The sequence below is a fragment of the Blastococcus xanthinilyticus genome, assembly GCF_008124835.1.
Lineage (GTDB): Bacteria > Actinomycetota > Actinomycetes > Mycobacteriales > Geodermatophilaceae > Blastococcus > Blastococcus xanthinilyticus.
The window spans coordinates 57190-112446 of the sequence record NZ_VNHW01000006.1; the positions used below are offsets into that span (position 1 = coordinate 57190).

The 55257-nt window shown below is 74.6% G+C and carries 62 protein-coding genes, 1 tRNA gene, 1 pseudogene and 1 riboswitch (2 of these 65 cut by a window edge); of the genes and pseudogenes, 23 read left to right on the forward strand and 41 right to left on the reverse strand.

Annotated elements, in window-relative coordinates:
- Positions 1–269, reverse strand: the 5' portion of a protein-coding gene (locus BD833_RS10730; protein WP_166533142.1) for a YdcF family protein. 355 nt of this gene lie to the left of the window's left edge; the window shows 269 of its 624 coding nt (coding positions 1–269); its start codon is at positions 267–269; the stop codon falls past the left edge of the window.
- A gap of 147 nt (positions 270–416) precedes the next feature.
- Between BD833_RS10730 and aztD the strand changes: the two genes are divergently transcribed.
- Together aztD and BD833_RS10740 are read left to right on the forward strand one after the other, a co-directional pair.
- Positions 417–1748 carry a zinc metallochaperone AztD gene (gene aztD / locus BD833_RS10735; protein WP_208092580.1) on the forward strand — a complete coding sequence of 444 codons (1332 nt, stop codon included), beginning with the start codon at positions 417–419 and terminating at the stop codon, positions 1746–1748.
- Entirely contained in the window at positions 1745–2617 is an 873-nt protein-coding gene (locus BD833_RS10740) for a metal ABC transporter substrate-binding protein (protein WP_166533143.1), read from the forward strand. Before aztD ends, BD833_RS10740 begins: the two co-directional genes overlap by 4 nt.
- Before the next feature lie 48 nt (positions 2618–2665).
- On the opposite strand, the gene ppdK is transcribed toward BD833_RS10740, so the two are convergent.
- The 3 genes from ppdK to dusB all read right to left on the reverse strand — a co-directional run bounded on the left by ppdK (position 2666) and on the right by dusB (position 7159).
- The gene (ppdK, locus tag BD833_RS10745; protein WP_166533144.1) at positions 2666–5365 is read right to left on the reverse strand and encodes a pyruvate, phosphate dikinase; all 2700 of its coding nucleotides are present in this window, start codon (positions 5363–5365) and stop codon (positions 2666–2668) included.
- A 170-nt stretch (positions 5366–5535) separates the two neighbouring features.
- Positions 5536–5976, reverse strand: a complete 441-nt coding sequence (locus BD833_RS10750; protein WP_166533145.1) for a nuclear transport factor 2 family protein — start codon at positions 5974–5976, stop codon at positions 5536–5538.
- Between the two features lie 22 nt (positions 5977–5998).
- Entirely contained in the window at positions 5999–7159 is a 1161-nt protein-coding gene (dusB, locus tag BD833_RS10755) for a tRNA dihydrouridine synthase DusB (protein ID WP_166533146.1), read from the reverse strand.
- 118 nt (positions 7160–7277) lie between these two features.
- On the opposite strand from dusB, the gene BD833_RS10760 reads away from it, so the two are divergent.
- Positions 7278–7793 carry a cupin domain-containing protein gene (locus tag BD833_RS10760; protein WP_166533147.1) on the forward strand — a complete coding sequence of 172 codons (516 nt, stop codon included), beginning with the start codon at positions 7278–7280 and terminating at the stop codon, positions 7791–7793.
- A 199-nt stretch (positions 7794–7992) separates the two neighbouring features.
- On the opposite strand, the gene BD833_RS10765 is transcribed toward BD833_RS10760, so the two are convergent.
- A complete protein-coding gene (locus BD833_RS10765) occupies positions 7993–9390 on the reverse strand; it encodes a glycine--tRNA ligase (protein ID WP_279536012.1) in 1398 nt (465 codons plus the stop codon).
- 168 nt (positions 9391–9558) lie between these two features.
- Between BD833_RS10765 and BD833_RS10770 the strand changes: the two genes are divergently transcribed.
- Positions 9559–10149: a hypothetical protein gene (locus tag BD833_RS10770; protein ID WP_208092581.1), complete on the forward strand. Its 591-nt coding sequence runs from the start codon at positions 9559–9561 to the stop codon at positions 10147–10149.
- A 45-nt stretch (positions 10150–10194) separates the two neighbouring features.
- Here BD833_RS10770 and BD833_RS10775 read toward each other — a convergent pair whose 3' ends face one another.
- The 7 genes from BD833_RS10775 to BD833_RS10805 form a co-directional block, all read right to left on the reverse strand.
- Positions 10195–10581, reverse strand: a complete 387-nt coding sequence (locus tag BD833_RS10775; RefSeq protein WP_243737586.1) for an HNH endonuclease — start codon at positions 10579–10581, stop codon at positions 10195–10197.
- A gap of 123 nt (positions 10582–10704) precedes the next feature.
- Positions 10705–11457, reverse strand: a complete 753-nt coding sequence (locus BD833_RS10780; RefSeq protein ID WP_166533149.1) for a sulfite exporter TauE/SafE family protein — start codon at positions 11455–11457, stop codon at positions 10705–10707.
- Positions 11458–11506: 49 nt separating this feature from the next.
- Positions 11507–11767 (reverse strand): antibiotic biosynthesis monooxygenase, encoded by a 261-nt coding sequence (locus BD833_RS10785; protein ID WP_243737587.1) that lies wholly within the window; start codon positions 11765–11767, stop codon positions 11507–11509.
- Between the two features lie 11 nt (positions 11768–11778).
- Positions 11779–12543, reverse strand: a complete 765-nt coding sequence (locus tag BD833_RS10790) for an isoprenyl transferase (RefSeq protein ID WP_166533151.1) — start codon at positions 12541–12543, stop codon at positions 11779–11781.
- Entirely contained in the window at positions 12533–13324 is a 792-nt protein-coding gene (gene recO / locus BD833_RS10795; RefSeq protein ID WP_166533152.1) for a DNA repair protein RecO, read from the reverse strand. The genes BD833_RS10790 and recO overlap by 11 nt, the downstream gene beginning before the upstream one ends.
- 1 nt (position 13325) lies before the next feature.
- Complete coding sequence (gene era, locus BD833_RS10800) at positions 13326–14243, reverse strand: GTPase Era (protein ID WP_166533153.1); 918 nt, start codon at positions 14241–14243, stop codon at positions 13326–13328.
- Between the two features lie 126 nt (positions 14244–14369).
- Positions 14370–14570 carry a hypothetical protein gene (locus BD833_RS10805; RefSeq protein WP_166533154.1) on the reverse strand — a complete coding sequence of 67 codons (201 nt, stop codon included), beginning with the start codon at positions 14568–14570 and terminating at the stop codon, positions 14370–14372.
- A gap of 175 nt (positions 14571–14745) precedes the next feature.
- On the opposite strand from BD833_RS10805, the gene BD833_RS10810 reads away from it, so the two are divergent.
- Positions 14746–15288, forward strand: a complete 543-nt coding sequence (locus tag BD833_RS10810) for a hypothetical protein (RefSeq protein WP_166533155.1) — start codon at positions 14746–14748, stop codon at positions 15286–15288.
- Positions 15289–15319: 31 nt separating this feature from the next.
- Here BD833_RS10810 and BD833_RS10815 read toward each other — a convergent pair whose 3' ends face one another.
- From BD833_RS10815 to BD833_RS10860, 10 genes are all read right to left on the reverse strand, one after another.
- Positions 15320–15652 carry a cytidine deaminase gene (locus BD833_RS10815; RefSeq protein ID WP_166533156.1) on the reverse strand — a complete coding sequence of 111 codons (333 nt, stop codon included), beginning with the start codon at positions 15650–15652 and terminating at the stop codon, positions 15320–15322.
- Positions 15653–15658: 6 nt separating this feature from the next.
- The gene (locus BD833_RS10820) at positions 15659–17017 is read right to left on the reverse strand and encodes a hemolysin family protein (protein WP_166533157.1); all 1359 of its coding nucleotides are present in this window, start codon (positions 17015–17017) and stop codon (positions 15659–15661) included.
- Positions 17014–17541, reverse strand: a complete 528-nt coding sequence (gene ybeY, locus BD833_RS10825) for an rRNA maturation RNase YbeY (RefSeq protein ID WP_166533158.1) — start codon at positions 17539–17541, stop codon at positions 17014–17016. Before ybeY ends, BD833_RS10820 begins: the two co-directional genes overlap by 4 nt.
- Positions 17542–17546: 5 nt before the next feature.
- Complete coding sequence (locus BD833_RS10830; protein ID WP_243737588.1) at positions 17547–18689, reverse strand: PhoH family protein; 1143 nt, start codon at positions 18687–18689, stop codon at positions 17547–17549.
- A gap of 107 nt (positions 18690–18796) precedes the next feature.
- A complete protein-coding gene (locus BD833_RS10835) occupies positions 18797–19621 on the reverse strand; it encodes an enoyl-CoA hydratase/isomerase family protein (RefSeq protein WP_166533159.1) in 825 nt (274 codons plus the stop codon).
- Positions 19622–19697: 76 nt separating this feature from the next.
- The gene (locus BD833_RS10840) at positions 19698–20057 is read right to left on the reverse strand and encodes a histidine triad nucleotide-binding protein (protein ID WP_243737589.1); all 360 of its coding nucleotides are present in this window, start codon (positions 20055–20057) and stop codon (positions 19698–19700) included.
- Between the two features lie 79 nt (positions 20058–20136).
- Entirely contained in the window at positions 20137–20877 is a 741-nt protein-coding gene (locus tag BD833_RS10845) for an ABC transporter ATP-binding protein (protein ID WP_166533160.1), read from the reverse strand.
- Entirely contained in the window at positions 20874–22700 is a 1827-nt protein-coding gene (locus tag BD833_RS10850) for a branched-chain amino acid ABC transporter ATP-binding protein/permease (protein WP_166533161.1), read from the reverse strand. Before BD833_RS10850 ends, BD833_RS10845 begins: the two co-directional genes overlap by 4 nt.
- The gene (locus BD833_RS10855; protein ID WP_166533162.1) at positions 22700–23575 is read right to left on the reverse strand and encodes a branched-chain amino acid ABC transporter permease; all 876 of its coding nucleotides are present in this window, start codon (positions 23573–23575) and stop codon (positions 22700–22702) included. The genes BD833_RS10850 and BD833_RS10855 overlap by 1 nt, the downstream gene beginning before the upstream one ends.
- Before the next feature lie 136 nt (positions 23576–23711).
- Positions 23712–24887, reverse strand: coding sequence for an ABC transporter substrate-binding protein (locus BD833_RS10860; protein WP_166533163.1), 1176 nt, complete (start codon positions 24885–24887; stop codon positions 23712–23714).
- Positions 24888–25200: 313 nt separating this feature from the next.
- On the opposite strand from BD833_RS10860, the gene BD833_RS10865 reads away from it, so the two are divergent.
- From BD833_RS10865 to BD833_RS10885, 6 genes and pseudogenes are all read left to right on the forward strand, one after another.
- Positions 25201–26154 carry a putative selenate ABC transporter substrate-binding protein gene (locus BD833_RS10865; protein ID WP_243737590.1) on the forward strand — a complete coding sequence of 318 codons (954 nt, stop codon included), beginning with the start codon at positions 25201–25203 and terminating at the stop codon, positions 26152–26154.
- Between the two features lie 14 nt (positions 26155–26168).
- Complete coding sequence (locus BD833_RS10870) at positions 26169–26897, forward strand: phosphonate ABC transporter ATP-binding protein (protein WP_279536015.1); 729 nt, start codon at positions 26169–26171, stop codon at positions 26895–26897.
- The gene (locus BD833_RS10875) at positions 26894–28510 is read left to right on the forward strand and encodes a PhnE/PtxC family ABC transporter permease (RefSeq protein ID WP_166533164.1); all 1617 of its coding nucleotides are present in this window, start codon (positions 26894–26896) and stop codon (positions 28508–28510) included. Before BD833_RS10870 ends, BD833_RS10875 begins: the two co-directional genes overlap by 4 nt.
- A 184-nt stretch (positions 28511–28694) precedes the next feature.
- Positions 28695–28907, forward strand: a pseudogene (locus BD833_RS23240) (carbon starvation CstA family protein); the annotation flags it as partial.
- Between the two features lie 79 nt (positions 28908–28986).
- Positions 28987–29793, forward strand: coding sequence for a carbon starvation CstA family protein (locus BD833_RS10880; protein ID WP_279536013.1), 807 nt, complete (start codon positions 28987–28989; stop codon positions 29791–29793).
- Entirely contained in the window at positions 29790–30002 is a 213-nt protein-coding gene (locus BD833_RS10885; RefSeq protein ID WP_208092582.1) for a YbdD/YjiX family protein, read from the forward strand. Before BD833_RS10880 ends, BD833_RS10885 begins: the two co-directional genes overlap by 4 nt.
- A gap of 111 nt (positions 30003–30113) precedes the next feature.
- On the opposite strand, the gene BD833_RS10890 is transcribed toward BD833_RS10885, so the two are convergent.
- The gene (locus tag BD833_RS10890) at positions 30114–30509 is read right to left on the reverse strand and encodes a MarR family winged helix-turn-helix transcriptional regulator (RefSeq protein WP_166533165.1); all 396 of its coding nucleotides are present in this window, start codon (positions 30507–30509) and stop codon (positions 30114–30116) included.
- A 206-nt stretch (positions 30510–30715) separates the two neighbouring features.
- Here BD833_RS10890 and BD833_RS10895 point away from each other — a divergent pair, with 206 nt between their 5' ends.
- Together BD833_RS10895 and BD833_RS10900 are read left to right on the forward strand one after the other, a co-directional pair.
- Positions 30716–31327: an NADPH-dependent FMN reductase gene (locus BD833_RS10895; protein WP_166533166.1), complete on the forward strand. Its 612-nt coding sequence runs from the start codon at positions 30716–30718 to the stop codon at positions 31325–31327.
- Entirely contained in the window at positions 31324–31959 is a 636-nt protein-coding gene (locus BD833_RS10900) for a monooxygenase (RefSeq protein WP_166533167.1), read from the forward strand. Before BD833_RS10895 ends, BD833_RS10900 begins: the two co-directional genes overlap by 4 nt.
- A 36-nt stretch (positions 31960–31995) precedes the next feature.
- On the opposite strand, the gene BD833_RS10905 is transcribed toward BD833_RS10900, so the two are convergent.
- The 3 genes from BD833_RS10905 to hrcA are packed head-to-tail and all read right to left on the reverse strand — an operon-like array spanning position 31996 to position 34915.
- Positions 31996–32748 carry a 16S rRNA (uracil(1498)-N(3))-methyltransferase gene (locus BD833_RS10905; protein WP_166533168.1) on the reverse strand — a complete coding sequence of 251 codons (753 nt, stop codon included), beginning with the start codon at positions 32746–32748 and terminating at the stop codon, positions 31996–31998.
- Positions 32748–33878: a molecular chaperone DnaJ gene (dnaJ, locus tag BD833_RS10910; RefSeq protein WP_166533169.1), complete on the reverse strand. Its 1131-nt coding sequence runs from the start codon at positions 33876–33878 to the stop codon at positions 32748–32750. Before dnaJ ends, BD833_RS10905 begins: the two co-directional genes overlap by 1 nt.
- A 14-nt stretch (positions 33879–33892) precedes the next feature.
- Complete coding sequence (gene hrcA / locus BD833_RS10915) at positions 33893–34915, reverse strand: heat-inducible transcriptional repressor HrcA (RefSeq protein WP_166533170.1); 1023 nt, start codon at positions 34913–34915, stop codon at positions 33893–33895.
- 301 nt (positions 34916–35216) lie between these two features.
- Between hrcA and BD833_RS10920 the strand changes: the two genes are divergently transcribed.
- On the forward strand, positions 35217–35591 hold the full coding sequence (locus tag BD833_RS10920; protein WP_481748697.1) for a type II toxin-antitoxin system VapB family antitoxin: 375 nt from the start codon (positions 35217–35219) through the stop codon (positions 35589–35591).
- On the opposite strand, the gene BD833_RS10925 is transcribed toward BD833_RS10920, so the two are convergent.
- The 6 genes from BD833_RS10925 to hemW form a co-directional block, all read right to left on the reverse strand.
- Positions 35588–36193, reverse strand: a complete 606-nt coding sequence (locus BD833_RS10925) for a response regulator transcription factor (protein WP_166533172.1) — start codon at positions 36191–36193, stop codon at positions 35588–35590. The two genes, BD833_RS10920 and BD833_RS10925, sit on opposite strands and share 4 nt — an antisense overlap.
- Positions 36190–37317: a sensor histidine kinase gene (locus BD833_RS10930; RefSeq protein WP_166533173.1), complete on the reverse strand. Its 1128-nt coding sequence runs from the start codon at positions 37315–37317 to the stop codon at positions 36190–36192. Before BD833_RS10930 ends, BD833_RS10925 begins: the two co-directional genes overlap by 4 nt.
- Before the next feature lie 20 nt (positions 37318–37337).
- Positions 37338–38084: an ABC transporter permease gene (locus BD833_RS10935; RefSeq protein WP_166533174.1), complete on the reverse strand. Its 747-nt coding sequence runs from the start codon at positions 38082–38084 to the stop codon at positions 37338–37340.
- On the reverse strand, positions 38081–39004 hold the full coding sequence (locus BD833_RS10940) for an ABC transporter ATP-binding protein (RefSeq protein ID WP_166533175.1): 924 nt from the start codon (positions 39002–39004) through the stop codon (positions 38081–38083). Before BD833_RS10940 ends, BD833_RS10935 begins: the two co-directional genes overlap by 4 nt.
- Before the next feature lie 95 nt (positions 39005–39099).
- The gene (locus BD833_RS10945; protein ID WP_166533176.1) at positions 39100–39414 is read right to left on the reverse strand and encodes a TraR/DksA family transcriptional regulator; all 315 of its coding nucleotides are present in this window, start codon (positions 39412–39414) and stop codon (positions 39100–39102) included.
- 289 nt (positions 39415–39703) lie between these two features.
- Complete coding sequence (gene hemW, locus BD833_RS10950) at positions 39704–40942, reverse strand: radical SAM family heme chaperone HemW (protein ID WP_166533177.1); 1239 nt, start codon at positions 40940–40942, stop codon at positions 39704–39706.
- Between the two features lie 81 nt (positions 40943–41023).
- Here hemW and BD833_RS10955 point away from each other — a divergent pair, with 81 nt between their 5' ends.
- Both BD833_RS10955 and BD833_RS10960 read left to right on the forward strand, forming a co-directional pair.
- Entirely contained in the window at positions 41024–41503 is a 480-nt protein-coding gene (locus BD833_RS10955) for a hypothetical protein (protein WP_166533178.1), read from the forward strand.
- Positions 41504–41587: 84 nt separating this feature from the next.
- Positions 41588–42358, forward strand: a complete 771-nt coding sequence (locus BD833_RS10960) for an enoyl-CoA hydratase-related protein (RefSeq protein ID WP_208092583.1) — start codon at positions 41588–41590, stop codon at positions 42356–42358.
- 199 nt (positions 42359–42557) lie between these two features.
- Here BD833_RS10960 and selB read toward each other — a convergent pair whose 3' ends face one another.
- From selB to BD833_RS10975, 3 genes are all read right to left on the reverse strand, one after another.
- On the reverse strand, positions 42558–44324 hold the full coding sequence (gene selB / locus BD833_RS10965) for a selenocysteine-specific translation elongation factor (RefSeq protein WP_243737592.1): 1767 nt from the start codon (positions 44322–44324) through the stop codon (positions 42558–42560).
- Positions 44315–45640, reverse strand: coding sequence for an L-seryl-tRNA(Sec) selenium transferase (selA, locus tag BD833_RS10970; RefSeq protein WP_166533180.1), 1326 nt, complete (start codon positions 45638–45640; stop codon positions 44315–44317). The genes selB and selA overlap by 10 nt, the downstream gene beginning before the upstream one ends.
- A gap of 28 nt (positions 45641–45668) precedes the next feature.
- Positions 45669–45764: transfer RNA gene (locus tag BD833_RS10975), tRNA-OTHER, on the reverse strand.
- Positions 45765–45828: 64 nt separating this feature from the next.
- Between BD833_RS10975 and BD833_RS10980 the strand changes: the two genes are divergently transcribed.
- From BD833_RS10980 to BD833_RS10990, 3 genes are all read left to right on the forward strand, one after another.
- On the forward strand, positions 45829–46116 hold the full coding sequence (locus tag BD833_RS10980) for a hypothetical protein (protein WP_166533181.1): 288 nt from the start codon (positions 45829–45831) through the stop codon (positions 46114–46116).
- Between the two features lie 9 nt (positions 46117–46125).
- A complete protein-coding gene (gene selD / locus BD833_RS10985) occupies positions 46126–47133 on the forward strand; it encodes a selenide, water dikinase SelD (protein ID WP_208092584.1) in 1008 nt (335 codons plus the stop codon).
- A 178-nt stretch (positions 47134–47311) separates the two neighbouring features.
- On the forward strand, positions 47312–47902 hold the full coding sequence (locus BD833_RS10990; protein ID WP_166533182.1) for a hypothetical protein: 591 nt from the start codon (positions 47312–47314) through the stop codon (positions 47900–47902).
- 48 nt (positions 47903–47950) lie between these two features.
- Here BD833_RS10990 and BD833_RS10995 read toward each other — a convergent pair whose 3' ends face one another.
- Positions 47951–48868 (reverse strand): DMT family transporter, encoded by a 918-nt coding sequence (locus BD833_RS10995; protein WP_166533183.1) that lies wholly within the window; start codon positions 48866–48868, stop codon positions 47951–47953.
- Between the two features lie 65 nt (positions 48869–48933).
- On the opposite strand from BD833_RS10995, the gene BD833_RS11000 reads away from it, so the two are divergent.
- Positions 48934–49500: a TetR/AcrR family transcriptional regulator gene (locus tag BD833_RS11000; protein WP_166533184.1), complete on the forward strand. Its 567-nt coding sequence runs from the start codon at positions 48934–48936 to the stop codon at positions 49498–49500.
- Positions 49501–49510: 10 nt separating this feature from the next.
- The gene (locus BD833_RS11005) at positions 49511–50476 is read left to right on the forward strand and encodes a zinc-binding dehydrogenase (RefSeq protein WP_166533185.1); all 966 of its coding nucleotides are present in this window, start codon (positions 49511–49513) and stop codon (positions 50474–50476) included.
- 63 nt (positions 50477–50539) lie between these two features.
- On the opposite strand, the gene BD833_RS11010 is transcribed toward BD833_RS11005, so the two are convergent.
- Positions 50540–50854: a DMT family transporter gene (locus BD833_RS11010; protein WP_208092585.1), complete on the reverse strand. Its 315-nt coding sequence runs from the start codon at positions 50852–50854 to the stop codon at positions 50540–50542.
- A gap of 11 nt (positions 50855–50865) precedes the next feature.
- A riboswitch (guanidine-III (ykkC-III) riboswitch) is annotated at positions 50866–50931 on the reverse strand.
- A 71-nt stretch (positions 50932–51002) separates the two neighbouring features.
- Here BD833_RS11010 and BD833_RS11015 point away from each other — a divergent pair.
- Both BD833_RS11015 and BD833_RS11020 read left to right on the forward strand, forming a co-directional pair.
- The gene (locus tag BD833_RS11015; RefSeq protein WP_166533187.1) at positions 51003–51251 is read left to right on the forward strand and encodes a helix-turn-helix domain-containing protein; all 249 of its coding nucleotides are present in this window, start codon (positions 51003–51005) and stop codon (positions 51249–51251) included.
- Positions 51252–51253: 2 nt separating this feature from the next.
- Positions 51254–51790: a Clp protease N-terminal domain-containing protein gene (locus tag BD833_RS11020; RefSeq protein WP_166533188.1), complete on the forward strand. Its 537-nt coding sequence runs from the start codon at positions 51254–51256 to the stop codon at positions 51788–51790.
- Here the strand turns inward: BD833_RS11020 and BD833_RS11025 are convergent.
- From BD833_RS11025 to lepA, 4 genes are all read right to left on the reverse strand, one after another.
- Positions 51750–53450 carry an MFS transporter gene (locus tag BD833_RS11025; protein WP_243737593.1) on the reverse strand — a complete coding sequence of 567 codons (1701 nt, stop codon included), beginning with the start codon at positions 53448–53450 and terminating at the stop codon, positions 51750–51752. The genes BD833_RS11020 and BD833_RS11025 overlap by 41 nt on opposite strands.
- Positions 53451–53472: 22 nt before the next feature.
- Entirely contained in the window at positions 53473–54186 is a 714-nt protein-coding gene (locus tag BD833_RS11030; RefSeq protein WP_166533190.1) for an LppX_LprAFG lipoprotein, read from the reverse strand.
- Positions 54187–54249: 63 nt separating this feature from the next.
- Positions 54250–54903, reverse strand: a complete 654-nt coding sequence (locus BD833_RS11035) for an MOSC domain-containing protein (RefSeq protein WP_166533191.1) — start codon at positions 54901–54903, stop codon at positions 54250–54252.
- 28 nt (positions 54904–54931) lie between these two features.
- A protein-coding gene (gene lepA / locus BD833_RS11040; RefSeq protein ID WP_166533192.1) for a translation elongation factor 4 crosses the window boundary here: on the reverse strand, positions 54932–55257 show its 3' portion. The gene runs 1525 nt beyond the window's last position; 326 of the gene's 1851 nt are visible here — the last part of the coding sequence; its start codon lies off the right edge, out of view; it ends in the stop codon at positions 54932–54934.

Genomic DNA, 55257 nt, shown 5'->3' on the forward strand with positions numbered 1-55257 from the left:
TGGTCACCGGCCGCCTTGCCGCCGACCGTGACGATGACCGGGGCGACACCCTGCTCGTAGAGGGCGAGCGCGTGCTCGAGCCGCGCCTCGAAGATCGAGGACGGGACGCCGTTGTACTGCGCCGACCCGAGCACCACGATCGCGTCCGACGGCGGTCGCGCGTCCTGCCTGGCGGTGTACCAGATGGCCAGCGCGGTCGAGACCACGAGCAGCACGGCGGCGAGGACCCCGGCCCCCACGACCCGCGTCAGCAGACTCCGAACCACCACCCGTCATGGGTACCACGCGGAGCCGACGACGCGGAGAGGCCCGGTGGGGGCAGGTCCGTCCCGCCGATGCGCCCACCCGACTGCTGAGAACGGTTATCGTTATGAGTAGGGTGACGGCGATCCGATCCACCGACCCCAGGAGCACCCGTGCGCCTCCTCTCCCCTCCCCCGCTGCGCGCCGCCGCGCTCGCGGCCGCCCTCCCGCTCGCGCTGGCCACCGGCTGCGGCACGGCCGACACCGGCGGCACCGCCGCGCCGGCCTCGGCGACGACACCCGCCGCCGAGGAGCCCACCGAGGTGGGAGCCAACAAGCCCCGCCTGGCCGTCACCTACGACGGCGGGCTGCTGGTGGTGGACGCCACCACCCTCGAGGTGCTCGCCGACGAGTCGCTCGACGGCTTCAACCGGCTCAACCCCGCCGGCGACGGCCGCCACTTCCTCGTGTCCACCCAGGGCGGCTTCCGCCTCCTCGACGGCGGCGCCTGGGCCGAGCCGCACGGCGACCACTCGCACTACTACACCGCCGACCCCGAGCTGACCGACGTGGTGTTCGACGCCGAGAAGCCCGGCCACGTGGTCGCCCATGCCGGCCGCACCGTCCTCTTCGACGACGGCACCGGGGAAGTCACCGCCTTCGACAGCGCGCACATCGCCGACGAGGACGTCGAGCTCCGGCAGTTCTCCACCCCCGAGGCCCACCACGGCGTCGCCGTGGAGCTCGAGGACGGCACCATGCTGGTCTCCGACGGCACCGAGGAGGCGCGCAGCGGCGTCCGCATCCTCGACGCCGACGGCGAGGAGATCGCCGCCCGCGACGACTGCCCCGCCGTGCACGGGGAGACGGTGGCCGCCGACGAGGCGATCGTCATCGGCTGCCAGGACGGCGCCGTGCTCTACACCGGCGGCGAGCTCACCAAGATCCAGAGCCCCGACGCGTACGGGCGCATCGGCAACCAGTTCGGCACCGACACCTCGCCCATCGTGCTCGGCGACTACGAGCGCAGCGCCGAGGACCGGTCCAGCACCGTGGCGCTGATCGACACCACCACCGCGGAGCTGCGCCTGGTCGACCTCCCCGCGCCGTACTGGTACCGCTCCTTCGCCCGCGGCGAGAACGGCGAGGCCCTGGTCCTGACCTACGACGGCTCCCTGCAGGTGATCGACCCGGCCACCGGCACCATCACGAGCTCCATCCCCGTCACCGGCGCGTGGGAGGAGTCCGACGACTGGCAGGACCCGCACCCCAACGTCGTCGTCGTCGACGGCATGGCCTACGTGACCGACCCGGCCACCCAGCAGATCCACGCGGTCGACATCGAGGGCGGCGAGGTCTGGAAGAGCGCCGACCTGGGCGTGACCCCCAACGAGCTCGCGGGTGTCTCGGGTGACGTCGAGGAGCACGCCGCCCACGAGCACGAGGACGGCGAGCACGAGGGCGACGAGCACGAGGACGACGAGCACACCGAGAGCACCGAGTGACCGGCGCCGGTGCCGCGCGGAGGGCAGCCCTCGCCGGGCTGCTCCTCTGCGCGGTCTCCGGCTGCGGTGGGAGCCCGGCCGGGGCCTCGGACGGCACGCTGGACGTCGTCGTCTCCTCCTACCCGCTGCAGTACGTCGCCGAGGAGGTCGGCGGCGAGCAGGTGACGGTCACGAACCTCGTCCCGCCCGGCGGTGACACCCATGGGCTGGAGCTCGCGCCGCGCGACGTCGTGACCGTGGGCGAGGCCGACCTCGTCGTCCACCTGCCCGGCGGGCTGCAGCCGGGCGTCGACCAGGTCCTGGACCAGCAGCCGCCGGAGCACCTGGTGGACGCCGCCACCGTGGCCGACCGGGGGGCGGACCCGCACTTCTGGCTCGACCCGCTCCGGCTGGCCGAGCTCGGCCGGCTGGTCGCCGACGAGCTGGCCGCGCTCGACCCCGACTCCGCGGCCGACTACGCCGCCGCGGCCGACCGGCTGGCGGACTCGCTCGCGGGGATCGACGAGGAGTACGCCGAGGCCCTGGCGCCCTGCCAGGGGGCCACGCTGCTCGCGACGCACGAGGCGTTCGGCTACCTCACCGACCGGTACGGGCTGCGGCAGGTCGGGGTGGCCGGCCTCGACCCGCAGGTCGAGCCGCCGCCCAGCCGGGTGCGGGCCGCCGCCGACGCGGTCCGCGAGTCGGGGGCCCGCACGATCTTCTTCGAGACGGCGGCGGGCTCGTCGGTGGCCGAGGTGCTCGCCGCCGACCTCGGGCTGGACACCGCCGTTTTGCACCCGATCGAGCGGGTGCTGGCCGACGAGACCTATCCGGAGCTCATGGCGGCCAACCTGCAGGCGCTGCGCACCGGGCTGGTCTGCACCGGCTGACCACGGCGGAGGCCCTCGACCGCATGGCGGTCGAGGGCCTCTCGCGGCTCAGGACCCGGCGCGCGCACCGCCGAGCGCGGCCCGGCCGGCCTCCAGCCGCGCCACCGGCACCCGGAACGGCGAGCAGGAGACGTAGTCCAGCCCCACCTCGTGGAAGAAGTGCACCGAGTCGGGGTCGCCGCCGTGCTCGCCGCAGATGCCGAGCTTGAGGTCCGGCCGCGCCTGCCGGCCGTTCTCCACGCCGATGCGGACCAGCTCCCCCACCCCCTCGCGGTCCAGCGACTCGAACGGCGAGATGCCGAAGATGCCCTTGTCCAGGTACTGGTGGAAGAAGGCCGCCTCCACGTCGTCGCGGGAGAAGCCCCACGTCATCTGGGTGAGGTCGTTGGTGCCGAAGGAGAAGAACTCCGCCGACCCGGCGATCTCCCCCGCCGTCAGCGCGGCCCGCGGCACCTCGATCATCGTGCCGATCAGCGGCGCGACGTCGATGCCGCACTCCTCGCACACCTCGGCGAGCACCCGCTCGGACTCCTCGCGGATCGCCTCCAGCTCCTGCACGGCGCCGACCAGCGGGATCATGATCTCCGGCCGCGGATCACCGCCGGCGCGCTTGCGCTCGCACGCGGCCTCGGCGATCGCCCGCACCTGCATGGCGAACAGGCCCGGGACGACGAGGCCCAGCCGTACCCCGCGCAGCCCCAGCATCGGGTTGGACTCGTGCATGCCGCGCACCGCGGCCAGCAGCCGCAGGTTGCCCTCGTCGGGCTCCCCGCGCTCCTCGGCCAGGGCCACCCGCACCGAGAGCTCGGTGAGGTCGGGCAGGAACTCGTGCAGCGGCGGGTCGAGCAGCCGGACGGTCACCGGCAGCCCGTCCATCGCCTCGAAGATCTCCAGGAAGTCCTGCTTCTGCAGCGGCTCGAGGGCGTCGAGGGCCGCCTGCCGTTCCGCGTCGCCGTCGGCCAGGATCAGCTTCTCCACCAGCTGCCGCCGGTCGCCGAGGAACATGTGCTCGGTGCGGCACAGCCCGATGCCGCGCGCGCCGAAGCGGCGGGCGCGGGCGGCGTCCTCGGGGGTGTCGGCGTTGGTGCGCACGTCGAGCCGCCGCGACTCGTCGGCGTGGGTGAGGATCCGGTGCACGCTGCGCACGAGGTCGTCGGCGTCGTCGGACTCCGGGTCGATCTCCCCCTCGAAGTAGCGGACGACCGACGACGGCTCCACCGGTACCTCGCCCAGCCACACCCGGCCGGTGGAGCCGTCGATGGAGATGACGTCGCCCTCGTTGACCACCGTGCCGTCGGGGGCGGTGAACCGCCGGTTCCGGGTGTCGACCTGGAGCTCCTCGGCCCCGCAGACGCAGGTCTTGCCCATGCCGCGGGCGACGACGGCGGCGTGCGAGGTCTTGCCGCCCCGGCTGGTGAGCACGCCCTCCGCGGCGATCATCCCGGAGAGGTCGTCGGGGTTGGTCTCGCGGCGGACGAGGACCACCTTCTCCCCCCGCTGCACCCACGTGGCGGCGGCCTCGGAGGTGAAGACCGCCTTGCCGACCGCCGCACCGGGCGAGGCGTTCATCCCCTGGGTCAGCTGGGTGGCGTTCCCGCCGGAGACGAACCGCGGGAACATCAGCTGGCCGAGCTGGTCGCCGGTGACCCGGCGGACCGCCTCGTCCATGTCGATGAGCCCCTCGTCGACCAGCTGGGTGGCGATGACGAAGGCGGCGCCCGCGGTGCGCTTGCCCACCCGGGTCTGCAGCATCCAGAGCTTGTTCCGCTCGATGGTGAACTCGATGTCGCACAGGTCGCGGTAGTGCGCCTCCAGCCGGGCCATCGTCGCCATCAGCTCGTCGTAGGCGCCCGCGTCGATCCGCTCGAGGTCGGCCAGGGGCACGGTGTTGCGGATGCCGGCGACGACGTCCTCGCCCTGAGCGTTCTGCAGGTAGTCGCCGTAGACGCCCTGCGCCCCGCTGCCCGGGTCGCGGGTGAACGCCACCCCGGTGCCGGAGTCCGCCCCCAGGTTGCCGAAGACCATCGAGCAGACGTTGACGGCGGTGCCGGCGTCGCCGGGGATCCGCTCGCGCCGCCGGTAGATGATCGCCCGGTCGGAGTTCCACGAGTCGAAGACGGCGTTGATCGCCATGTCCATCTGCTCGCGCGGGTCCTGCGGGAAGTCCGCGCCGGTGTGCTCCCGGACGATCGCCTCGAACCGGCCGACGACGTCGCGCAGGTGCTCGGCGTCCAGGTCGAGGTCGGACTCGGTGCCCTGCTCCCGCTTGGCCTCGTCGAGGGCCTCGTCGAACAGCTCGCCGTCGATGCCCAGGACGGTCTTGCCGAACATCTGGATCAGCCGGCGGTAGGAGTCCCAGGCGAAGCGCTCGCTGCCGGACTGGGCGGCCAGGCCCTGCACCGAGTCGTCGTTGAGCCCGACGTTCAGGACGGTCTCCATCATCCCGGGCATCGAGGCCGCGGCACCGGAGCGGACCGACACCAGCAGCGGGTCTGCCGGGTCGCCGAGGGTCTTGCCCATCGACTTCTCCAGCGCCTGCAGGTGCTCGGTGACCTGCGCGTCGAGCTCCTCCGGCGTCCTGCCGTGCTCCAGGTAGTGCCGGCACGCGTCGGTGGTGATGGTGAACCCGGGCGGCACCGGCAGCCCCAGGTTGGTCATCTCCGCCAGGTTGGCGCCCTTGCCGCCCAGCAGGTCCTTCTGGTCCTTGCTGCCCTCGCTGAAGTCGTAGATCCACTTTCCGCCGGCCATCCCGCACCTCCGCGCTCGTCAGCCCCTGGCGGGCACGTCCGTCCAACAGACAGTGCCGCGCGGAGCAGACGTCCTAAACGTCCACCCCGGCGGCGTCCGTCGATGGTGGCGGAGACCGGCGGTGAGCGCGAGCCCTGGTGCGGGTGACAGCGACCACCCGGCGTGGCGGGTCAGACCCGGCCGCAGACCCGCGGGCCGTCCTCGTTGATCACGGCGAACCGATCGGTCTGGCCGTCGTCCCAGCGCACGGTGACCTGCTGCACCCGGGCGCCGGCGGTCTCGTCGTCGGTCACGCCGGTCACCTCCGGCTCGCCCGGGCGCAGGAAGAGCTCCACCATCTCCTCCTCGGCGACCTGCTCCCGCTCGTCCTCGCACAGCAGCTGGTGGGCGGTCTCGGTGTCGCCGGCGGCGAGCGCGGCGAAGAAGACCCCGGTCACCTCGGTCGCCTGCTCGCCCGGCGAGCCCTTGACCACCGGCAGCAGGACGGCGAAGAGCACCGCGGCGAGCACGGTGCCGGCGAGGATCAGGACCATCAGCTTGCCGCTGCGGCGGGGCGCGCCGGTGTGCAGCGGCGCCGGGTCGTCGTCGTAGAGGAAGGGGCCGGTGCTCATGGCTCGACTCCGGTGGGGACGGTCATCCGCCGCTCGTCTCCAGTTCAGCGCCCACGGGGGGCCGGGGGTCGTCGCGGTCGGTGAGCCAGCCCTCGGGCAGGGCGACCGGCCGCCGGGCGGTGGTGCGCCCGCGCGGCGCCCCGAGGACGGCGGTCGGGTACGGCTGGTCGGGGATGCCGGCGAGCAGCTCGGCGAGCTCGTCGAGGCCGCTGACCATCGCCAGCGCCCGCCGCACGTCACCGCCCACCGAGAAGCCCTTGAGGTACCAGGCCACGTGCTTGCGGAAGTCGCTGCAGCCGTGCCGCTCGCCGTGCTCGGCGGCCAGCAGCGTGGCGTGCCGGTGCATGATCGCGGCGACCTCGCCAAAGGTGGGCAGCGCCCGGCGGCTCTCGCCGGCGAACGCGGCGGCGAGGTCACCGAACAGCCAGGGGCGGCCCAGGCAGCCGCGGCCGATGACCACGCCCGCGCAACCGGTCTCGGCGACCATGCGCAGCGCGTCGTCGGCCTCCCAGATGTCGCCGTTGCCGAGCACCGGGATGTCGACCGCCTCCACGAGCCGGGCGATCGGCGCCCAGTCGGCGGAGCCGCTGTAGAGCTGGTCGGCGGTGCGGCCGTGCAGCGTGATCGCCGCGGCGCCCTCGTCCTGGGCGATCCGGCCGGCGTCGAGGTAGGTGACGTGGTCGGCGTCGATGCCGATGCGGGTCTTGATGGTGACCGGGACGTCGCGAGCCGCCCGCACCGCCGCGCGGACGATGTTCTGCAGCAGCACGCGGCGCCACGGCAGCGCGGAGCCGCCGCCCTTGCGGGTCACCTTGGGCACCGGGCAGCCGAAGTTCAGGTCGATGTGCGCCGGGCGGGTGCCGGCGACGCCCTCGTCGACGAGCATCTCCACCGCGCGGCCGACCGTCACCGGGTCGACGCCGTAGAGCTGCACGGAGAAGGCGTCCTTCTCGTCCGCGGTGGCCCGGATCATGCGCAGCGTCTTGTCGTTGCGCTCGACCAGCGCCCGCGTGGTGATCATCTCGCAGACGTACAGCCCGGCCCCGAACTCCCGGCACAGCGTGCGGAACGCCGGGTTGGTGATGCCGGCCATGGGCGCGAGCACGACGGCGGGGTCGACGGCGAGCGCCCCGAGCCGCAGCGGCGGGAGCGCCGTCGTCGTCGGCTCGAGCGTGCTGGTCACGGCACCCAGGGTAGGCGGCGACCCGGGTCACTCCGGGCCCGGCGCGGCTCCGGACGCCCCGCGGTGCCCGCCCGGTGGATACGGTCCCTCCCCGGCTGCCGTCGCGAAGGGTCCGCCGATGTCCTTCTTCCCGCCGCCCGAGACCTACCCGCCGGACCGGCACGCCGGGCCGCCGAAGGCGTCGGCGCGCTGGCGGCGCGCCGGGTCGCCGCCGGACCTGGTCACCGGCCGGGGATCGTGCGAGTACCTCGCCACGGGCGCCGGCACCCGCGGCGACTACGGGCTCTACCGCTGGAACATGGGCCCCGAGCCCAGCGGCCCGGTCCCGCACGTGCACCGGACCATCTCCGAGTCGTTCTTCGTCCTCGACGGTGTGGTGCGGATCCACGACGGGCGGACGTGGTCCGAGGCCCGGCCCGGCGACTTCGCCTTCGTACCGGAGGGCGGGATCCACGGCTTCCGCAACGAATCCGGCGAACCCGCCTCGATGCTCATCCTCTTCTCCCCCGGTGCACCGCGGGAGCGCTACTTCGAGGGCCTGGCACACCTGGCCCACGGCGGGCAGCGGCCTACCGACGAGGAGATGGCGGAGTTCTACGCGCGGCACGACACCTGGTGGGTCGACGACGTCTGACCCCGGGCCGCGAGGGCGTCGGACGCGACGGTGCGCGCCGTCGGCTCAGGACGCGTCCGGGGCCACCGATGCCCCGTGGTCCGCTGTTCCGGAGCGCCAGATGTCCGGTGGAGGGACAACGCCGGCCGATCGGCCCCCGCATGCACCGACGGCCGGCTCCCGTTGCGGGAGCCGGCCGTCGGTGAACGCGGAGCGGCGGTCAGCAGCCGGGCAGACGGGCTCCGAGGTAGGACTCGACCTGGTCGAGGGCGACCCGCTCCTGGCTCATCGAGTCGCGCTCGCGGATGGTCACCGCCTGGTCCTCGAGGGTGTCGAAGTCGACGGTGATGCAGAACGGCGTCCCGACCTCGTCCTGGCGGCGGTACCGGCGGCCGATGGCGCCGGCGTCGTCGAAGTCGACGTTCCAGTTCCGCCGCAGCGCGGCCGCGAGGTCCTTGGCCTTGGGCGAGAGGTCGGCGTTGCGCGACAGCGGCAGGACGGCGGCCTTCACCGGCGCCAGCCGCGGGTCGAGCTTCAGGACGGTGCGGACGTCGACCCCGCCCTTGGCGTTGGGCGCCTCGTCCTCGGTGTAGGCCTCGACGAGGAAGGCCATCAGCGAGCGGGTGAGGCCGGCCGCCGGCTCGATCACGTACGGCGTCCAGCGGGTGTTGCTCGCCTGGTCGAAGTAGGACAGGTCGGTGCCCGAGTGCTCCGAGTGCGTCGACAGGTCGAAGTCGGTGCGGTTGGCGATCCCCTCGAGCTCACCCCACTCCGAGCCCTGGAAGCCGAAGCGGTACTCGATGTCGACGGTGCGCTTCGAGTAGTGCGACAGCTTCTCCTTCGCGTGCTCGTAGTGCCGCAGGTTCTCCGGGTCGATGCCCAGGTCGGTGTACCAGCGGGTGCGCTCGTCGATCCAGTACTGGTGCCACTCCTCGTCGGTGCCGGGCTCGACGAAGAACTCCATCTCCATCTGCTCGAACTCACGGGTCCGGAAGATGAAGTTGCCCGGCGTGATCTCGTTGCGGAACGACTTGCCGATCTGGCCGATGCCGAACGGCGGCTTCTTGCGCGCGGCACCCATGACGTTGGCGAAGTTGACGAAGATGCCCTGGGCGGTCTCGGGGCGCAGGTAGTGCAGGCCGGACTCGTCCTCGATCGGGCCGAGGTAGGTCTTGAGCATCATGTTGAAGTCGCGCGGCTCGGTCCACGCGCCCTTGGTGCCGCAGTTCGGGCAGGTGATGTCGGCCAGGCCGTTCTCCGGCAGCCGGCCCTTCTTCTCCTCGTAGGCCTCTTCCAGGTGGTCGGCCCGGAACCGCTTGTGGCAGCTCTGGCACTCGGTCAGCGGGTCGGTGAAGACACCGACGTGGCCCGACGCCACCCAGGTCTGCCGCGGCAGGATCACCGAGGAGTCCAGGCCGACGATGTCGTCCCGGCTCTGGACGACGGTGCGCCACCACTGCTTCTTGATGTTCTCCTTGAGCTCGACGCCCAGCGGCCCGTAGTCCCAGGCGGAGCGGGTGCCGCCGTAGATCTCGCCGGACGGGAAGACGAATCCCCGTCGCTTGCAGAGGTTGACGACCTTGTCGAGGCGGGCGGGGTCGTGCTTGGCGGTGCTCACGGAGAGGAACTCCATCCGGCTGGCGGTCGGCGGGTGACCCCTAGACGTTAGCCGCCGCCTGCTGCGCTCCCGGCCGACGGTCGGCCGCGGACCCCGCCGGTCCCGGTGCCCGGACACGCCGCGCGCGCATGCGCGTCGCACGGGCCCAACACCCTAGGGTCCGCGCTCATGCCGCTCTTCTCGCGCCGCGCCGCGCCGTCCTCGGACGTACCCGTGCTGCCCTATGATTCGCGGTCGGCCGAAGGACTGGCTGCGCGCTGGGTCCGGTGGGTCGCCTCCGCCGGCCCCCTCAAGAACCCGCTGGACGACGCCACGGGCGAGCACGCCGCGGTCAACCAGCCCGACGACGTCTGGTTCCTCGCCGGCTCCTACGGCAAGCGGGTGCTGCGCCGTTGCTTCGTGCCGGCCGGCCGAGAGCTGTTCCTGCCGGCGTTCAACATGTGGGAGTACCCCTCGACCGGGCCGGCGCCCGTCGTCGAGGACGCATGGGGATCGCTCACGGTCGACGGCAGGCAGTGGGAGCTTGCGACGATCGGGACCCCCGAGCCGTTCGTCGTCGCCGGTGCCCGCCTGAACGGCGTGACGTCGCGCAAGACCCCGACCCCGACGACCGTGTGGGGCCTGTGGGCGCTGATCGGCCCGCTGTCACCGGGGCCGCACGAGGTGCACGCGGCGGGCGGCGACGGCCACGGCTTCGAGGTCGATGTGACCTACCAGATCACCGTGGGCGGCGCCGACCCCGGCTACCGCACGCCCTAGCCCCGACCGGGCCGGGCCTCGACCCGGGCTCAGCCGCTCCGCGGTCTACGCCTCCCGGCCCGCGGGGGCCCACTCGTCGGCGTCCCCGGCGAACTGCTGCGCCAGCAGCATCCGGACCTCGGCGTGCCGCACCAGGAAGGCCCGCTCGTCCAGCCGCTTGCGCCGCAGCCAGCCGGTGACCTCGTCGTTGCACTTGCTGGCGTTGCAGGAGCCGCAGGCAGGGACGATGTTCTCCAGCGTGTACCGGCCGCCGCGGGACAGGGCCAGCACGCAGTCCCGCTGCAACGGGACGCCGGTCGCGCCGCAGTAGGCGCAGCCGTTCCAGGCCTTCTGCAGCAGGGCCCACTGCCCAGGGCTCAGGTCGTGCTCGACGGCGTCCATGCGGCGCTTGCGTCGCCGGGCGTACCGGGCGGTGCAGGAGCGGCTGACCACCGGCCGACCGTAGGCCCCGGGGCGCTCCGGCGCGGGAGCGACGGGCGGGACCGCCGGTTCCGGGTGCGGCGCACCTGCGCCCGCGGCGCACCGGCTGGCTGGCCCTCGGCAGGTGACCGGGGCTCAGCCGCCGGTGACCGCCCGGATCACCGTGGTGGCGCCGGTGACCAGCACCAGGCCCAGCGTCAGGCGGCCGAAGAGCGCCGCCGGCACCCGTCCGCCCAGCGCCGTGCCGAGCGCGTTCCCGATCAGCGCCCCCGGCAGCCAGCAGGCCAGCAACCAGCCCACGCGGTCCGCGGCCAGGTCGCCGGTGAGCCCGATGAGCAGCAGTGCGAGGGCGTTGCAGGCTACGAAGTAGACCGCCAGATCGGCGACGAACTGCCGGGGAACCGCCTGCTGCCGGGACAGCAGGATGACCGGCGGCGGCCCGTTCAGCGACGTCGTGATGCCCAGGAACCCGCCGAGCATCCCGGCCCCGCCGGCCGGCAGCCGTGAGCGCGGTGCCGCTCCGGCCGGCCGGGAAGCAGGCGGCCGGAGGAGCAGGTAGCCGGCCACGAGCACCGCCACCCCGCCGGCGGTCATCTCCAGCACCGGCCCGTCGACCACCGTCCGGGTGGCCGCACCGAGCAGCAGCCCCGGGACGCAGCCGACCACGAGGGCGGTGGCGCGCCGCCGGTCGACGGCGTCCCGGAACTTGACGGCGACCACCAGCCGGGTGACCAGGCCGATCGTGAGGTTGACGACCACCACCTCGGCCAGCGGGAACCCGGCGAGCAGCAGCAGCGGCGTGCACACCAGCGCGAAGCCGAAACCGGTGATGCCGCCCAGGACGGCCGCGGCGCAGACCACGACGGCGCCCACGACGAGCAGCAGCACGTCTGCTCCCTCCCGCTCCCCGGGCGGCGGTGCTCCCGGGTGATGGCCGTCAGTCGGTGATGTAGACGCCGGGCTCGTCCACGGCGTGCACCCACACCGGCGCGCCGGTGATCTTCACCTCCGCGGCGGAGAGCGCGCGGCGGTAGGCGCCCACGCCGTCCCAGCGGGTGACCAGCGCCCAGAGCTCCGGGTCGTCGGCCGAGCGGCCGAACTCCCCGTCGCGGAACCCGGGCCGGGCGCGGAGCGCGGCCAGCAGCGCCGCCACGTCGGCGGTCAGCGCCGCCGCGTCGGCGGTGCGGAAACGGGTCACGGCGAACACGGTCAGGCGCTGCCGAACCGGCGCTGGCGAGCGGCGAACTCCTCGCACGCCGCCCACAGGTGCCGGCGGTCGAAGTCGGGCCAGAGCGTGTCGAGGAAGACGAACTCCGCGTAGGCCGACTGCCAGAGCAGGAAGTTGCTCGTGCGGTTCTCCCCCGAGCTGCGCACGAACAGGTCGACGTCCTCCATGTCGGGCTCGTCGAGGAAGCGGGCGACGGTCGATTCGTCGACCTTGTCCGGGTTCAGCCGGCCCGCGGCGACCTCGCGGGCGATGGCCGCGGCGGCGTCGGCGATCTCGGCCCGCCCGCCGTAGTTCACGCACATGGTCAGGGTGAGGACGTCGTTGTCCCGGGTGAGCTCCTCGGCCATCTCGAGCTCCTTGATGACGCTGCGCCACAACCGCGGCCGGCGGCCGGCCCAGCGCACCCGCACGCCGAGCTCGTGCATCTCGTCGCGGCGGCGTCGGATGACGTCGCGGTTGAAGCCCATGAGAAACCGCACCTCCTCGGGGCTGCGCCGCCAGTTCTCCGTGGAGAACGCGTAGGCGCTGATCGCCTTCACACCCAGCTCGATCGCGCCCTCGACGCAGTCGAACAGCGAGGACTCCCCCGCCTCGTGGCCGGCCGTGCGCGGCAGCCCGCGCTGCTTGGCCCACCGGCCGTTGCCGTCCATGACCAGGGCGACGTGCCGGGGCACCTTGTCCGCGGGCAGCTGCGGTGGCCGGACGCCGGACGGGTGCGGGTTCGGGGGCTTGACCTCACGCCTCACTGAGCAGGCTCGCTTCCCGGCGCGGGGCCGACTCGGAGCGGTCGACCAGCGGCAGCGAGCGCAGCCCGCGCTCCAGGTGCCACTGCAGCATCGCGGCCACCAGCCCGCTGCCCTCCCGGCGGTTGATGCCCTGGCTCGCCTCGGCCCGCGCCCAGTCGCCGGTGAGCAGGGAGTCGAGCAGCTCGATGGTGACCGGGCTCGGCATCGCCGACCCGGTGGGCCGGCACGCGGGGCAGACGGTGCCGCCGGCCGGGACCGAGAAGTGCCGGTGCGGTCCGGCCTCACCGCAGCGTGCGCACTCCGCCAGCGCCGGCTCCCAGCCGGCCACCGACATGGCCCGCAGCAGGAAGGCGTCGAGCACCAGCGGCGCCGGGTGCGACTTCTCCCCCAGCGCCCGCAGCGCGCCGACCACCAGCAGGAACATCCGGAGCGATGGCTCCTTCTCCTCGGCGGTGAGCCGGTCGGCGGTCTCCAGGACGGCGGTGCCGGCGGTGTAGGCGGGGTAGTCGGCGACGACCTCCTGGCCGTAGGCGCGGATCGACTCCGCCTGGCTGACGATGTCCAGGTTGCGGCCGGTGTAGAGCTGCAGGTCGACGTGCGTGAACGGCTCCAGTCGGGCGCCGAACTTGCTCTTGGTGCGGCGCACGCCCTTGGCCACCGCGCGCACCTTCCCGGTGCGCCGGGTGAGCACGGTGATGATCCGGTCGGCCTCACCGAGCTTCTGCGTGCGCAGGACGATGCCCTCGTCCCGGTAGAGGGCCTTCGGGGTGTGCGCGCTCACCTCAGTAGCCCAGCCGGTTCAGCTTCTTCGGGTCGTCCTGCCACTCGCCCAGCACGGTGACGTGCAGCTCCAGGTGCACCCGGGCGCCGAGCAGCGTCTCCATGCCCATCCGCGCCTCGCTGCCGATCGCCTTGATGATCGACCCGCCCTTGCCCAGCAGCATCGGCTTCTGGCTGGGGCGCTCGCAGTGCAGCAGCGCGTGCACCTCCACCAGCTCGGCGCCGGGGCGCTTCGGGTCGGGGCGCCGGTTCAGCTCCTCCACGGTGACGGCCAGGGAGTGCGGCACCTCCTGGCGCACCTTCTCCAGCGCCGCCTCGCGGACCAGCTCGGCGATCTGCCGCTCGACGTCCTCGTCGGTGGTCTGCTCCTGCGGGTACAGCGGCGGGCCCTCGGGCAGCAGCCCCACCAGCAGGTCCTCCAGCAGCTCGACCTGGTCACCCCGGACGGCGCTGACCGGCACCAGCTCGGCGGCCTCGACCAGCTGGCTGGCGGCGACGAGCTGCTCGGCGACCTGCTTCTTCGCCGCGGCGTCGGTCTTGGTCACGACCACGACAACCGGCGCCTTCACCTCGGCGAGCTGGCGGGCGATGAACTTGTCACCGGTGCCCACCGGCTGGTCGGCCGGGATGCAGAACACGATCACGTCGACGTCGGAGAGCGTGTCGCGGACGACGTCGTTGAGCCGCTTGCCCAGCAGGCTCTTGGGCTTGTGCAGCCCCGGGGTGTCGACGAGGACGATCTGCCCGCCGGCCCGGTGGACGACGCCGCGGATGGCGTGCCGGGTGGTCTGCGGGCGGTTGCTGACGATGCCGACCTTCTCGCCGACCATCGCGTTGGTCAGCGTGGTCTTCCCGGCGTTGGGGCGGCCCACCAGGGCGACGAAACCGCTGCGGTGCGGCGTCTGCTCAGGGCTGCTCACCCGGCCAGTCTCCCACCGGCCGCCGACATCCCGGGCCCCGCTCCCGGAGTGTTCCTCGCGCTCCCGGTGTCCGGCAGCGCTCCCGGCCCGCGAGGAGGGCCCCCGGAGCGGGCGGGTGGCGGGTCGTCAGGACCAGGGCGAGCCCACCCGGTCGCGGCGTGCGGCGGCGAGCCGGCTGAGCGCACGGACGCCGGCCAGGACGTCGCGGGCCAGCCGCCGGCCGGCCTCGGACCAGGAGCCGGCCGGGTCGCGGGGACGTCGTCCGGGCCCGCGCCCCAGCGCCCGCAGCGCCAGGACGAGCAGGAGGAGGAACAGCAGCGTCGTCACGCCTCGACGATCGTCCGCCCGGCGCTCCGCCGACAGTGGCAGGGCCGACGTCGTCCGCAAGGAACCTGCCACGGCACCCCTCGCGCCCTGGGAGTCCGGTGACCCCGGCTCGGCTGGGATGATCGCCGTCGTGGCAGGACGACAGCGGGACGGGTCGCGTCCACCCCGGGCCGCGGTGGACCGCGCGCGCCGGCAGCACGTCGAGCAGGTGTCGCGTCACCGGTTCGTGGCCGGCTGGGGGCCGAAGCGCTCGGCGACCGTCGTCCCCGCGCCGCTGCGCTACTGGCAGTACCGGCCGGGCGGGCCGCTGGCCGCCGTGCTCGCCCTCACCGTCGTCGCCGTGTGGCTGGCGCTGTTCGCCTGGACCGGCGGGTGGCCGGCCGCCCGGGGCGAGCTGCCCCTGGCGCTGGCAGCCGGCGCCGCCCTGTACGCGCTGAGCACCGGCCGGCTGACCGTCTCCGACTCCGGCATGTCCTTCGACGTCGCCGGCCGGCGGACCGACCCCGCCACCGTCCTGCCCTCGGCCCTGGTGCAGGAGGTCCGTGCCGGCGGCGCCCCGCCGGAGTGGCCGCGGCCGGCGGACCGCGGCGGCTGGTGGCCGGGGCGCACGCGGGTCGCGGTCCGCTACCGGGCCGAGGACGGCGCCGCGGCGGTCACCCTGCGGGTGCGCGATCCGGAGGCCTTCGCGGACGCCGTCGGCGTCCCGCTGTCCCGCTAGACGCTGCTGTCCGCTAGACGGTGCTGTCCCGCTAGACGGTGGCGCGCACGACCCCGTCGGGCCCGGCCAGGTGCACCGGGGCGCCCGCCGTGAGGTCGTGCACGGCGGCCAGCCCCTCCTGCTCGACCGCGTCGGCGGCGGAGACGACCACCGCGGCCTCCAGACCCTCGACCCCGCTGGAGACGGCGGCGGCGACCGCGGCCTGCAGGGCGGACAGCCGCAGCGACGGCAGCGCGACGCTCGCCGCGACGTAGGTGCGGCCGTCGGTGTCCCGCACCGCGGCGCCCTCCGGCGCACCGGTGCGGCCACGCGCCGAGCGGGCCAGGGTCACGAGCTTCGCGTCCTCGGGGTGCAGGTCAGCCACGAGGCGTCAGCCTTCCACGGAGGCCGGCAGCTCCGCGCGGGTGGCCCCCGACGCCTGCGGCTCCTCGGTGCTCTCCTCGTCGTCCTCCGACGGCTCGGGCAGCCGGCACACCAGCAGGGTGTCGATCCGGTTGCGCCGTCCGCCGGTGCTCTCGGCGACCAGCCGCAGGCCGCCGACCTCGGCCGCCGCGCCCTCGATCGGCACCCGGCCGAGTTCGCGGGCCAGCAGGCCGCCGACGGTCTCGACATCGTCGTCCTCGGTGAGCTCCACGCCGGGGAACAGCTGGGCGAGGTCCTGGACCGGCAGCCGCGCGATGACCCGCATCGAGCCGTCCTCGAGCTGCTCGACCTCGGGCCGCTGGAAGCGGTCGTGCTCGTCGGCGATCTCCCCGACGATCTCCTCGAGGATGTCCTCGATGGTCACCAGGCCGGCGAAGCCGCCGTACTCGTCGACCACGATCGCGATGTGGATCCGCTGGGCCTGCATGTCGCGCAGCAGCTCGTCGACCGGCTTGGACTCCGGCACGAACGTCGGCGGGCGCATCAGCTCCTCCACCCGCGGCCCGCGCTGGTCGGCGCCGTGCTGCGAGCGGCGGACCAGGTCCTTGAGGTAGACGACGCCGACCACGTCGTCGACGTTCTCGCCGATGACCGGGATCCGGCTGAAGCCGCTGCGCAGCGCCAGCGCCAGCGCCTGCCGCACGGTCTTGGTGCGCTCTATCCAGACGACGTCGGTGCGCGGGACCATGACCTCGCGGGCGATCGTGTCGCCCAGCTCGAACACCGAGTGGATCATGTTCCGCTCGCCTGACTCGACCACGCCGCGCTCCTCGGCCATGTCGACCAGCTCGCGCAGCTCGACCTCGGAGGAGAACGGGCCGTCGCGGAAGCCGCGGCCGGGGGTGATGGCGTTGCCGACGAGGATCAGCAGCGTGGCCACCGGGCCCAGCACCCGGCCGAGCAGCCGCACGACGCCTGCGGTGGCCAGCGCCGTCCCGTAGGCGTGCTGGCGGCCGAGCGTGCGCGGGCCGACGCCGACGAGGACGTAGCTGACGAGGGTGAGCACACCGGCGGCGGTGAGGAACGTGCGCCAGCCACCACCCCACACGCCGTAGAGCAGGACGGTGACCAGCACCGCCGCGAGCATCTCGCAGAGGATCCGCAGCAGCAGCAGGAGCGAGACGTGCCGCGCCCGCTCGCCGACGACCTCCTCCAGCGCCGCCGCCCGCTTCACGCCGTCGCGGCGCAGCTCCTCCACCCGCGCCTTGGACACCCGCTGCAGGGCGGCGTCCATGGCACCGAAGACCCCCGCGAGGAGGACGAGGCAGACGGCGACCACCAGCATCGTGATCGCGGAGCCGGTCATGAGGGGACGGTCCCCTGACGGGGCGAGCCGGGGTCACGGGTGGTGGCCGGAGCCCCGGTCACGGGTTCGCGCGGCGCGGCCTTCCACGACTCGATGAGCCGCGCCTGGAGGTCGAACATCTCCTTCTCCTCGTCGGGCTCCATGTGGTCGTAGCCCAGGAGGTGCAGCACGCCGTGGGTGGCCAGCAGCACCAGCTCGTCGTCCATCGAGTGGCCGGCGGCGCGGGCCTGCCGGACGGCGACCGCGGGGCACAGCACGATGTCGCCGAGCAGCGCGGGGCCGGGGTCCGGGTCGTCGGGCCGGCCGGTGTCGAACTCGTCCATGGGGAAGGCGAGGACGTCTGTCGGGCCCTTCTCCCCCATCCAGCGCTCGTGCAGGCTGCTCATGTAGTCGACGTCGACGCAGAGCACCGACAGCTCGGCCATCGGGTTGATCTCCATCTCGCCGAGCACGAACCGGCAGATGCCGGAGATCTCGGCCTCGTCCACCGCGATCTCGCACTCGTTGGACACCTCGACGGGCACGGCGGTCAGCTCCCCTGCCGGCGCGGCCGGGACGGTCGTGCCGGCGCGCCGGCGGCGGGTCGGGTCGGTGCGGGCTGCCGGGTGGCGTCCCAGCGCTCGTAGGCGTCGACGATGTCGCCGACCAGCCGGTGGCGGACCACGTCGGAGCTGGTCAGGTTGGCGAAGTGCACGTCCTCGACACCGTCGAGGATCTCGCGCACGATCTTCAGCCCGCTCTGCGCACCACCGGGCAGATCGACCTGCGTGACGTCACCGGTCACCACGATCTTCGAGCCGAAGCCCAGCCGGGTGAGGAACATCTTCATCTGTTCCGCGGTAGTATTCTGAGCCTCGTCGAGAATGACGAATGCGTCATTGAGCGTCCTACCCCGCATATACGCTAATGGCGCTACTTCAATTGTTCCCGATTGCATCAATCGAGGAATCGACTCGGGGTCGACCATGTCGTGCAGCGCGTCGTACAGCGGCCGCAGGTAGGGGTCGATCTTCTCCGACAGCGTGCCGGGCAGGTAGCCCAGCCGCTCCCCCGCCTCGACCGCCGGGCGGGTCAGGATGATCCGGTTGACCTGCTTGGTCGTCAGCGCCTGCACCGCCTTGGCCATGGCGAGGTAGGTCTTGCCGGTGCCGGCCGGGCCGATGCCGAAGACGATCGTGTGCTCGTCGATCGCGTCGACGTAGCGCTTCTGGTTCAGCGTCTTGGGCCGGATGGTGCGCCCGCGCCGGCTGATGATGTCCAGGCTCAGCACGTCGGCCGGGCGCTCGGAGCCACCGGCCTTGAGCATGGCGACGACCCGGCGCACCGAGTCGGGGCGCAGCGCCTGCCCGGTGCCGATCAGCGCGATCAGCTCGTCGAAGACGCGGACGGCGAAGGCGTTGTCGGCCGGCTGCCCGGTGACGGCGATCTCGTTGCCGCGCACGTGGACGTCGGCGTCGACCTCGGCCTCGACCAGCCGGAGCAGCTCGTCGGCGGACCCGAGGAGGGCGACCATGGGCACGCTGTCGGGAACGGTGATGGTCGTCCGGACCGGAGTGGGTGCGGAGCCGGCGGGCGGTCCGGCGAAGGCGCCGTCCGCCGCTGCGGCCTGCGCCGAGGCCTCACGGGACGTGGGTGCTCCGGGCACGGGGACGTTCGGGGAGGTGTCGGGCAAGAACCCTCGACCCTGCCTCTCTGCGACGGCGATGTGCGGGAACCGCACGGTGACCGGCTCGATGCTACCCGCGCCGGCCGACCCGAATCCCGGTTCGCCCCATGGGGTCAGCGTCCGGCGTACGTCGCCTTCCCCGGCCCCTCGGTCAGGAACGAGGCCACCGCCCCGCGCAGGTCCTCGGTGGCGAACAGCGGCCCGGAGACCTCCGGGACCAGGGCGTCGGCGGCCCGCGCCCCCTCGCGGACGGCGACGTTCGCCAGCCGCTTGGTCGCCGCGTGCGCCAGCGTGGGGCCGGCCGCCACCCGGCGCGCGTACTCGCGGGCGGCCTCGGCGAACCCCTCGTCGGGCAGCACCCGGTTCACCACGTTCCACCGCTCCAGGACCGCCGCCGGGTAGCGCTCGCCGGTGAAGACGAGCTCCTTCGCCCGCGCCACGCCGGCGCGCTCGGCCAGCCGCTGCGGGCCGCCCATCGACGGCGTGAGCCCGACGACGATCTCGACCAGGCCGAAGGACGCCTTCTCCGCGGCCAGCAGGATGTCGCAGGACAGCGCCAGCTCGAAGGCCGCGGTCAGCGTCAGTCCGTGCGCGGCGAACACGGTCGGCACCGGGAGGTCCTCGATCGTGTTGGCCACCCGCAGCAGCCGCGCCCACAGCTCGCCGCCCACCCGCGCCGGGTCCGGGCCCTCGGCGACGTCGCGGAAGTAGGTGACGTCCACCCCGCCGGAGACGACCTTGCCGCGGGCCTCGACCAGCACCGCGCGGGCCCGGTCGGCCCGGGACGGGTCGGTCAGCGCGACCAGCTCGCCGGCCACCGTCTCCATCGCGTCGAACGTCGCGGCGTCGAAGAGGTTCAGCGGCGGGTTGTCGAGGACGACGACGGCGACGTCCCCGTCGCGCTCGATGCGGAGGGGGGCGCTGCTGCTCTCGGACATGGGCACACCCTCTCAGCCCGCCCCTGCCCCCGCTCCCACGGCCACCGGGCCGGGCCGACGGCGCGCGCGGGGCCGGTCAGCCGGGCGGCCAGCCGAGGTCGCGGCCGCCGAGCAGGTGCAGGTGGACGTGGTGCACCGTCTGGCCCGCGGCCGGGCCGGTGTTGGCGACCAGCCGGTACCCCGGCTCGGCGCCGTCGCCGGCGACCAGGCCCTCCTGGCGGGCGACCGCGTGGGCGGCGGCGACGACCTCGCCCATCAGCGCCGGGTCGGCCTCGGCCAGGGCGCCGGCCGTCGGGTGGTGCTCCTTGGGGATGACCAGCACGTGGGTCGACGCCTGCGGGTTGATGTCCCGGAAGGCCAGGACGCGCTCGGTGTCGTGGACGACGTCGGCCGGGATCTCCCCGGCGACCATGCGGCAGAACGGGCAGTCGGGCACGGACCGACCTTAGGAGGACCCCCGTGCCCCCCACCACTCGCTTCGTTCGCGGCGGGAGCCCGTTCCGGCGGGTCGCCCGTCAGCTCGCGCTGTCGACGCCCAGGTAGGCCTGCACGATGCGCTCGTCGGCCAGCAGCTCGGCGGCCGGGCCGGAGTGCACCACCTCGCCGCTCTGCAGCACGTACCCGTGGTCGGCGGCGCGCAGGGCCCGGCGGGCGTTCTGCTCCACCAGCACCACCGTGGTGCCCGAGGCGCGGATCTCCTCGATCACCCGGAAGACCTCGTCGACGATCTTGGGCGCCAGCCCCATCGACGGCTCGTCCATGAGCATCACCTTCGGCGCGGCCACCAGCGCCCGGGCGATCGCCAGCATCTGCTGCTCGCCTCCGGACAGCGCACCGGCCGGGAGGCCGCGCCGCTCGGCGAGCACCGGGAACCGGTCGTACATGGCCTCGACCGAGCCGGCGGCCTCGCCGCCGGTCTGCCCGCGCCCGCCGCTGTGCCAGGCGCCCATCTGGAGGTTCTCCTCGATGGTCAGGGTGGCCAGGATCTGCCGCCCCTCGGGCACCTGCACCAGGCCGCGGCCGACCAGCTTGTGCGCCGGCGTGCGGGTGATGTCCTGGCCCTCGAACGTGATCCGTCCCCCCGCCGGTCGGAGCATGCCCGAGACGGCGTTGATGACCGAGGACTTGCCCGCCCCGTTGGCGCCGACCAGCGTCACCAGCGAGCCCGGCGCGGCCTGGAAGGAGACCCCCCGCACGGCCTCGACCCGCCCGTAGCTCACCCGCAGGTCGTCCACGGTGAGGATGGGCTCGCTCATGTCGGGTTCCTCGGGGTGGTGTCCGGTGTGTCCAGGGTGCCGGCGGCGCCGGGGGTCAGGTTGGTGACCGCGTCCGGAGGTGCGGCGTCGCGACCGGCCGCGGTGGCCCCCGAGCCGGCCGAGCCGGCGTCGTCCTCGTCCGACCCCAGGTAGGCCTCGATGACCGCCGGGTCGGCGGCGATCTCCCCCGGGGCGCCGCTGGCGATGACCTCGCCGAAGTTCAGGACGACGACGCGGGTGCAGGTCTGCAGCACCATCCCGACGTTGTGCTCGATGAACAGGATGGTCAGCCCGTCCCGGGCGAGGGAGGTGATCAGCTCCGACAGCCGCGCGGCCTCCACGTGGTTCATGCCGGCGGCCGGCTCGTCCAGGATCAGCAGGGACGGGTCCGACGCCAGCGCGCGGGCGATCTCGAGCCGGCGCTGGTCGCCGTAGGACAGCGCCTCGGCGCGGGCGGCGGCCCGGTCGGCCAGCCCGACCCGGTCGAGGCAGCGGACCGCCTGCCGGAGCGCGGCCCGCTCGTCCCGCCGCGCCGACGGCAGCCAGAGCAGCCGGCGCAGGAAGGTCGGCCGGCTGACCAGGTGGGCGCCGACCAGGACGTTCTCCAGCGCCGAGAGCCGGTTGAACAGCTTGGAGTGCTGGAAGGTGCGGCTGACCCCGGCCGCGGCGATCCGGTGCACCGGCGTCCGGCCGATCGTGCTGCCGAGCACCGTCGCGGTGCCCGAGCTGGGCGGCACCAGGCCGCTGATCATGTTGACCAGCGTGGTCTTGCCGGCACCGTTGGGGCCGATCAGGCCGACGACCTCGCCGGCCCGGATCTCCAGGTCCACGCCGCGTACGGCGTGCACCCCGCCGTACTCCTTGCCCAGCCCGGAGAGGCTGACCACCGGCTCGCCGGCCGCCGGGTGGTGCCGCCCGGCGAGGCCCCGGCCGGGACCCTCGCCGGCGTCCGCCCGGGCGTCGTCCGCGGCGCCGGCCGGCAGGCGGGTGCGGCGCCGGATCAGGCTGGCCAGGCCGCCGGGCAGGAAGAGGATGACGACGAGCAGCAGCAGGCTGGCGAGGAACGGCCGGATCCAGCCGGCCTCCACGCCGACGGCCCGCTGGATCTCGGGGACGATCGTCTGGAACCCGCTGCCCAGGATCGGCCCGAGGAACATCGTCGAGCCGCCGACCACCGCGGTGACCAGGCCCTCGACGGCGGCGACGAAGTCGAAGTCGTCCGGCGCGATGAGCCGGACGTAGTAGGCGTAGAGGACGCCGTAGAGCCCGGCGACCGCGCCGGCGGTGACGAACGCGGCCAGCCGGTGGCGGCCCACGTCGATGCCCATGGCGCGGGCGGCGAGCTCGTCCTCGCGGATGGCCTCGAGCGCGCGGCCGTACCGGGAGCGGCCCATGCGCCAGAACCAGTACGCGACCAGCCCCAGCGCCAGCCAGGCCATGCCGACGGTCAGGACGCGCGGCACCCCGAGGCCCTGCGCGCCGCCGGTCCACTCCTGGTTGGTCAGCACCACCCGCACCGCCTCGGCGAAGCCGAGGGTGGCGATGGCCAGGAAGACCCCGCGCAGGTGCATCGTCGGGAGGCCGAGGACGACGGCGGCGAGCGCGCCGACCGACATGCCGATGGCCACCGCGATCAGCAGCGCGGGGACGTCCCCGACGTCGGTGGGGCTCGGCGCCAGGTAGGCCCCGGCGAACGCCGAGAGGGCGGCGAAGCCGGCCTGCCCGAGGCTCAGCTGGCCGGCGATCAGGACCGCGTAGAAGGAGTAGGCGAAGATCGCCCCGAGGGCGATGAAGGTCAGCGTGGTGGCGTACTCGTCGAGCATCAGACCTCCCGGACCTTCCGCGCGCCCAGCAGGCCCTGCGGGCGCAGCAGGAGGATGACGAACAGCAGGCCGAAGGCGATGACGTCGATCCACGACGAGCCGATGTACTGGACGGCGAAGACCTCGGCGAGGCCCAGCAGCAGGCCGCCGATGAGCGCGCCGGGCAGCGACCCCATGCCGCCGACGATGATCACCGCGAGACCCTTCAGCTCGATCGCCGCGCCCATGCCGAGCTGCGCGGTGTTGACGTTGATGGCGAAGAGCACGCCGGCGACCGCGCCGAGGGCCGAGGAGATCGCGAAGGTGATCGCGGTGACCCGGTCGACGTTCACGCCGAGCACCCGCGCCGCCGTCGGGTTCTCCGCCACCGCCCGCATGCCGCGGCCCAGCCGGGTGCGGGTGACCATGTAGGTCAGGCCGACCATCAGCGCGAGCGAGACCGCCAGGATGACCACCTGGACCAGCGTCACCTGGGCCCCGGCGATCTCGAAGCGGGTGTCGGGGAACGAGCCGGTCGGGAAGCGGCGGGTGTCGGGGCCGTACCGCCACTGCAAGAGCGCGATGAACATGCCGGCGAGCGCGATCGAGGAGATCAGCCCGGCGAAGTGGGCGTCGGCCCGGCCCTTCAGCGGCCGGAACGCCAGGCGCTCGATGGCCAGGCCGAGGACGGCGCCGAAGACGAAGACGATCGGCAGCGCCGCCCACAGCGACAGCCCGCCCCGCTCCACCAGCTCGATGCCGACGAAGGCCGACGCCGCGAAGACCGCGGGGTGCGCGAGGTTCAGCCGGTCGAGGATGCCGAAGACCAGGGTGAACCCGATGGCGAACAGCGCGTAGATCGAGCCGATGAAGATGCCGTTGAGGAGCTGCTGCACAGCGTTGCCTGTTCTCGTCGTGGGTGCCCGGGCACGGTAGCCGACACGCGGCCGGGGGCCCGGTCGCCAGGACCGGGCCCCCGGCGGGGTCGCCGCGCGGCACCGGCCGGTCGGCCGGCCGGCGCCGCGGAGCGGGTCACTCCAGGACGGCGAAGGAGCCGTTCTCGACGACCTGCACGACCGCCGGGTGCTCGGCGTCGCGGTTCTCGTCGATGGAGAACTCGCCGAGCACGGTGGGCACGTCCTCGATCTCGCCGAGGGCCTGCTGGATGCTGTCCCGCTCGGCGGAGCAGTTCGCCCGCACGGCCTGGTCGACCAGCTTCAGCCCGGTGTACGCCTGCGCGGCGAACTGGTCGGGCGCGGCGTCGTACTCGGCCTCGTAGGCCTCGAGGAACGCCTGGTTCTCCGGGTTGTCCGAGGAGGAGTTCCACGCCGCGCCCACGACGACGCCCTCGGCCGCCTCGCCGGCGTCGGCCATGAGCCGCGGGTTGTTGAACCCGTTGCCGCCGATGATCGGGACGTCGATGCCGAGCTCGCGGGCCTGGGTCACCAGCGGCACAGCGGCCTCGATGAGCGCGGAGACGACGATCGCGTCGGGGTCGCTCTCCTGCGCCTGGGTCAGCAGCGCGCGGAAGTCGGTGTCGGACTTGGAGAAGGTGATCGTCTCGCTGACCTCCACGCCCTCCTCCTCCAGCGCGGCGGAGAAGGCCTCGTAGCCGGACTCCGTGAAGGCGTCGTCGTTGCTGTACATGACCACGACGTCCTCGAGGCCGAACTGCTCGGTGGCCGCGGCGATCGTCTGCGGGATGACCGCCTGCTCGGTGAGCGAGTCGCGGAAGATGTAGTCGCCGATCTCGGTGACGCCCGCGGCGGTGTTGGAGATGCCGAGCACCGGGACGCCGGCGTCCTGGGCGATCGGGTCGGCCTGGATCGCGGCGTTGGACAGCGTCGGGCCGATGATCAGGCTGGCGCCGTCGTTGACGAACTCGTCGAACAGCGTGATGGCCTGGCGGGGGTCGGTCTGGTCGTCCTCGATCGTGAGGTCGTAGGTGACGCCGTCGTTCTCGGCCAGCTCCGCGGCCGCGAGCTCCAGGCCGCGCTGCTGGGACTCGCCGTAGCTGGCCGCCGCACCGGTCAGGCTCAGCACCGCGCCGATCGGCACCTCGCCCTCGATGGTGCAGGACTCACCGCTGCCCTCGCCGGTCAGCCCGCCGGAGGCGGAGGTGTCCTCGCCGCCCTCCCCGGAGCCGCAGGAGGCGAGCAGGAGGGCCGCGGCGCCGGCCGCGGCGACGGTGCTGAGCTTGGTGCGCATGTCTCTCCCTTGTCGAGCACGACGACGCCGGTCCCGCGAGGGGCGCGGCGCCCGCTGGGGGGGCGCCGGCCGGCCCGCTCCGCGCGCGCCGTGTGGCCGGCCGCGATCGGCCCGCCGGTTACCGGCGTCACAGTAGGCCGTTCCGCGGGCCTCTCCGGCCGGGGGCCGGGCACCGTGCCCAGAACGTGACCGACCGGGCCCCGGGCCGCCTCCCGGCGCCGGCGGGGAGCCCGCCGGTGCAGGATGGGGCGCTCCCCGCTGCCGCCTCCCGGAGGTCTCCCGTGTCCCCTCTCCGTCCCCCCGCGCGGATCTAGTGCGCACCGTTCGCGCCGCCCGGTCGGGTGGCCCCGCCTACGGAATCCCCCGCCCGGCCCGGCTGACCGCCGTCGCCCTGCTCCTCGCCCTCGCCGCGCTGCTGACCGGCTGCGGCGGCGCCTCCCCCGCCCCGGCGGCCGCCGACGCCGCGGGTCCGCTGCGGATCGGCGCCATCCCCGACCAGGACCCCGAGGTCCTGCAGCGGCTCTACGGGACCCTGGCCGACTCCCTCGCCGAGGACCTCGGCATCGAGGTCGAGTACGTCCCGGTCACCGACTACGCCGCCGCCGTCTCCCTCTTCCGCACCGGCGACCTCGACCTCGTCTGGTTCGGCGGGCTGACCGGCGTCCAGGCCCGGCTCCAGACACCCGGGGCGGTTCCCGTGGCCCAGCGGGACATCGACGAGGACTTCCACTCGGTGTTCGTCGTGAACCGCGACACCGGGCTGACCCCGTCCGACGACCTCGCGCCGCTGGCCGGCCTGCGCTTCACCTACGGCAGCGAGACCTCGACCTCCGGCCGGCTGATGCCCGCCTTCTTCCTCGCCGAGCAGGGCGTCGACCCCGAGGGCTTCCCCGGCGGACCCGGGTTCTCCGGATCGCACGACGCGACGCTGTCGCTCGTGGCGTCCGGCAGCTACCAGGCCGGCGTGCTCAACGAGCAGGTCTACGAGGCCCGGGCGGCCGCCGGCGAGCTCGACCCCGCGGTGGTCCGCTACGCCCGGACCCCGGCCTACGCCGACTACCACTGGCTGCTGGGCCCCGACGCGGTGGAGCGCCTCGGGGCGGACCTGCCCGAGCGGCTCACCGACTACTTCACCGGGCTCTCCGCCGACGACCCGGAGGACGCCGAGGTGCTCGAGCTGTTCGGCGCCGGCGCCTTCCTCCCCACCGAGGCGGCGAACTACGACCAGATCGAGCAGATCGGCCGCGACCTCGGGCTGGTGAACTGAGCGCCGTCCTGCGGCTGGCCGGCCTCGAGGTCCGCTACGGAACCTCGCCCGCGCTCGCGGGGATCGACCTCGAGGTGGCCGCCGGAGAACGCGTCGCCGTCGTCGGCGCCTCGGGGGCCGGCAAGTCGACGTTGCTGAACGTCCTCAACGGCACCGTCGTCCCGACGGCCGGAACCGTCGAGGTGCTCGGCCGGGACCCGTCCGCGCTGCGCGGGCGGGAGCTGCGCCAGGTCCGCGCGCGCACCGGCACCGTGCACCAGCACCTGGAGCTGACCGGGGCGCTGCGGGTGGTGCACAACGTCAACGCCGGGCGCCTCGGCTCCTGGTCGGCCGCCCGCGCCGCCTGGTCGCTGCTGCGCCCGCAGGGGGTGCCCGAGGTGCGTGCCGCGCTCGACCGGGTGGGCCTGGCCGACCGCGTCTTCGAGCGCACCGACCGGCTCTCCGGCGGACAGCGGCAGCGGGTCGCCCTGGCCCGGCTGCTGGTCCAGCGGCCCGACCTCGTGCTCGCCGACGAGCCGGCGTCGGCGCTCGACCCCGCCCTGGCCGACCTGGCCCTCGAGCTGCTGGGCGAGCCGGCCCGCAGCCGCGGCGGCGCCCTCCTGGTCTGCCTGCACGACCCGGCCCTCGCCCTGCGGCACTGCGACCGGGTGGTGGGGCTCCTCGACGGCCGGGTGGCCCTGGACGCCCCCGCGACGTCGCTGACCCTCGCCGACCTCGAGCGGTTCTACGGGGTGGTGCGGTGACCGCCGTCCTCGCCCCGCCCGGACCGCGACCGCGGCTGCGCCGGGACCGGCGGCGCTGGGTGTGGGGGGCCGGAGCCGTCGCCGTCGTCGTCTGGTCGCTCGCCGGGGCGGGCCTGTTCTCCGGCCCCGTGGTGAACCCGGCGGGCCTGCGGCAGTTCGGCCGCTTCGCCTCCGCCGCCCTCTCCCCGGCGCTGGACGCCGAGTTCCTCGCGGTGCTCGGCCGGGCGACCCTGGTGACGGTGGCCTACGCCGCCTCCGGAACGGCCCTGGCCCTCGTCCTCGGCGCGCTCGGCGCCGGGGTGGTGGCCCGCACCACCTGGGGACGGCGGCGCACCGGCTGGACCGCGGCCCGTGGGCTGCTCGCGCTCCCCCGCGGCCTGCACGAGGCCGTGTGGGGTCTGCTGCTGGTGAACGTCCTCGGCCTGGACCCCTGGGTGGGCGTCCTGGCGATCGGCATCCCCTACGGCGCGATCACCGCGAAGGTCTTCGCGGACCTGCTCGACGAGGTGCCGCGCGGGAGCTACGAGGCACTGCTCGCGGCCGGGGCCGGCCGCGCGACGGCGTCGCTGTACGGGCTGCTCCCCCCGGCCGCCGGTGGGCTGCTGTCCTACTCCTTCTACCGGCTGGAGTGCGCCGTCCGGTCGGCCGTCGTGCTCGGCCTGATCGGCGCGGGCGGGCTGGGCTACCAGCTGGCGCTGTCGTTCGCGTCGCTGCGCTGGGACGAGGTCTGGACGGCGGTGTTCGCACTGGCGGCGCTGTGCGCGCTGGCCGACGTGGGGGGCCGCGCCGTCCGGCGCCGCGTCGCAGACCCGCGGCCGGCGGGCGAGGACCGGCCGTCCCGCGACCGGCTCCTCACGACCGCGGTGCTGGGATCGGTGGCCCTGGTGGCGTGGTCGTGGTGGTACCTGGCCCTGACGCCGGCGACGCTCACCTCTGCCGGCACCCTCGAGCAGCTGTCCTACGTGCTGGGCGCCGCCTGGCCTCCGGCCACCGACGGGGACCTGCTCGGGGCGATCGCGTCGGCGGCCGTGGACACCCTCCAGATGTCGGTGATCGCCATCGCCCTCGCCACGGCCGGCGCCGTCCTGCTGTCCGGCCTGGCTGCCCGCCGACCGGGAGCCGGACCGGGGCGGTGGGCCCTCGGCGTCGCCACCCGGTGGGCATTCCTGGTCCCGCGCGCGGTCCCGCCCCCGGTCTGGGCGCTGGTGCTGCTCTTCGTCCTGCTGCCCGGAGTCCTGCCGGGCGCGCTGGCGCTGGGCGTGTACACGCTGGGTGTGCTGGGACGCCTGGTCGCCGAGGCGACGGAGGAGCTCGACAGCCGTCCCCGGGACGCGCTGCGGGCGGCCGGCGCCTCCCCGCTGGGTGGCTGGCTCTACGGCGTGCTGCCCGTCCTGAGCGGGCCGGTGCTGGCGCTGGGCCTCTACCGATGGGAGGTCGCGATCCGCGACACCGTGCTCGTCGGGCTGCTCGGCGCCGGGGGGATCGGCGTGCTCCTCTCCGGCGCGATCGCCGCCTTCGACTGGCCCGCCGTCACCACCGTGCTCGCGGCCATCGTGCTGGTGACGCTGGTCGTCGACCTGGTCGGCGAGCGCGCCCGCACCGCCCTCCGCTGATCCTCACCGGCGCGGCGACACGTCGGGGAGCCGGAACGGTCGCCGGTCCCTATGCTGCCTCCCGGCATGCGCCGCCCGGAGCGCACGCAGGGCGCGAGGGAGCGCACACGTCCACCACGATCACCACCCCTGACGCGGGCGGCGGGAGGGCGGCATCGCGGCGCTGATCGCGGTCTTCGCGATCATGATCATCATCCTGGCGGTGCTGGCCCTGATCGTGGTCAACGCGCTCGCCGAGTCGCCGTGGGGCGTCTTCTCGATCGGCCTGACCATCCCCATCGCGCTGTTCATGGGCGTCTACCTCCGCCGGCTCCGGCCGGGCAGAGTGCTCGAGGCGACCGGCATCGGCGTCGCGCTGCTGCTCCTGGCGATCGTGGCCGGCGGCTGGATCCAGGACACCGCCCTCGGCGACTCCCTCACCCTCTCCCGGGAGTTCCTGGTCCTGGCCCTGGGGATCTACGGCCTTCGTCGCCTCGGTGCTCCCGGTCTGGCTGCTGCTCACCCCGCGCGACTACCTGTCGACCTTCATGAAGATCGGCGTGATCGTCCTGCTGGCGATCAGCCTGATCATCGCCCGGCCGGTGCTGCAGGCCGAGGCGGTCACCGACTTCGCCCGCGAGGGCACCGGTCCGGTGTTCGCCGGCTCCCTGTTCCCGTTCGTCTTCATCACCATCGCCTGCGGGGCGCTCTCCGGCTTCCACGCGCTGATCGCCTCCGGGACGACGCCGAAGATGGTGGCCAAGGAGAGCCAGGTCCGCCTCATCGGCTACGGCGGCATGCTGATGGAGTCCTTCGTCGCGATCAGCGCGCTCATCGCCGCGTGCGTCATCGACCAGGGCCTCTACTTCGCGATGAACAGCCCGGCGGGTGCCACCGGGGGGACGGCGGAGTCCGCTGCCACGTGGCTCGACGGCCTGGGCTTCGACACCAGCGCGCAGACCCTGGCCGCGGCGGCGGCCGCGGTCCAGGAGGACACCCTCATCTCCCGCACCGGCGGGGCCCCGACCATCTTCAACTCGACGCTCAACGGGATCCTGCAGTCGGTGTTCGCGCTGACGCTGGTGGTGGCCGTCCACGCCGCCGTCGTCATCGCGAAGGCGATCCGGTCGCACGGTCTGCCCACCACGGAGGAGCCGGCGGTCCCGCCGGAGCTCGTGGAGCCCTCCGGGCTGTTCCCCACCGCCGAGGAGAAGCGCCGGATGGCCGAGCACGATCGCCTGGTCGGTGCGGGGGCCGGTACGCACGGCACCTTCGACGATCGCCCGGACAGGACCCGGCCGTGACCAGCCCGATCGCCGCCCGCGGGGGCGACGCCGTCGTCCGCGCCTGGCGGGGCGTCGTCTGGTACCTGCGCGAGTGGAGCGGTGAGGCCCGCTGGGACCGGCACCTGGCGCACTGCACCGACCACGGGCACACGCCGATGAGCCGGCGCGAGTTCGAGCGGCAGCGCATGGACGAGGTCGAAGCGAACCCGGTGAGCCGCTGCTGTTGAGGAGGTGCGGCGTTCCGCGCCGCGGGGCGGAGACCCCCGGCGCGGGACGCCGACCCGCTCGCCCGGTGCGGGTCAGCAGGGAGCCGTACTCCGGCCGCTGGCCCGGGGGTCTCACGCGGGGGTGCCGCTCGCCCCACCTTCAGGACGCCGGTAGTCGCGGTGGTGGCCCACGATCGTCTGCAGCAGCGTCACCAACTGCTCGCGCTGCGGGGGCGAAAGGGGTTCGAGGAGCTCGGCCTGTGCCGCGAGCGCCCGCTCCTCCAGGCGATCGAGTGCCGCTGCGCCGTCGTCGGTGATCGCGATGGTGTGCCGTCGGCGGTCCTGCGGGTCCTCCCGACGGGTCACCCACGCCTGGGCCTCGAGGCGCTTCAGCACCGCAACCATGTCCCCGAGGTTCATCCCGAGCCTCCGGCCGAGCACGGCCTGGCTGACCGGGCCGTACTCCGCAAGACCTGCCAGCACCGCGAGGTCGGTACGGCTCGTCGAGTTGCCGAAGGCATCGGTCACCAGCCGGCGTGAGTCCACGTACACGTGACCCACCAGCCAGGTGACCAGCGACCACAGCTTGTCCGGCGGTGAAGCTCCCTCCGGCGCATCGCTCGAGTGCATGACACCACCCTAGCAAATCGTTTGCCCCTCAAACGGACTGCTACGGTCCCTCCTGAACGTTTGTTCGTCAAACGGTCCAGGAGGACCGCTGAGGAGGAGCGACTATGCCCCGTATCGCGATCATCGTCGGGAGCACCCGACCCGGACGGCGGGCAGAGTCCGTGGCCCGGTGGGTGCACCGGGTTGCGTCGGGCGGCGACCGGGCGCACGTCGAGGTGGTGGACCTGGCCGAGTACGGACTCCCGATCCTCGACGAGCCGGCGCCCGCGGCCATGGGGACGTACGCCCACGAGCACACCAGACGCTGGGCGGACGCGATCGCGTCCTACGACGGGTACGTCTTCGTCGCGCCGGAATACAACCACTCCCTTCCCGCTGCTCTCAAGAACGCCATCGACTACCTGTACAGCGAATGGGGCGACAAGGCAGCCGGCCTGGTGACCTACGGGCTCCAGGGGGGCGTCCGTGCGGGCGAACACCTGCGCTTGGTCCTCGCCGAGTTGAAGATCGCCGACGTGCGGACACACGTCGCGCTCTCGTTGAGGGACGACTTCCGCTTCGACGATCCCCGGCAGCCGGACACCCTGACACCCCCACGGCACCAGGAGGTGCTCCTGCTGCGCCTCCTCGACGAGGTCGCCGACTGGTCGGAGGCGCTCGCGCAACTCCGCCGCGGTGCTGCGGGTGCGGCACGCAAGCTGGAGGCACGCGCATGAGGTCGGACCAGCCCTCGTTCCCGGACGTGCGCCGCCCCGACAGCGGGATCGTTCTGGTGTCGCCCCGCTACGTCGCGACGGCGGACCGGCAGCGTGCGGCAGCCGCGGAAGCCGTCGCCCCCTACCGCGACAATTCCCCGCCCCCCGGGTTCCTGGCGCTCACGGCGTTCGGCAGCACGGACGGGCAGACACTGCTGACCTACGCGCAGTGGGCCGGCGACGACGACTACCGCCGCTTCGACGGGAGCCACGCCCCGGGTGCAGGCACCGGTCGGGCCCAGCCCATCCGGTTCGTCCCCTATCGCAGCGCCGTGCACGCTCCCGGGTCCGTTCCGGGCCTCGTCGTCGCTCCCACGTTCGACGTCGACGGTCCCGAGCGCCAGCGGACGTCGATCGATGCCCTCGTCGACGGCCCGCTGTCCGAACCGGTCCCCGGGTTGATCGCGAGCCACTTCCACGTCAGCCTGGACGGTTCTCGCGTCCTCAACTGGGCCGAATGGGTGGACGAGCACGCTTACGACGAATTCATGCGAAGCGCGCGTCCGGCCCGGTTCCTGGATGCGATCACGATGCCCGGTGTCCGCGGGATCGGCGGCAAGCGGTACGCACCGCTGGATTGGGTGGGCGCGTGACCAGCGCCCGCCCCGGCGCCCCGGGCCTGGTGCGGGTCAGGCCCAGCGGCTCCGGACCGACAGTGCCGCCAGAGCCGCCGCGCCCGCGGTCGAGGTGCGCAGCACCTCGGGGCCGAGCCGCACCGCCTCGGCGCCGGCCGCCCGGAAGGCGACCACCTCTCCGTCGGTGAGGCCGCCCTCCGGGCCGACGACGACCACCACCGTGCCCGCGGGGGGCACGGGAAGGCCGGCGAGCGGGCGGCGCGCCTGCTCGTGCAGCACCACCGCGAGGTCGGCGTCGGCGAGCAGGCCGCAGACCTCCCGGGTGGTCATCGGCTCGGTCACCTCGGGCAGCCGGGGACGGCGGGACTGCTTGGCCGCCGCCCGCGCCGCCGCGCGCCACTTGGCGACCCCCTTGTCCACCCGGTCGTCCCGCCACCGGGTCACGCAGCGGGAGGCCTGCCAGGGCACGATCCGGTCGACGCCGAGCTCGGTGGCGAGGTCGACCGCCAGCGGCCCGCGGTCGCCCTTCGGCAGCGCCTGGACGAGCACGAACTCGGGGTCCGGCTCGGGCACCTCGAACCGTTCCTGCACCGCGACTCGCAGCCCCTCCGGCCCGGCGGCGACGACGTCCCCCTCGACGACGACCCCCCGGCCGTCGCCGACGTGCACCCGCTCGCCCGGCTGCAGCCGGAGCACCTCGACCGCGTGCCGGCCCTCGGGGCCGGGCACCAGCAGCTCCGCGGTGTCGGCCAGCTCGTCCAGCAGGAACAGCGGTGCGCCGTCGAGCGCCGGGGTCTGCTCGGTCATCAGCGGCCGTTGAATGCGTCGCGGACGCGGGAGAACAGGCCCCCCTGGGCCTCGCGGTGGGAGTCGGCCCGGTCCTCCCCGCGCAGCGCCGCCAGCTCGCGGAGCAGCTTCTCCTGCTCGCCGTCCAGCCTCGTGGGGGTCTGCACCTCCACGTGCACCAGCAGGTTGCCCCGGCCGGTCGCGCGCAGCCGCGGGGCGCCGTGGGCGCGGAGGGTGAGCACGCTGCCGGACTGGGTGCCCGGCCGGATGTCCAGCTCCTCCTCGCCGTCGAGGGTCTTCAGGTTCAGCGTCGTGCCCAGCGCCGCGGAGGTCATCGGCAGGGTGACCCGGCAGTGCAGGTCCTCGCCGTCGCGGGTGAAGACCTCGTGCGGGCGCTCGTGCACCTCGACGTAGAGGTCACCGGCCGGGCCGCCCCCGGGGCCGACCTCGCCCTGCCCGGTGAGCCGGATCCGCATGCCGTCCTCGACGCCGGCCGGCACCTTCACCGAGATGGTGCGGCGGGCGCGGACCCGGCCGTCGCCGGCGCACTTGGGGCACGGCTCGGGGATGACCTGGCCGGTGCCCGAGCACGTGGGGCACGGGCGGCTGGCGACGACCTGGCCGAGGAAGCCGCGCTGCACGCTCTGCACCTCGCCGCGGCCGGAGCAGGTCGCACAGGTGGCGGCGTGGGTCCCCGGCGCGGTGCCCGCGCCGGCGCAGGTGTCGCAGAGGACGGCGGTGTCGACGGTGATCTCCTTGGTGACGCCGAAGACCGTCTCGTCCAGCTCCAGCTCGACCGGGATCAGCGCGTCGCGGCCGGACCGGGTGCGGCTGCGCGGGCCACGGGTGGCCGCGCCGCCGAAGAAGGCGTCCATGATGTCGCCCAGCCCGCCGAAGCCGGCGCCGCCGAAGCCTGCACCAGCACCACCGGCGGCGTCGAACGGGTCGCCGCCGAGGTCGACGATCCGGCGCTTCTCCGGGTCGGTCAGCGCCTCGTACGCGCGGCTGACCTCCTGGAAGCGGTCCTTGGCGGCCGGGTCGGGGTTGACGTCGGGGTGCAGGTCACGGGCCAGCCGGCGGTAGGCCTTCTTGATGTCGCTGTCCGTGGCCCCCTGGGCCAGGCCCAGCACGCCGTAGTAGTCGGTTGCCATCGAAGTTCTCGTCCTCAGCTCTCGGCCAGCAGGTGGCCGACGTAGCGGGCCACGGCACGGACCGCGGCCATGTTCCCTGGGTAGTCCATCCGGGTCGGGCCGACGACGCCGAGGCCACCGAGCGACCGGTCGGCCGAGCCGTACCCGACGGTGACCAGCGACGCGCCCGACAGGGCCTCGTGGGCGTTCTCCTCGCCGATCCGCACCAGCACGGTGCTCGCGTCGACCTCGCCCATGAGGCGGAGGACGACGACCTGCTCCTCCAGCGCCTCGAGCAGCGGCTGCATCGTGCCGGGGAAGTCCATCGCGCTGCCGCGGGCGAGGTTCGCCGTCCCGCCGACGACCAGCCGGTCCTCGCTGGGCTCGACGAGGGTCTCCACCAGCGTCGCGCTGACCGCGGCGACCAGGCCGCGCAGGTGCACCGGCGCGGTCTCCAGCAGACCGGGCACCTTGTCCCCCGCCTCGCCGAGCTTCACCCCGGCGAACGCGGAGTTCAGCAGCGTCCGCAGCTCCGGGACCGCACCGGCGTCGACGTCGGCCGGGCAGTCGACGACCCGCTGCTCCACCCGCCCGGTGTCGGTGATGAGCACCAGCAGCAGCCGGCCGGCCGCGACCTGCACGACCTCGAGGTGCCGCACGGCGCTGCGGGAGAGCGTCGGGTACTGCACGACGGCGACCTGCCGGGTCAGCTGAGCCAGCAGCCGGACGGTGCGGCCCAGCACGTCGTGCAGGTCGACCGCGCCGTCGAGGAAGCGCTCGATCGCCCGGCGCTCGGCGGCCGACAGCGGCTTGACCGCCGAGAGCCGATCGACGAACAGCCGGTACCCCTTGTCGGTGGGCACCCGGCCGGCGCTGGTGTGCGGCTGGGTGATGTAGCCCTGCTCCTCCAGCACCGCCATGTCGTTGCGGATGGTGGCCGGGGAGACGCCCAGGTCGTGCCGTTCGGCGAGGGCCTTGCTGCCGACCGGGTCGTTGGTCGAGACGAAGTCCTGGACGATGGCCCGGAGCACCTCCAGGCGGCGTTCGTCGTGCGCCACGGTGACACCTCCCCGTACCGGTCGACGCGCCGTGCGGTGCCGGCCGGGAGGTCGACCTCCCGCGGCCGGCCGGCCGGTCCGGGGGCTGCCCGGGCCGGCTCGCGCACGACCACTGGCACTCGCACGAACAGAGTGCCAGGCCAGCATACGCGACCGACGGCGCCGTCCCCCTGGCTCGCGGACGCGGCGGCGAGCCTCCCGGCGGGGCCGCCGGGAGCGGCCGACGGCGGCTCTCCCGGGCGGTTAGGGTTGTCCCCGTCGGCGCCCCGGGACGGGGCTGAGAGCGGAGGTCGGTCCCCTGATCTTCAAAGGCGTGCGCAACGGGCGCCCCTATCCCGACCACGGGTTGTCCACCCGCGACTGGGCGATGATCCCGCCCCGCCAGGTCCGCCTGGACACCTTGACCACGACGAAGCGGGAGCTCGCGCTCGACGCGCTCCTGGCCGACGACTCGACCTTCTACGGCGACCTCTTCCCGCACGCGGTGCAGTGGCACGGCGAGATGTACCTCGAGGACGGCCTGCACCGCGCGCTGCGGGCGGCCCTGCAGCAGCGCACCGTCATCCACGTGCGGGTGCTCGACCTCGACGCCCTTCCCCCGGTGCAGCCACCGGAGGAGCCGGCGACGGCGTCGATCCCGGCCCAGCCGCCGGTGCCCGGCACGCGCACCGGCTAGAGCCAGCCCTTCTCCTCGGCGACCCGCGCGGCCTCGACGCGGGTGCGCGCCCCGGTCTTGCCGATGGCCGAGGAGAGGTAGTTGCGCACCGTCCCCTCCGACAGGAACAGCCGCCCGGCGATGTCGGCGACGGTCGCCCCGTCGGCGGCGGCCCGGAGCACGTCGGCCTCCCGGGTGGACAGCGGCGTAGCGCCGATGGCCAGGGCGGCGGCGGCCAGGTCGCGGTCGATGACCCGCTCGCCGGCCATGACCGCGCGGATCCCCGCCGCCAGCTCGGCGACCGGCGCGTCCTTGACCAGGAAGCCCGCGGCGCCGACCTCCATGGCGCGGCGCAGGAAGCCGGGCCGGCCGAAGGTGGTGAGGATGACCGCCCGGCAGGTGGGCAGCACCGTGGCGAGCTCGCGCGCCGCGGTCAGCCCGTCGGCGCCGGGCATCTCGATGTCGAGCAGGGCGATGTCCGGCCGGTGCTCGGCGGCGGCCGCGGCCACGGCGTCGCCCCGGCCGACCTCGGCCACCACCTCGATGTCCTCCTCCAGCTCCAGCAGCGCGCGCAGCGCCCCGCGCACCATCGACTGGTCCTCGGCCAGCAGCACCCGGATCACGGCGCCGCCACGTCCGCGGCCGGCACGCACCCGGCGGCCACCGCGCCGGTCAGGGGGACGGCGACGGCCAGCCGGAACCCGCCACCCGGGTTCGGGCCGTGCGCCAGCCGGCCGCCCACCGCGGCGACCCGCTCGGCGAGCCCGCTGAGGCCGGCCCCCGCGGCGGCGTCGCCACCCCGCCCGTCGTCGGAGACGGTGAGCTCGACGGCGTCCTCCGCCGCGGCGAACGCCACGGTGACCGACCGGGCGCCGCTGTGCCGGAGGACGTTCGTGGTGGCCTCCCGCAGCACCCAGCCGAGCACCGCGTCGACCGGCCCGGGCAGCGGCGGAGCCGGCGGTGGCGCCTTCAGCGCTATGCCGGCCGCGCGCAGCGCCGAGCGCGCCTCCACGAGCGACTGGGCCAGGCTGACCTGGCGGTAGCCGCTGACCGCGTCGCGCACCTCCGCCAGCGCCCGGCGCGCGGCGGACTCCACGTCGGCCATCTCCTGCCGCGCCCGCGCCGGGTCCCGCTCGGCCAGCCGCCCGGCCAGCTCGCTCTTCAGCGCGATCAGCGACAGGCTGTGGCCGAGCAGGTCGTGCAGGTCGCGGGCGAACCGCATCCGCTCCTCGGCCACGGCGTTGCGGGCCAGCTCCTCGCGGGCCACCACCAGCTCGGCGTTCACCGAGACCAGCTGCCGCATCCCGCGCAACGCGAACGCGGTGAGCACGCACATCACCGGGAGGATGAAGACGTCGCCGAGCACGCCGTGGGTGGCCAGCACCGCGGCGCACACACCGGCCGCGCCCAGGACCGCCGGCCACACCCACCGCTGGGGCAGGCCCACGGAGGCCGCCGCCGAGATGTAGATCATCAGCCCGGCCCACGCGGGACCCAGCCACACGGCCAGCCCCACGCCGAGCACGGCGACGACTGCCAGCGGCGCGCGCGGCCAGTCGCGGCGCTCGCCGAAGGCGTCCCCGAAGATGCCGAGGTAGACGACGGTGAAGGCGATCAGCCCCCCGGCCGCCGCCACCTGGACCAGCAGCGGCCGGGACGTGCTCACCAGGTCGGCGATCGGGAAGACCTGGAACAGCAGCCAGGGCACGGCCCAGCCCAGCCGCTGCCACCGGTTCCGGGGATCCACGAGCGGCACCGTAACCGCGCTCAGCCCGCGACCGCGTACAGCGGCCTGCGGCGCGCCACCAGGACGGCGAGGGCGCCGAAGGCGGCGGTGTACGCGGCGATCGCCAGCACGCCGGCCGGTCCCGGGAACCCGTCGAACACCACGCCGCGCCCGAGCTCGGCGTACCAGTACGAGGGCAGCGCGTACGCCAGGCCGCGCATCGCCCCGGGCAGCATCTCCACCGGCCACCACAGCCCGCCCAGCGCCGCGAGCACGACCCCGAGGATGCCGATGGCCCCGCCGGCCGCCTTCTCGTCGAGCGAGAGCCCCACCAGGATCCCGAGCGCGACGAAGGCCGCCGAGCCGGCCCACAGCACCGCGATCAGGGTGACCCAGGTGGCCACCCCGAGCTCGACGCCGTTGATCAGCCGGCCGACCAGCGCGACCACCAGGATGCTGGGCAGCGTCAGCAGCACCCCGACGGCGACGTCGACGGCGAAGACCTGGGTCTGCGGCACGGGGGTGACCCGCAGCTGCCGGAGCCATCCCGACGCGCGGTCGAAGGAGATCCGGATGGTGGCGCCCAGGGCGGCGCCGATGGCCCCGTAGGCCATCATCGAGACCATGATCGACGCCGAGACCTCCTGACGCTCGGCGGCGACGGACATCTGCCCGCCGATGATCTTCGTGAGGAAGATCGTGAACAGCGCGGGCAGCAGCACGGTGAAGAAGACGAACTGCTTGTTCCGCGCCACGCGGCGCAGCTGGAAGGCGAACAGCGGGTTCATCGGGGCGCTCCGATCGAGGTCTGCCGACGGGCGGCGATGAGAGAGATGACGGCGTCCTCGAGGGTCGCGCCGCGCACCTCGAGGTCGGGCAGGCCGCCGTCGGCCAGCAGCGCCCGGAGGGTCGTGTCGGCGTCGGCGGTGGCCAGGGTGACGGTGCTGCCCTGGCGGGTGACGGCGGTGACGGCCGGCACGTCGTCCAGCCGGCGCTCCGGACCGGCGGTGAAGGAGATGGTCCGCCCGCCCACGCCGGCCTTGACCTCGGCGGTGGTGCCGTCGGCGACCACCCGCCCCCCGGCCACCACGACCACCCGGTCGGCGACGGCGTCGGCCTCGTCGAGGTGGTGGGTGGCGAAGACGACGGTGTGCCCGCGCGCGGCGAGGCCGCGCATCGTCGTCCAGAAGGCGCGGCGGCCTTCGACGTCCATGGCGGAGGTCGGCTCGTCGAGCAGCAGCAGCGGTGGCGCACCCACCAGGGCCAGCGCCAGCAGCACCCGCTGCCGCTGACCGCCGGACAGCGCGTCCACGGGGCGGCCGAGCAGGCCGTCGATGCCCGCGGTGGCGACGAGGTCCTCCAGGGGCCAGGCGGTCGTCTGCCCGGCCCGGTCGAAGCTGCGCCGGACCAGGTCGATCACCTCGCCGACCCGGGCCTCGGTCGGCAGGCCGCCGTGCTGCAGCATCGCGCCGACGCTGCCGGCGCGCACCGCGTCCTGCGGCTTCCGGCCGAGCACCTCGACCTCGCCGGCGGTGGGGTTGAGCAGCCCGAGGACGGCGTTGACCGTGGTTGACTTGCCCGCTCCGTTGGGCCCGAGGAGGGCCACGGTCTGGCCCCGCGGGATGGTCAGGGACAGGTCGTCGACGGCGACCGCGTCGCCGTAGCGGACGGTGAGCCCGCGGATGTCGAGGGCGGGGGCGGGAGGCATGGCCCGAGCCTGCCGCCCCCGTGCCCCGGGCCGGTAGTGGCGGACGTCGCCGGTCCCGTCTGACATCCGTCAGACGGGACCGGTGGAGGAAGCGGTCAGGCGGCCGCGGTGCAGGCCACGCAGGTGCGCGCGAACGGGCGCAGCTCGAGCCGCTCCTCGGGGATGAGGGCGTCGCAGCCGGTGCAGCGGCCGTAGGTGCCCTCGTCGAGGCGGCTCAGCGCGGCGTCGATCTCCTCGACGGTGCGCTGCAGGTCGGCGCTGCGGCGCTGGGCCACCGGGTCGGGCACCGAGGTGGCGCACTCGGCGATGGCCTCCTCGCGCTGGTGGACGCAGTCGGCCCGCTGGGTCTGCAGCAGGGTGCGGAAGCGGTCCGCCGTGCTGGCGGACATGGAGTCGAGGCTGGCGGACATGCGGATCTCCTTCTGGCGACGCGGACGTGCGCGGTCACCGGTCGGTGGCGCGGGAGGTCGGGAGGACCCGGCTGGCTGGATCGCCGGAGTCAGAGGGCCGGCGCGGCGGCTGGCGGTACGGGGGTCCGGGGACCCGGCGGAGATTCCTCGCCGGGGCGCACTCCTGGTGCGGGCACCGCGGACCACCCCCTCGTACGAAGCCGGCGCCGTTGCCGGAACGGGGACCATAGCCCAGATCCGGCGCCGCGATCTCGCCCGTCCGGGTGAGATCGGAGTGTCGGGTCCGCTCTCAGTCGGTCAGGTCGCGGACCACCGCGTCGGCCAGCAGCCGGCCCCGGTCGGTCAGCACGGCCCGGCCGTCGGCGTGCGCGGCCGGGTCGAGCAGGCCGCCGCGCACGGCGTCCGCGGCCCGGGCCCGGCCGGTGCCGGTCAGGGCCGTGAGCGGCAGCCCGTCGCGCAGCCGGAGGCCGAGCATGACCGCCTCCAGGGCGCGGTCGGCCTCGTCGAGCAGCTCGGCGTCCTGGGCCGGGCTCTGGTCCCGGGCCAGCCGGTCGGCGTAGGCGGCCGGGTGCTTGACGTTCCACCAGCGGAGCCCGCCGACGTGGCTGTGCGCGCCCGGCCCGACGCCCCACCAGTTGGCGTTGGCCCAGTACAGCTCGTTGTGCCGGCAGCGGGCGGCGTCGGAGGTGGCCCAGTTGGACACCTCGTACCACTCGAAGCCCGCACTGCCCAGGGTCGCGTCGGCCTGCTCGTAGCGGTCCGCCAGCACGTCGTCGTCGGGCATCGGCAGCTCGCCGCGGCGGACGCGGCGGGCCAGCTTGGTGCCCTCCTCGACGATCAGCGCGTAGGCGCTGACGTGGTCGACGGGCGAGGCGAGCACGGCGTCGAGCGAGGCGGCCCAGTCGGCGTCGGTCTCCCCCGGCGTGCCGTAGATCAGGTCCAGGTTGACGTGGTCGAACCCGGCCGCGCGCGCCTCGTGCGCGGCCTCGACGGCGCGGCCGGGCGTGTGCCGCCGGTCCAGCGCGGCCAGCACGTGCGGCGCGGCGGACTGCATGCCGAGGCTGACCCGGGTGAAGCCGGCCTCGCGCAGCGTGGCCAGCGAGGCCGGCGAGACGGTCTCCGGGTTGGCCTCGGTGGTCACCTCGACGTCGTCGGCCACCGGGAACAGCTCCCGGGCCGCCGACAGGACCGCGGCGAGGTCGTCGGCGGGCAGCAGCGTCGGCGTGCCGCCGCCGACGAAGACGGTGGAGACCGTCGGCAGCTCCGGGCCGAGGGTGCGGACGGCCCGCTGCAGCTCCGCGATCGCCGTGCCCGCGTACTCGCTGCGGTTGGCGCCGGGGCCCAGCTCGTCGGAGGTGTAGGTGTTGAAGTCGCAGTAGCCGCAGCGGGTCGCGCAGAACGGGACGTGCACGTAGAGCCCGAACGGCGTGGTGGCCAGCCCTTCGCGGGCGCTGTCGGGCAGCGGGTCGGGGCCGGGCGCGCCGGGCGGCAGGCCGGCGTCGGTCAGCAGGGGCAGGACGGTGTTCATCTGCTCCCAGTGTGCCGCGTGGCCGCTCCCGCCAGGCGGGAAGGCATTGTCATGCACGCCACTCGGCCGATTCGATGACGCATGGCCATCGACCCCTCCGTGATCGCCGCAGCGGTCGGTGCAGGCATCGGCGCGGCCATACCGGCGGTGTACGGCCCCTGGAAGACCCGCCACGACGCCCGGGTGCAGCGCAACGAGGACCTGCGCCGGCGGCGCATGGAGGTGTACATGGCCTTCTGCGGAGCCGCGCTGGACTACCGCCGGGCGGTGCTGAACCAGTGGTACGTGCGCGCACGGCTGGGCGGGAAAGACGCGGCCGCCCAGGCCGAACCGGCCGTCGGCGAGGACGTGCGCGCCACGCGGGCCGCCGCGTGGAGCCGCTACTACGAGGTCTTCATGCTGAGCAGCGGCCCGGTCAGCGCCGCAGCCGACGCAGCCCTCCAGAGCGCGGCCGCGATCAGTGGTGCCACGCCGGCGCGCCGCAAGGAGCTCAGCGACCAGGTCCATCGGGAGATCAAGAGCTTCGCGGAGCTCGCGGCGACGTCAGTCCGCACGCGCTAGCCGCGCCTCCGGTGCGGTCGCCGGGCTAGCTGGCACGCCAGGCCCGAGCGACGCCGGCCGCCCGCGACCGGCAGGATGCCGGGCGTGACCTCCGACCGAGTGCTGCAGGTGTCCGTCTCCCGCGGCGTCGCCACGCTGACCCTCGACTCCCCCGCCAACCGCAACGCACTGTCCCGGGCGATGCGCGCGGAGCTGCGCGCGGCCCTGACCGACGCGCTGGCCGACGACGCGGTGCGCGTGGTGGTGCTCGACCACACCGGCCGGGTGTTCTGCTCCGGGATGGACCTGTCCGAGGCCACCGGCGGGTCGTCGGAGGACCAGGGCGTGCGGGAGTTCCCCGAGCTGCTCTCCCTCGTCTGGTCCGCCCCCAAGCCCGTCGTCGCCGTCGTCCGCGGTCCGGCGCGCGCCGGTGGCGTCGGGCTGCTGGCCGCCTGCGACGTCGTCGTGGCCGCCTCGTCGGCCACGTTCGCGTTCTCCGAGGTGCGGCTCGGGCTCGTCCCGGCGGTCATCTCCGCCGTCGTCCTGCCGCGCATGACCACGCACGTGGCGCACCGGCTGATGCTCACCGGCGAGGTCTTCGACGCCGCCACCGCGGCCGCCGGCGGACTCGTGGACCTCGTCGCCCCGGACGACGGCGTCGACGAGGTGCTCACCACCCAGCTCACCGCGCTGGCCGCGGGCGCCCCCGCCGCGCTGGCCGAGACCAAGCGGCTGCTGCGGGCCCGCCAGCCCGAGCTCGCGTTCGACGACCTGCTCGACCTCTCCGCGCGGTTCTTCGCCGGCGACGAGGGCCAGGAGGGCATCGCCGCCTTCCGCGAGAAGCGCCCCGCCCGCTGGGTCCCCCCGGCCGGCTGAGGGCCCAGCCGCTGACCTGTTCCGCGGGAATTCGGACTCTGCCCACCGCCGTGGGCAGAGTCCGACTTCCCGGGAATCTCTTCCTGGTCCCGGCGCAGTCGGTCTCTGCTTCCTCCCGGGAGCAGAGACCGAAACGACGCGAGCCCGCACTCGATCTCTGCTCCGCATGGGAAGCAGAGACCGACCTGCGGCCGGACACCTATCCGAGGCGGCGGGTGTTGTCCGGCAACCGCGTGGTGACGCCGCGGGCGTCCAGCCACTCCATCAGCGGGACGGCGACCCGGCGGCTGGTCCCCCACGCCTGGCGCGCCTGGCTCAGGGTGAACGGCTGCGGGAGATCCACCAGCCGGGCACGGGCGACGGCGTCGATGCCTGGGGCGAGGTAGACCCCCTCCCCCACGCGGACCAGCTGCCCGCTGCGGGCGGCGGCGGCGAGCTCCCGGGCGCCCAGCCCGGCGGCCACCAGCTCCGGCGCCTCAGGGGCGGCGAAGGGGTCGGCCGCCAGGCGCGCGCGGATCGCGTCCACCGCCCGCTGCACCGCCGGCGGCAGGTCGGCCGCGCCGTCGACGACCCGCCCCTCGCGCAGCGCCAGCGGCGCCCGCACGAGCGCGGGCACCAGGTCGGCGTCGGGCAGGTCGAGGGCGCGGCGCACCACCTCGGCCGGCGGTCCCGGCTCCAGCGGGCGGAGACGCCGGTAGCGGCCGACCACGTCGGGCACCCGCCCGGCCAGCTCGTCGGCCAGCCCGGCGGTGAGCAGCCACGGCCCGTGCACGGTGGCTTCGGCGGGCACCGGCCATCCCATGGCCGCGAAGTCCGCGGCCCGCACGATGCGCCGGCGGGCCAGGTCGGCGGCCGCGCCGTCGGCTCCACCCGGCTGGGCGGCGAGGTCGGCGGCCCGCTGCCGGGCGGCGCCGCGGCGGTGCAGCTCGGGCGGGTCGACGTCGCGCACGTCGGCGCCGAGCACCCGCCGGGCGCCGGGGTCGCGCAGCAGCAGCCGGTCCCCGACACGCAGCGGCAGCGGGCGGTCCAGCCGCAGCCGCACCGCCGCGCCGTCGAGCGGGCGCAGCCGGGCACCGACCGTCGCCGAGCCCACGTGCACCACCGGCTCGGCGGGCAGCCGGTCCACGGGGTCCCCGGTCAGGGTCACGTCGACGACCTCGGTGCGGCGGAACGCCGACGGCGTGAGCAGGGCGTCGCCGCGGGAGATCTCCTCCACCGCGATGCCGCGGAGGTTCAGCGCGACCCGGGCGGTCGCCGCCGCCCGGTCGACCGCCGCGCCGAGCGACTGCACGCCCCGCACGGTCACCTCCCGGTCGCCGAGCAGGAACCGGTCGCCGGCCGCGACGGTGCCGGCGGCGAGCGTGCCGGTGACCACGGTGCCCGCGCCGCGGATGGTGAACGCCCGATCGATCCACAGCCGGACCGCGGCCGCCGGGTCCGGCGCGGGCAGGCCGCCCAGCAGCGCCTCCAGCGCCGTGGTCAGCTCCGGCAGCCCGGCGCCGGTCACCGCGCTCACCGCGACGCCGGGCACCTGGCCCATGGAGGTGGCGGCGAGCCGCTCCCGCACGTCGGCCAGCACGGGCACCGGGTCGGCGAGGTCGGCCTTGGTCACCGCGAGCAGCGCGTGCCGCACGCCGAGGGCGTCGAGGACGGCGACGTGCTCGGCGGTCTGCGCCGACCAGCCGTCGTCGGCCGCGACCACCACCAGCGCGGCCGGGACCGATCCGACCCCGGCCAGCATGTTGCCCACGAACCGCTCGTGGCCGGGGACGTCGACCACGGCCAGCCGGCGGCCCGAGGGCAGCGTCGTCCAGGCGAAGCCCAGGTCGATGGTGAGCCCGCGGCGGCGCTCCTCCGCCCAGCGGTCGGGCTCCATGCCGGTGAGCGCGCGCACCAGGGCCGACTTGCCGTGGTCGACGTGGCCGGCGGTGGCGATGACGTCCATCCCGGCAGTGCTCACGTCCACCGGCGGGCCACCTCCAGGACCGCCGTCACCAGGGCGTCGTCGGCGGCCGGCGGGACGCTGCGCAGGTTCAGCAGCGTCCGGCCGTCCTCGACGTACCCGACGACGGGGTGCCGGCCGCGCCGCAGCGGCTCGGCGAAGGACGCCGCGAGCGCGACCGCGGCGCCGGGCAGCGGGTGCTCGGGGGCTCCTCCCCCGCCGACCCGGGAGTCGGCGTCCACCGCGACCGCCTCGACCCCGGCGTCGCCCAGCCGGCCGGCCAGCGCACGGGCGCGGGCGCGGAGCCCGTCCACGTCGGCCGCGAGCAGCTCCCGCACCGGCGGGACGGGGCCGCGCAACGTCGCCTCCAGCGCCGCGAGGGTGGTCTTGTCCACCCGCAGCGCCCGGTAGAGGGGATGCCGGCGCAACCGCTGCACCAGCTCCGCCCGGCCGAGCACCAGCCCGGCCTGCGGGCCGCCCAGCAGCTTGTCGCCGCTGGCCAGCACCAGGTCCGCGCCGGCGGCCAGGGTGGTCTGCAGATCCGGCTCGTCGGGCAGCAGCGGGGAGGGGCGCAACAGCCCGGAGCCGACGTCGGCGACCAGCGGGATCCCGTCGAGGGCGCCGGCCAGCTCGGCCACCTCGACCACCCGGGTGAAGCCGCGCACGACGAAGTTCGACGGGTGCACCTTGAGCACCGCGCCGGTGTCCGGGCCGAGGGCGTCGCGGTAGTCGGCCAGCGTGACCCGGTTGGTGGTGCCGACCTCGCGCAGCCGGGCGCCGGTGGTCTGCAGCAGCTCGGGGATGCGGAAGCCGTCGCCGATCTCCACCAGCTCGCCGCGGGCCAGCACCAGCTCCCGCCCCTGGCCCAGCGCCGTCGCGACCAGCGCCAGCGCCGCGGCGCAGTTGTTCACCACGAGCGCGGCCTCCGCGGCCGGGACCGCCTCCAGCAGCGCCGCGATCGCCGCCTCGCCCCGTGGTCCGCGCCGGCCGGTGCCCAGGTCCAGCTCCACGTCGGTGGTCCCGCTGGCCGCGACCACCGCCGCCACCGCCGCGGGCGAGAGCGGCGCGCGGCCGAGGTTGGTGTGCACCAGCACGCCGGTGGCGTTCAGCACCGGGCGCAGGCTCGCCGCCGTCGCCGGTAGCTCGTCGACCACGGCGTCGACGGCCGAGGCCGGCGGCACCTCGCCGTCCCGCACCCGCTGCTGCACCCGGCCGATGGCGGCCTTCACCAGGTCGCGGCCCAGCCGGTCACCGGCCGCGGCCAGCCGCGGGTCGGCGAGCAGGGTGTCGGTGCGCGGCACCTGCCGGCGGGGGTCGGTGCCGTGCGGGTCGTCGGTCATCGCCCCGCAGCGTATGTGCGGGGGAAGCTGGCGGAGGCGGACGGGAATCGAACCCGCCTGACCGAGGTACTCGGCCACGTCGGCTTTAGAGGCCGCGGGGGCCACCAGACACCCTGACGCCTCCACCCGGCAGCCTACGTGCCGGGCCGGCGGCCGAACTGTCAGAGCCTCCTGCCAGCATCCGCGGCGTGAAGCGCACCGAGTCCCGTGCCGCCGGAACGCTGCCGCCCGTCGTCCTCACCCCGGAGGAGGCGGCGGCGGTGGCGTCCGCCCTCGCCGCCCGCCCCGACGGTCCCTACGCCGACGCCGGGGGCACCGCGCTGCGCAAGGTGGTGGCGGCGCTGGAGCCCGACCGGTCCCGGCGCGCGCAGCTCCTGGCGGCGGTGGCGCGGCATCCGGCCGGTCGGGCGCGGCGCCCGACCGGCGGCGAGGTGCCCCGGCCCCGGCTGGTCGTGCTCCCCGGTGGCAGCGCCTAGATTCGGGGCGTGACGACCGCTCCCGCGAGGATCCGGCTGACCCAGTACGCCCACGGCGGGGGCTGCGCCTGCAAGATCCCGCCCGGCGAGCTGGAGGCCGTCGTCGCCGGGCTGACCGCCCGGGGCCCGGTCGACCCGGCGGCCGAGCTGGTGGTCGGCCTGGACGACGGGGACGACGCCGCCGTCGTGCGGATTGCCGGCGGCCAGGGACTGGTGCTCACCACCGACTTCTTCACCCCGGTGGTCGACGACGCGTACACGTTCGGCCGGATCGCCGCGGCGAACGCGCTCTCCGACGTCTACGCCATGGGTGGCACCCCGGTCGTGGCGGTGAACCTGCTCGGCTGGCCGCGCGACGTGCTGCCCGCCGAGCTTGCCGCCGAGGTGCTGCGCGGCGGGCTCGAGATGGCCCACGAGGCCGGGTGCCACGTGGGCGGCGGCCACTCGATCGACGACCCCGAGCCCAAGTACGGGATGGCGGTGACCGGGGTGGTCGACGTCGACCGGATCATCACCAACTCCGGCGCGGTCGCCGGCACCCCGCTGACCCTCACCAAGCCGCTCGGCGTGGGCGTGCTCAACAGCCGGATGAAGGCCACCGGCGAGGTGTCGGAGGAGGCGGTCGCCGCGATGACGACGCTGAACCGGGATGCCGGGCAGGCCGCGGTCGCGGCCGGCATCCGCGCCGGCACGGACGTCACCGGCTTCGGCCTGCTCGGGCACCTCTACAAGATGGCGCGGGCCAGCGGGGTGACCGCCGTCGTGGACGCCGCCGCCGTCCCCTACCTGGCGGGCGCCCGGGCGGCGCTGGCCGACGGCTTCGTCTCCGGCGGCACCCGGCGCAACCTCGACTGGGTGCGCCCGCACACCGACCTCACGGCCGTGACCGAGGACGAGGCGCTCCTGCTGGCCGACGCGCAGACCTCCGGCGGGTTGCTCCTCGGCGGGGAGATCCCCGGCTCGCCGGTCATCGGGGAGTTCGTGCCACGGCAGGAGCACGTGGTCGTCGTCCGCTGACCGCCCGGCCCCTCGGACCCGGCAGCCGACCCGCGGAGCGGCCAGCCCGGCGTGTCCTCGGCGACACGCTCGAGCCCCCCACCTGCCGGGTGCGAGGCCGCCCCTCGGTCCACCGTCCGGTGGGAACCTCTCGCCCCGGGCGGCGACCGCGCCGCTCCGCGAGCGGCGAGGAGCGGACATGCGAGGCAGGCGGACCGGAGCAGCGCTGGCGGTCGCCGCGGCGACCGTGATGGTGACGGGTGCGGGAACCGCCGCCGCGGGTCCGCCCGGCGACCACCGGCCCACCCGCGTCGTCGAGGATGCGGCCATCGGCTCGTTCTCCACCCCGAGCGGCGACGTCACGGTCTTCCTCAGCCTCTTCGACCCGCCGGGCGACGAGGAGATCGGTGGCGTGGAGATCTTCGGGACGACGCCCTCCGGCGATTCCTACGAGTGCTTCGAGGGCCCGCAGATCAGCGCCGACCTCGACGGCCTCAGGGGCGCCTGGAGCGAGGGCAGCACGACCCTGGCCTGCGGCGGACCGGATCTGCCCCAAGGAGTCGTCGCCGAGGTGGGAGTCGACGTGAGGTGGGAGCCGTACGGCCGAGTCGAGACCTCGATCGTGACCCTGCCCGACCCGCCGTGCGTCTCGCGGACCCGCCTGCGCGCGGCCGAGATCTCCGGGCTGGTCACCGTCAGCATCCCGGCGCTCGGTGTCACCGCGTCCGTCACCGAGGGCTTCGGTGACGTCCGGATGATCACCAGCATCTGCCGACCGCTGCCCCGCTGACCTGGACGCCGGCGCGGCCGTGCCCAGCGGGCATCCGGGCCGCGCCGGTCATCGGCACGGTCGTGCAACGGCAGGAGCACGTCGACGTCCGTCGACCGCCCCGGCCGCACCGCGCAGCGCCAGCACGACCCCCACGGCGCAGACGAGAACCCCGGGCAGCGCCGTCGGCCCGGGGGCCTGGCCGAACATGGCCCAGGCCCACGCCGCGGTGGCAGGGGGCGTCAGGTAGAGCAGGGTGCTCGCCGTGGTCGCTCCCGACCGGCGCACCACGAGGAGGTAGCTCCCGTAGCCGCCCACGGTGGCCAGGACGACCAGCCAGGCCATCGCGGCCCAGAACCCGGGGTCCGCCGGCGGCACGAACTCGTCCCGGGCGGCGGCGACCGCACCGAAGACCAGCGCCGCCACGGCCGACTGGAGGGCGAGGGAGACGACCAGCGACTCCGCCGGGCCCCACCGCCGCTCCAGCAGCGTGCCCCCCGCGAGGCCGACGACGGCCGCGACCGGCAGCAGGAAGGCGACGGGCGCCGCTCCGCCGCCGGTGATATCACCCGCGACCACGAGCGCGACTCCCCCGGCCCCGATGAGGAGTCCGACCCGCTGGCGCCGGGTGACGGCCTCGCCCAGGAAGGGGCCCGCGAGAGCGGCGACGAGCAGTGGCTGGAGCGCCGCGATGAGCGCCGAGGTGCCGGCGGAGACCCCTGCCCCGGCGGCGGCGAAGACCCCGCCCAGGTACACCACCTGGACCAGCAACCCCAGTACCGCCTGGCGCAGCAGGGAGCCGGGCCGCACGCGTTCGCTCCGGAGCAGCGCCCAGCCGCCGATCAGCCCGGCGGCCAGCAGGGTGCGCCACGCCAGCACGGTGGTGACCGGCGCGTCCTGGGTCGCGAACTCCGCCCCCACGAAGCCCGACGACCAGCAGACGACGAGCACGGCGGCGGCAGCGGCGGCAGGGCGGCGAGGGCTCACCGAGCCGACGTAACCATACCGGTCGGTATACTCGCAGTGGAGCCGACCGGAAACGTGGAGGACGCATGACCGACGTCGCCGATCCCCCGCTCACGCCCGCCGCGGAGCGGCTGCTCGCCGCGGCCTCGACGCTCTTCTACGCCCACGGCATCCGGGCGGTCGGCGTCGACGCCATCGCCGAGGCGGCGGGCACCACCAAGAAGACGCTCTACGACCGCTTCGGCTCCAAGGACGCCCTGGTCGCCCTGTACCTCGAGCGCCGGGCACGGCACTGGCAGCGCTTCCTCGAGGAGGAGATCGCGACCCACGCTCCGGGCGGGGAGCGGGTGCTCGCCGTCTTCGACGCCGCCCGGCGCTGGCAGGACGGCCAGGCCCGCGGCTGCGCCTTCGTGAACGCCTACGCCGAGGTGGGCGGCACCGACCACCCGGCGCTCCCGGTGATCCGTGCGGAGAAGGAGTGGATGCGCACCCGGCTCACCCAGCTGGTCGCCGACGCCGGCATCCCGCACCCGGAATCGGTCGGGGCGACGGTGCACCTGCTCTACGAGGGCGCGCTGGTCGCCACCACGGCGGGCGACGACCCCGAGGCCCTGACCACGGCACGGAAGGCAGCGGCCGGCCTGGTCGGTTAGGTTCGCGGGCATGCTGGCTGCCTTCGTCTCCACCCCCGCCCCGAAGGACCCGCTCTCCGTGCTGGAGGTGGGCGACCGGCCCGAGCCGGAGGCTCCCGAGGGCTGGACGACCATCCAGGTCAAGGCGGTCTCGCTCAACCACCACGACTTGTTCAGCCTCCAGGGCATCGGGCTGCCGGCCGAGCGGATGCCGATGATCCTGGGCACCGACGCCGCCGGCATCGACCAGGACGGCAACGAGGTCGTGGTGCACGGAGTGCTGAGCAGCCCCGACTGGATGGGCGACGAGACGCTCGACCCGAAGCGCTCGCTGCTGTCCGAGGTGCACCAGGGGTCGATGGCGGAGAAGGTCGCCGTCCCGAAGCGGAACCTGCTGCCCAAGCCCGCCGAGCTCTCCTTCGCCGAGGCCGCCTGCCTGCCCACCGCGTGGCTGACCGCCTACCGGATGCTCTTCGTGAAGTCGGGCCTGCGCCCGGGCCAGACCGTCCTCGTCCAGGGGGCCAGCGGCGGGGTCGCGACGGCGCTGATCGTGCTCGGCCGCGCCGCCGGCTACCGGATGTGGGTGACCGGGCGGAGCGAGGAGAAGCGGGCCGCCGCGCTCGCACTCGGCGCCGACCAGGCGTTCGAGACCGGCGCCCGGCTGCCCGAGCGGGTGGACGGCGTCATGGAGACCGTCGGCGAGGCCACCTGGGGCCACAGCATCAAGTCGCTCAAGCCCGGCGGGGTGCTCGTCACCTCCGGGGCCACGACGGGCTTCAACCCGGGCGCGGAGCTGAACCGGGTCTTCTTCACCCAGCTGTCGGTCATCGGCTCGACCATGGGCACCAAGACCGAGCTGGAGGCGCTGATCCGCATGTGCGCGGTCACCGGCATCCGCCCGCAGATCGACGTCGAGCTGCCGCTGGCGCAGGCCTCCGAGGGCTTCGCGCGGATGCTCGAGGGCCGCACCAACGGGAAGATCGTCTTCACGCTGTAGGCGGGCGACCGTGTGCACGGATGCGCAGTTCCGGGTCTCGGAATCGCGTATCCGCGCACACGCTCAATGCACGATCTTGAGCCCGACCACGCAGCCGACGATCCCGGCGAGCAGCAGCAGCCGTACGAGCGAGACCGGTTCCGCGCCGGTCACCATGGCGTAGACGACCGTCAGCACCGCGCCGATGCCCACCCACACCGCATAGGCCGTGCCCAGCGGGAGCTCGCGCATCGCGAAGGCGAGCCCGCCCATGCTCGCGGCCAGCGCGACGGCGAAGAGCACCGTCGGCCAGAGCCGGGTGAAGGCCTCCGAGCGGTCCAGCGCCGCGGCCCAGACCGCCTCCAGCACCCCGGACAGGACCAGCACCAACCACGACATCGCGGGCTCCTCTGGCGCCGTCTTGTCGCACACCGGGTACGGCACCGCTCGTCCGGGAGCCGTGGTCGCGGCTCGAGCCGAGCTTAGCCGTCTCTCCGTTGTCAAAGCAGGTTGACAACGTCCCAGGACGCAACCTAGGTTGACAGCCATGGCCGATACGACAGAGGTGGCCACCGCCGCCGGCAGCAAGGACCCCGCCGTGGGCCTGAAGGCCGTCCGGTCGTTGCGGGTGCTGGTCGAACGCCTGGAGGCCCTCCAGGTGCAGAGCGCCCGCGACCAGGGCTGGACCTGGGAGCAGATCGCCCAGCTGCTCGGGGTGAGCCGGCAGGCGGTGCACAAGAAGCACGCGAGCGCTCGGTCCATCAGCGGCAGAGCCTCGCTCCGACGGAAGGACTGACCATGTTCGAGCGGTTCACCCCCGAGGCGCGGGCGGTCGTCGTCGGCGCCCAGCAGGAGGCCCGGACCCTGCACTCCCCGAGGATCGGCACCGAGCACCTGCTGCTGGCCCTCCTGCGGCGGTCCACCCCCTCCGCGGTGGTGCTCGCGCGGCACGGCCTGGCGGCCGACGAGGTCGCCGCCGACGTCGTCCGGCTGACCGGCAGCGACGACCTGGACGCCGACGCGCTCACCAGCGTGGGCATCGACCTCGACGCCGTCCGCAGCAGCGTCGAGGCCGCCTTCGGCCCCGGCGCGCTCGACGGCCCCGGGCGCGGCTCCGGGCGCAGCGGGCACATCCCGTTCACCCCGCGGGCGAAGAAGGTGCTCGAGCTCTCCCTCCGCGAGGCGCTGGCGATGAAGTCGCGGAGCATCGCCGACGGTCACATCGCGCTGGGACTGATCCGCGAGGGCGAGGGGCTGGCGATGAAGATCCTGCACGACCGCGGCCTCGACCCGGTCAGCCTCCGGCAGGACCTCGGGCTGCTGCTGAACTCCTGAGCAGCACCAGCGCCGCGACGGCGGCCAGGCCCGCGGCGATCGCGGCGCCGGCGAACACCGTGTGCAGCTGGGTGAGCAGCGCCGCCTCGGTGGCGAGGTCGTAGGCCGGGCAGTCCGCCGGGTTGGTGGGGCACACCTCCATCGGGGTGCCGATCGCCGCCACCTCGGCGGTGAACCGGCGCAGCGCCACCGCGGTGAGCAGCGACAACCCGGCCAGCATGCCGACGGTGCGGGCGACGACGGCCAGCGCACCGGCGCTGCCGTGCACCTCGGCCCGCGTCACGGCCAGCAGGACGGCGTTGACCGGCGCGATGGCCAGGCCGAACCCGAGCCCCGCGGCCAGCAGCACCACGGTCGACCAGGCGCCGTCGAGGGACCGGTCGTCCCAGCCGGTCATCGCGACGAAGGCGACGGCGGTCAGCGCCATGCCGGCCCCGGCGACGATCCGCGGCGGCACCACCCGGCACAGCCAGCCCCCGGCGACGGCGCCCACCGGCACGGCGATCAGCAGTCGCAGCAGGACCAGCGCGGCACCCAACTGGTCCCCCGGCGTCGTCGTGGCACGGGCGAACAGCGGCACGTCGACCAGCGCCGCCACCAGCGCCGCCCCGACGAAGAGGTTGACCAGGAGCGCGCCCCACGCGCCGACCGGCCGCAGCGCCGCCAGGGGCAGCACCGGGTCGGGGGTGCGCCGCTCGTGCAGCACGAAGAGCACCGCCGCGACGGCGGCCAGCGGCAGGAGCAGCTGCCCGTGCGCGACGACCTCCCGCTCGGGATCGGCCGCGGCGAAGGCCCAGACCAGCGCGCCCAGGGAGACCACGACCAGCGCCGAGCCGATGAGGTCGACCTCGCGGGCCAACCGCGGCAGCCCGCCCAGCGGCAGCACCGCGCCGGCGGGGTGCCGCAGGCTCCGGACCACCAGCGCCGCGGCGGCCAGCACGGTGGCCAGCAGCAGCGGGGTGCTCCACGCCGCCCCCTCGGCGAGCGGCACGTAGAGCAGCCCGAGCGTGACGTCCTCGGCGAGGGCGCCGGGCTCCGCCAGCAGCAGCCCGAGCGCGGTGGCGGCCAGGGCGGCGAGCACCAGCCCGAGCGGGTCGGGGCGGCGCACCCGCCCGGTGACCACGATCCCGGCCGCCAGGGCCAGCCCGAGCAGCAGGTTCAGCCAGAAGATCGCCCGCCAGTCGGACACCGCCAGCACCGCCGCACCGGCGAGCGGGCCGAGGACGGCGCCGGCCTCCTGGACCGCGCCCACGACGCCCAGCGGCAGGGCGCGCCGCTCCGGCGGCCAGCGGTCGGCCACCAGCGCCAGCGTGGCCGGGACCAGCCCGCCCGCCCCGATCCCCTGCAGGCCCCGGCCCACGACCGCGGGCCCGAGCGAGTCGGCCGTGGCGGTGAGCAGCGAGCCGAGGGCGAACAGCAGCAGGCAGCCGACGAGCACCGGCAGCCGCCCGCGCAGGTCGGCCAGCCGGCCCAGCAGCGGCAGCGTGGCGGTGTAGCCGAGCAGGAAGCCGCCCACGATCGGGGTGGCCTTCTGCAGCTCGTCCAGACCCACGCCGACCCCGGTGAGGATGTCGGGGAGCGCGAGGACGACGACGTAGGTGTCGGCCGCCGTCACCAGGACGGCGAGGGTGGCCAGCGCGATCGCCGCCGTCCCGGGCACCTGCCGGACGGCGGGCGCCGCGTCAGCCGGTGGGCGGCGCGCTGATCTCGACATCGGCCCCGAAGTCGCTGAGCTCGAGGGTGTAGGTGGCGTCCTCGTCGGCGGTGAAGAACGGTCCGGTCAGCTCTGCCCGGCGCAGCTCACCGCTCTCGGTGACGACGGAGAACCGCGCCTGCACCGGCTGGGACGGGTCCTCGCTGGCGAGCACCTGCTCGACGAGCTCGCCGGGCAGCTCGGCGGTCACCTCGCGGACCACCTCGCCGTCGACCCGGCGCTCCTCCCCCAGCTCCGCCGAGCTCGCCTCGGCGAGCAGCTGCGAGATGCCGGTCTCCGGGTCGAGCAGGTCGCCCGGGTCGCCGAAGCCGAACTGCGCCGGTTCGATCTCGCTGAACCCGCTGGTGAAGGGCAGCTCCGCGTAGACGGTGCCGTCGACCGACACGACCTGCAGGTCGAGGGTCGAGCCGAGCGCGAGCACCTGGAGCGTGCCGTCGAACGAGGCCGGCCGGGCGATGTCGCCCTCGCCGCCGACGAGCAGGGTGCCCGAGTCCGGCGCCCCCTCGCTGGCCAGCACGAAATGCGCGCTCTCCGCCTCGTCCAGGGTGCTCTTGGCCCGCTCGAGCAGCGCCGTCGCCGACTCCGCCGTCTCCTCCGGCTCGTCGGAGCTGCAGCCGGTCAGCACGGCACCGGTCAGCAGCGCGAGCACGAGCGCGGGTGCACCGGACCGGCGCAGCAGCATGGCGACCTCCACGTCGCGGCGGGGCTCCCCGCCGTCGCGGCGGACACTAGCGCGCCCCACGGTTCAGGCGCCGACGGCGCGGGCCTCGATCCGCGCGGCGACCGTGGCGCGGTTCCGCCGCGGCAGCACGTCCAGCGCGGCGGCCGTCTCGGGCAGGCGGTGCTTCTCCGTCGTCCAGGCGCGGAACGTCAGGTCGATCGTGACGCCGTGGTCCGGCCGCCCGACCACCTCGACGGGGTCGCCCGCGCCGATGTCACCGGTCTCGAGCACCCGCAGGTAGGCACCCGGCGCGCCGTGCGCGGTGAACCGCTTGACCAGCCGCGGCTCGTCCCAGAACCGGGCGAAGTTGGCACACGGGATGCGCGGGGCGGTCACCTCCAGCAGCGCCGTCCCGACGCGCCAGCGCTCGCCGAGGACGGCGCCGGTGAGGTCGAGCCCCGTCGTCCGCAGATTCTCGCCGAACATGCCCGGGGCCAGCTCGCGGCCGAGCTCCGCGATCCAGAAGTCGGCATCCTCCTGCGCGTAGGCGTAGACCTGCTGACCGTCGCCGCCGTGGTACCGGCGGTTGACCTGGACGTCGCCGTCCAGGCCGAGCTCGCCGACGGCGACCCGGCCGGCCACCGGCCGCTTGGCGATGCCGCTGCGGTTCGGCTTGCGGTCGGGCAGCGGCAGCAGGTCCGCGCCGGACACGCAGACGGCGTCGACCCGCCCGGTCACCTCGGCTCCGGTGCGCTCGTCCGCTCGCTCACTTGGGCTTGCTGGAGGCGGTCGACTCGTTGGTGGAGAGCGCGGCGACGAACGCCTCCTGGGGGACCTCGACGCGGCCGACCATCTTCATCCGCTTCTTGCCCTCCTTCTGCTTCTCCAGCAGCTTCCGCTTGCGGGTGATGTCACCGCCGTAGCACTTGGCGAGGACGTCCTTGCGGATGGCGCGGACGGTCTCGCGGGCGATCACCCGGGAGCCGACGGCGGCCTGGATGGGCACCTCGAACTGCTGGCGCGGGATGAGTTCGCGCAGCTTGCCGGCCATCGCCACGCCGTAGCTGTAGGCCTTGTCCTTGTGCACGATGG

Coding starts and splice junctions, on each gene's coding strand:
- ppdK (WP_166533144.1), bottom strand. CDS start 5,365: ATGGCCGGCGGAAAGTGGATCTACGACTTCAGCGAGGGCAGCAAGGAC.
- BD833_RS10750 (WP_166533145.1), bottom strand. CDS start 5,976: ATGAGCACCGGCCCCTTCCTCTACGACGACGACCCGGCGCCGCTGCAC.
- BD833_RS10760 (WP_166533147.1), top strand. CDS start 7,278: ATGTCCTTCTTCCCGCCGCCCGAGACCTACCCGCCGGACCGGCACGCC.
- BD833_RS10770 (WP_208092581.1), top strand. CDS start 9,559: ATGCCGCTCTTCTCGCGCCGCGCCGCGCCGTCCTCGGACGTACCCGTG.
- BD833_RS10820 (WP_166533157.1), bottom strand. CDS start 17,017: ATGACCGGCTCCGCGATCACGATGCTGGTGGTCGCCGTCTGCCTCGTC.
- BD833_RS10835 (WP_166533159.1), bottom strand. CDS start 19,621: ATGTCCGAGAGCAGCAGCGCCCCCCTCCGCATCGAGCGCGACGGGGAC.
- BD833_RS10845 (WP_166533160.1), bottom strand. CDS start 20,877: ATGAGCGAGCCCATCCTCACCGTGGACGACCTGCGGGTGAGCTACGGG.
- BD833_RS10850 (WP_166533161.1), bottom strand. CDS start 22,700: ATGCTCGACGAGTACGCCACCACGCTGACCTTCATCGCCCTCGGGGCG.
- BD833_RS10860 (WP_166533163.1), bottom strand. CDS start 24,887: ATGCGCACCAAGCTCAGCACCGTCGCCGCGGCCGGCGCCGCGGCCCTC.
- BD833_RS10895 (WP_166533166.1), top strand. CDS start 30,716: ATGCCCCGTATCGCGATCATCGTCGGGAGCACCCGACCCGGACGGCGG.
- BD833_RS10900 (WP_166533167.1), top strand. CDS start 31,324: ATGAGGTCGGACCAGCCCTCGTTCCCGGACGTGCGCCGCCCCGACAGC.
- BD833_RS10905 (WP_166533168.1), bottom strand. CDS start 32,748: ATGACCGAGCAGACCCCGGCGCTCGACGGCGCACCGCTGTTCCTGCTG.
- dnaJ (WP_166533169.1), bottom strand. CDS start 33,878: ATGGCAACCGACTACTACGGCGTGCTGGGCCTGGCCCAGGGGGCCACG.
- BD833_RS10935 (WP_166533174.1), bottom strand. CDS start 38,084: ATGAACCCGCTGTTCGCCTTCCAGCTGCGCCGCGTGGCGCGGAACAAG.
- BD833_RS10940 (WP_166533175.1), bottom strand. CDS start 39,004: ATGCCTCCCGCCCCCGCCCTCGACATCCGCGGGCTCACCGTCCGCTAC.
- BD833_RS10945 (WP_166533176.1), bottom strand. CDS start 39,414: ATGTCCGCCAGCCTCGACTCCATGTCCGCCAGCACGGCGGACCGCTTC.
- hemW (WP_166533177.1), bottom strand. CDS start 40,942: ATGAACACCGTCCTGCCCCTGCTGACCGACGCCGGCCTGCCGCCCGGC.
- BD833_RS10955 (WP_166533178.1), top strand. CDS start 41,024: ATGGCCATCGACCCCTCCGTGATCGCCGCAGCGGTCGGTGCAGGCATC.
- selA (WP_166533180.1), bottom strand. CDS start 45,640: ATGACCGACGACCCGCACGGCACCGACCCCCGCCGGCAGGTGCCGCGC.
- BD833_RS10990 (WP_166533182.1), top strand. CDS start 47,312: ATGCGAGGCAGGCGGACCGGAGCAGCGCTGGCGGTCGCCGCGGCGACC.
- BD833_RS11000 (WP_166533184.1), top strand. CDS start 48,934: ATGACCGACGTCGCCGATCCCCCGCTCACGCCCGCCGCGGAGCGGCTG.
- BD833_RS11005 (WP_166533185.1), top strand. CDS start 49,511: ATGCTGGCTGCCTTCGTCTCCACCCCCGCCCCGAAGGACCCGCTCTCC.
- BD833_RS11010 (WP_208092585.1), bottom strand. CDS start 50,854: ATGTCGTGGTTGGTGCTGGTCCTGTCCGGGGTGCTGGAGGCGGTCTGG.
- BD833_RS11015 (WP_166533187.1), top strand. CDS start 51,003: ATGGCCGATACGACAGAGGTGGCCACCGCCGCCGGCAGCAAGGACCCC.
- BD833_RS11020 (WP_166533188.1), top strand. CDS start 51,254: ATGTTCGAGCGGTTCACCCCCGAGGCGCGGGCGGTCGTCGTCGGCGCC.
- BD833_RS11030 (WP_166533190.1), bottom strand. CDS start 54,186: ATGCTGCTGCGCCGGTCCGGTGCACCCGCGCTCGTGCTCGCGCTGCTG.